50 protein-coding genes (2 of these 50 only partly in view) are annotated in these 57,671 nt (G+C 58.5%); 31 read left to right on the top strand and 19 right to left on the bottom strand.

From position 1 onward, the window contains the following. The 3 genes from ACA079_RS17475 to ACA079_RS17485 form a co-directional block, all read left to right on the top strand. Positions 1–2,087, top strand: the 3' portion of a protein-coding gene (locus ACA079_RS17475; protein WP_497700235.1) for an aldehyde dehydrogenase family protein. 316 nt of this gene lie to the left of the window's left edge; only the last 2,087 of its 2,403 coding nucleotides appear in the window; the start codon falls outside the window, past its left edge; the stop codon is at positions 2,085–2,087. Between the two features lie 62 nt (positions 2,088–2,149). Continuing rightward, a complete protein-coding gene (locus ACA079_RS17480; protein ID WP_497700236.1) occupies positions 2,150–3,439 on the top strand; it encodes a phenylacetate--CoA ligase family protein in 1,290 nt (429 codons plus the stop codon). Further along, entirely contained in the window at positions 3,439–4,392 is a 954-nt protein-coding gene (locus tag ACA079_RS17485; RefSeq protein ID WP_497700237.1) for a GNAT family N-acetyltransferase, read from the top strand. Before ACA079_RS17480 ends, ACA079_RS17485 begins: the two co-directional genes overlap by 1 nt. Here ACA079_RS17485 and ACA079_RS17490 read toward each other — a convergent pair. Continuing rightward, entirely contained in the window at positions 4,381–5,307 is a 927-nt protein-coding gene (locus ACA079_RS17490) for a LysR family transcriptional regulator (protein WP_497700238.1), read from the bottom strand. The two genes, ACA079_RS17485 and ACA079_RS17490, sit on opposite strands and share 12 nt — an antisense overlap. Positions 5,308–5,425: 118 nt before the next feature. Between ACA079_RS17490 and ACA079_RS17495 the strand changes: the two genes are divergently transcribed. The 5 genes from ACA079_RS17495 (at position 5,426) to ACA079_RS17515 (ending at position 9,595) form a co-directional block, all read left to right on the top strand. Further along, complete coding sequence (locus ACA079_RS17495) at positions 5,426–6,421, top strand: aldo/keto reductase (protein WP_497700239.1); 996 nt, start codon at positions 5,426–5,428, stop codon at positions 6,419–6,421. Positions 6,422–6,636: 215 nt separating this feature from the next. Then, positions 6,637–7,083 (top strand): DUF411 domain-containing protein, encoded by a 447-nt coding sequence (locus ACA079_RS17500; RefSeq protein WP_347805162.1) that lies wholly within the window; start codon positions 6,637–6,639, stop codon positions 7,081–7,083. Continuing rightward, on the top strand, positions 7,083–7,517 hold the full coding sequence (locus ACA079_RS17505) for a YqaA family protein (protein WP_497700240.1): 435 nt from the start codon (positions 7,083–7,085) through the stop codon (positions 7,515–7,517). Before ACA079_RS17500 ends, ACA079_RS17505 begins: the two co-directional genes overlap by 1 nt. Before the next feature lie 85 nt (positions 7,518–7,602). Continuing rightward, the gene (locus ACA079_RS17510) at positions 7,603–8,628 is read left to right on the top strand and encodes an alpha/beta fold hydrolase (RefSeq protein WP_497700241.1); all 1,026 of its coding nucleotides are present in this window, start codon (positions 7,603–7,605) and stop codon (positions 8,626–8,628) included. A 13-nt stretch (positions 8,629–8,641) separates the two neighbouring features. Next, a complete protein-coding gene (locus tag ACA079_RS17515) occupies positions 8,642–9,595 on the top strand; it encodes a D-2-hydroxyacid dehydrogenase family protein (protein ID WP_497700242.1) in 954 nt (317 codons plus the stop codon). A 140-nt stretch (positions 9,596–9,735) separates the two neighbouring features. Here the strand turns inward: ACA079_RS17515 and ACA079_RS17520 are convergent, their stop codons facing one another. Then, positions 9,736–10,509, bottom strand: coding sequence for a class I SAM-dependent methyltransferase (locus ACA079_RS17520; RefSeq protein ID WP_497700243.1), 774 nt, complete (start codon positions 10,507–10,509; stop codon positions 9,736–9,738). A 137-nt stretch (positions 10,510–10,646) separates the two neighbouring features. On the opposite strand from ACA079_RS17520, the gene ACA079_RS17525 reads away from it, so the two are divergent. From ACA079_RS17525 to pncA, 4 genes are read left to right on the top strand one after another with little or no spacing between them, the layout of a single operon-like run. After that, positions 10,647–11,180, top strand: a complete 534-nt coding sequence (locus ACA079_RS17525) for a tetratricopeptide repeat protein (protein WP_497700244.1) — start codon at positions 10,647–10,649, stop codon at positions 11,178–11,180. Between the two features lie 54 nt (positions 11,181–11,234). After that, positions 11,235–11,732, top strand: coding sequence for a sigma-70 family RNA polymerase sigma factor (locus tag ACA079_RS17530; RefSeq protein WP_497704338.1), 498 nt, complete (start codon positions 11,235–11,237; stop codon positions 11,730–11,732). Continuing rightward, complete coding sequence (locus ACA079_RS17535; protein WP_497700245.1) at positions 11,729–12,505, top strand: anti-sigma factor family protein; 777 nt, start codon at positions 11,729–11,731, stop codon at positions 12,503–12,505. Before ACA079_RS17530 ends, ACA079_RS17535 begins: the two co-directional genes overlap by 4 nt. Before the next feature lie 50 nt (positions 12,506–12,555). Continuing rightward, positions 12,556–13,185, top strand: coding sequence for a bifunctional nicotinamidase/pyrazinamidase (pncA, locus tag ACA079_RS17540; RefSeq protein ID WP_497700246.1), 630 nt, complete (start codon positions 12,556–12,558; stop codon positions 13,183–13,185). Between the two features lie 161 nt (positions 13,186–13,346). Here the strand turns inward: pncA and ACA079_RS17545 are convergent, their stop codons facing one another. Both ACA079_RS17545 and ACA079_RS17550 read right to left on the bottom strand, forming a co-directional pair. After that, a complete protein-coding gene (locus ACA079_RS17545) occupies positions 13,347–14,648 on the bottom strand; it encodes an ATP-binding protein (protein ID WP_497700247.1) in 1,302 nt (433 codons plus the stop codon). A gap of 4 nt (positions 14,649–14,652) precedes the next feature. Next, complete coding sequence (locus ACA079_RS17550; protein WP_008155184.1) at positions 14,653–15,354, bottom strand: response regulator; 702 nt, start codon at positions 15,352–15,354, stop codon at positions 14,653–14,655. A 266-nt stretch (positions 15,355–15,620) separates the two neighbouring features. Here ACA079_RS17550 and ACA079_RS17555 point away from each other — a divergent pair, with 266 nt between their 5' ends. From ACA079_RS17555 to ACA079_RS17580, 6 genes are all read left to right on the top strand, one after another. Further along, positions 15,621–16,778 (top strand): efflux RND transporter periplasmic adaptor subunit, encoded by a 1,158-nt coding sequence (locus tag ACA079_RS17555; protein ID WP_497700248.1) that lies wholly within the window; start codon positions 15,621–15,623, stop codon positions 16,776–16,778. 15 nt (positions 16,779–16,793) lie between these two features. Continuing rightward, entirely contained in the window at positions 16,794–19,892 is a 3,099-nt protein-coding gene (locus ACA079_RS17560; protein WP_497700249.1) for a multidrug efflux RND transporter permease subunit, read from the top strand. A 190-nt stretch (positions 19,893–20,082) separates the two neighbouring features. Then, positions 20,083–20,724: a DUF1345 domain-containing protein gene (locus ACA079_RS17565; RefSeq protein WP_497700250.1), complete on the top strand. Its 642-nt coding sequence runs from the start codon at positions 20,083–20,085 to the stop codon at positions 20,722–20,724. A gap of 76 nt (positions 20,725–20,800) precedes the next feature. Continuing rightward, positions 20,801–21,640 (top strand): AraC family ligand binding domain-containing protein, encoded by an 840-nt coding sequence (locus ACA079_RS17570; RefSeq protein ID WP_497700251.1) that lies wholly within the window; start codon positions 20,801–20,803, stop codon positions 21,638–21,640. 51 nt (positions 21,641–21,691) lie between these two features. Beyond that, positions 21,692–22,309, top strand: coding sequence for a LysE family translocator (locus tag ACA079_RS17575; RefSeq protein ID WP_497700252.1), 618 nt, complete (start codon positions 21,692–21,694; stop codon positions 22,307–22,309). A gap of 167 nt (positions 22,310–22,476) precedes the next feature. Further along, positions 22,477–22,977, top strand: coding sequence for a hypothetical protein (locus ACA079_RS17580; protein WP_497700253.1), 501 nt, complete (start codon positions 22,477–22,479; stop codon positions 22,975–22,977). A 65-nt stretch (positions 22,978–23,042) separates the two neighbouring features. On the opposite strand, the gene ACA079_RS17585 is transcribed toward ACA079_RS17580, so the two are convergent. From ACA079_RS17585 to ACA079_RS17595, 3 genes are all read right to left on the bottom strand, one after another. Next, on the bottom strand, positions 23,043–25,292 hold the full coding sequence (locus tag ACA079_RS17585) for an autotransporter outer membrane beta-barrel domain-containing protein (RefSeq protein WP_497700254.1): 2,250 nt from the start codon (positions 25,290–25,292) through the stop codon (positions 23,043–23,045). A 208-nt stretch (positions 25,293–25,500) separates the two neighbouring features. Then, positions 25,501–27,546: a hypothetical protein gene (locus tag ACA079_RS17590; RefSeq protein WP_497700255.1), complete on the bottom strand. Its 2,046-nt coding sequence runs from the start codon at positions 27,544–27,546 to the stop codon at positions 25,501–25,503. Positions 27,547–27,632: 86 nt separating this feature from the next. Continuing rightward, on the bottom strand, positions 27,633–28,436 hold the full coding sequence (locus ACA079_RS17595; RefSeq protein ID WP_497700256.1) for a hypothetical protein: 804 nt from the start codon (positions 28,434–28,436) through the stop codon (positions 27,633–27,635). Between the two features lie 215 nt (positions 28,437–28,651). On the opposite strand from ACA079_RS17595, the gene ACA079_RS17600 reads away from it, so the two are divergent. The 5 genes from ACA079_RS17600 to ACA079_RS17620 all read left to right on the top strand — a co-directional run bounded on the left by ACA079_RS17600 (position 28,652) and on the right by ACA079_RS17620 (position 33,998). Next, positions 28,652–29,677, top strand: a complete 1,026-nt coding sequence (locus ACA079_RS17600) for a LacI family DNA-binding transcriptional regulator (protein WP_497700257.1) — start codon at positions 28,652–28,654, stop codon at positions 29,675–29,677. Positions 29,678–29,842: 165 nt separating this feature from the next. Beyond that, entirely contained in the window at positions 29,843–30,625 is a 783-nt protein-coding gene (locus tag ACA079_RS17605) for a sugar phosphate isomerase/epimerase family protein (protein WP_497700258.1), read from the top strand. Further along, positions 30,618–31,607, top strand: a complete 990-nt coding sequence (locus tag ACA079_RS17610) for a sugar kinase (protein ID WP_497700259.1) — start codon at positions 30,618–30,620, stop codon at positions 31,605–31,607. Before ACA079_RS17605 ends, ACA079_RS17610 begins: the two co-directional genes overlap by 8 nt. A gap of 93 nt (positions 31,608–31,700) precedes the next feature. Continuing rightward, entirely contained in the window at positions 31,701–32,999 is a 1,299-nt protein-coding gene (locus ACA079_RS17615) for an MFS transporter (RefSeq protein WP_497700260.1), read from the top strand. A 21-nt stretch (positions 33,000–33,020) separates the two neighbouring features. Beyond that, positions 33,021–33,998, top strand: coding sequence for a 2-hydroxyacid dehydrogenase (locus ACA079_RS17620; protein ID WP_497700261.1), 978 nt, complete (start codon positions 33,021–33,023; stop codon positions 33,996–33,998). A 126-nt stretch (positions 33,999–34,124) separates the two neighbouring features. Here ACA079_RS17620 and ACA079_RS17625 read toward each other — a convergent pair whose 3' ends face one another. The 4 genes from ACA079_RS17625 to ACA079_RS17640 all read right to left on the bottom strand — a co-directional run bounded on the left by ACA079_RS17625 (position 34,125) and on the right by ACA079_RS17640 (position 39,897). After that, on the bottom strand, positions 34,125–35,312 hold the full coding sequence (locus ACA079_RS17625; RefSeq protein WP_497700262.1) for a pyridoxal phosphate-dependent aminotransferase: 1,188 nt from the start codon (positions 35,310–35,312) through the stop codon (positions 34,125–34,127). Between the two features lie 41 nt (positions 35,313–35,353). Next, positions 35,354–36,979 carry a methyl-accepting chemotaxis protein gene (locus tag ACA079_RS17630; protein ID WP_497700263.1) on the bottom strand — a complete coding sequence of 542 codons (1,626 nt, stop codon included), beginning with the start codon at positions 36,977–36,979 and terminating at the stop codon, positions 35,354–35,356. 369 nt (positions 36,980–37,348) lie between these two features. Next, positions 37,349–38,491, bottom strand: a complete 1,143-nt coding sequence (locus tag ACA079_RS17635; protein ID WP_497700264.1) for a glycerate kinase — start codon at positions 38,489–38,491, stop codon at positions 37,349–37,351. 278 nt (positions 38,492–38,769) lie between these two features. Beyond that, entirely contained in the window at positions 38,770–39,897 is a 1,128-nt protein-coding gene (locus ACA079_RS17640; RefSeq protein WP_497700265.1) for a sugar diacid recognition domain-containing protein, read from the bottom strand. 170 nt (positions 39,898–40,067) lie between these two features. On the opposite strand from ACA079_RS17640, the gene ACA079_RS17645 reads away from it, so the two are divergent. The 3 genes from ACA079_RS17645 to rarD all read left to right on the top strand — a co-directional run bounded on the left by ACA079_RS17645 (position 40,068) and on the right by rarD (position 43,687). Next, entirely contained in the window at positions 40,068–41,378 is a 1,311-nt protein-coding gene (locus tag ACA079_RS17645; RefSeq protein WP_046047218.1) for an MFS transporter, read from the top strand. A gap of 139 nt (positions 41,379–41,517) precedes the next feature. Then, positions 41,518–42,531 carry an aldo/keto reductase gene (locus tag ACA079_RS17650; protein WP_497700266.1) on the top strand — a complete coding sequence of 338 codons (1,014 nt, stop codon included), beginning with the start codon at positions 41,518–41,520 and terminating at the stop codon, positions 42,529–42,531. A gap of 274 nt (positions 42,532–42,805) precedes the next feature. Further along, on the top strand, positions 42,806–43,687 hold the full coding sequence (rarD, locus tag ACA079_RS17655; protein WP_497700267.1) for an EamA family transporter RarD: 882 nt from the start codon (positions 42,806–42,808) through the stop codon (positions 43,685–43,687). 142 nt (positions 43,688–43,829) lie between these two features. On the opposite strand, the gene hppD is transcribed toward rarD, so the two are convergent. Together hppD and ACA079_RS17665 are read right to left on the bottom strand one after the other, a co-directional pair. Continuing rightward, positions 43,830–44,906, bottom strand: coding sequence for a 4-hydroxyphenylpyruvate dioxygenase (gene hppD / locus ACA079_RS17660; protein ID WP_046047435.1), 1,077 nt, complete (start codon positions 44,904–44,906; stop codon positions 43,830–43,832). A 252-nt stretch (positions 44,907–45,158) separates the two neighbouring features. After that, positions 45,159–46,103 (bottom strand): DMT family transporter, encoded by a 945-nt coding sequence (locus ACA079_RS17665; protein WP_497700268.1) that lies wholly within the window; start codon positions 46,101–46,103, stop codon positions 45,159–45,161. A 79-nt stretch (positions 46,104–46,182) separates the two neighbouring features. Here ACA079_RS17665 and ACA079_RS17670 point away from each other — a divergent pair, with 79 nt between their 5' ends. The 3 genes from ACA079_RS17670 (at position 46,183) to ACA079_RS17680 (ending at position 49,300) form a co-directional block, all read left to right on the top strand. After that, a complete protein-coding gene (locus ACA079_RS17670; RefSeq protein WP_497700269.1) occupies positions 46,183–47,055 on the top strand; it encodes a LysR family transcriptional regulator in 873 nt (290 codons plus the stop codon). A gap of 113 nt (positions 47,056–47,168) precedes the next feature. Further along, complete coding sequence (locus ACA079_RS17675; RefSeq protein WP_497700270.1) at positions 47,169–48,704, top strand: EAL domain-containing protein; 1,536 nt, start codon at positions 47,169–47,171, stop codon at positions 48,702–48,704. Positions 48,705–48,937: 233 nt separating this feature from the next. Next, entirely contained in the window at positions 48,938–49,300 is a 363-nt protein-coding gene (locus tag ACA079_RS17680; protein WP_008155126.1) for a histone-like nucleoid-structuring protein, MvaT/MvaU family, read from the top strand. A 173-nt stretch (positions 49,301–49,473) separates the two neighbouring features. On the opposite strand, the gene ACA079_RS17685 is transcribed toward ACA079_RS17680, so the two are convergent. Then, positions 49,474–49,998 (bottom strand): DUF4946 domain-containing protein, encoded by a 525-nt coding sequence (locus ACA079_RS17685; RefSeq protein WP_497700271.1) that lies wholly within the window; start codon positions 49,996–49,998, stop codon positions 49,474–49,476. A 145-nt stretch (positions 49,999–50,143) separates the two neighbouring features. Between ACA079_RS17685 and gloA the strand changes: the two genes are divergently transcribed. After that, positions 50,144–50,665: a lactoylglutathione lyase gene (gene gloA, locus ACA079_RS17690; RefSeq protein WP_033055156.1), complete on the top strand. Its 522-nt coding sequence runs from the start codon at positions 50,144–50,146 to the stop codon at positions 50,663–50,665. A 145-nt stretch (positions 50,666–50,810) separates the two neighbouring features. Here gloA and ahpF read toward each other — a convergent pair whose 3' ends face one another. The 3 genes from ahpF to ACA079_RS17705 all read right to left on the bottom strand — a co-directional run bounded on the left by ahpF (position 50,811) and on the right by ACA079_RS17705 (position 54,150). After that, positions 50,811–52,373, bottom strand: coding sequence for an alkyl hydroperoxide reductase subunit F (gene ahpF, locus ACA079_RS17695; protein ID WP_497700272.1), 1,563 nt, complete (start codon positions 52,371–52,373; stop codon positions 50,811–50,813). 123 nt (positions 52,374–52,496) lie between these two features. Further along, the gene (gene ahpC / locus ACA079_RS17700) at positions 52,497–53,060 is read right to left on the bottom strand and encodes an alkyl hydroperoxide reductase subunit C (protein ID WP_129444510.1); all 564 of its coding nucleotides are present in this window, start codon (positions 53,058–53,060) and stop codon (positions 52,497–52,499) included. 145 nt (positions 53,061–53,205) lie between these two features. Then, positions 53,206–54,150, bottom strand: a complete 945-nt coding sequence (locus ACA079_RS17705) for a site-specific integrase (RefSeq protein ID WP_497700273.1) — start codon at positions 54,148–54,150, stop codon at positions 53,206–53,208. Between the two features lie 178 nt (positions 54,151–54,328). Between ACA079_RS17705 and ACA079_RS17710 the strand changes: the two genes are divergently transcribed. Next, complete coding sequence (locus tag ACA079_RS17710) at positions 54,329–55,348, top strand: DNA-binding protein (protein WP_497700274.1); 1,020 nt, start codon at positions 54,329–54,331, stop codon at positions 55,346–55,348. Here the strand turns inward: ACA079_RS17710 and gorA are convergent. Both gorA and galU read right to left on the bottom strand, forming a co-directional pair. Then, positions 55,345–56,703: a glutathione-disulfide reductase gene (gene gorA, locus ACA079_RS17715; RefSeq protein WP_497700275.1), complete on the bottom strand. Its 1,359-nt coding sequence runs from the start codon at positions 56,701–56,703 to the stop codon at positions 55,345–55,347. The two genes, ACA079_RS17710 and gorA, sit on opposite strands and share 4 nt — an antisense overlap. A 130-nt stretch (positions 56,704–56,833) precedes the next feature. Next, a protein-coding gene (gene galU / locus ACA079_RS17720; RefSeq protein WP_497700276.1) for a UTP--glucose-1-phosphate uridylyltransferase GalU crosses the window boundary here: on the bottom strand, positions 56,834–57,671 show its 3' portion. 2 nt of this gene lie beyond the right edge of the window; only the last 838 of its 840 coding nucleotides appear in the window; its start codon straddles the right edge of the window (only 1 of its three bases is visible, at position 57,671); its stop codon occupies positions 56,834–56,836.

A 57,671-nucleotide genomic window follows, 5' to 3' on the forward strand; every position in this document is an offset into this window, starting at 1 on the left:
TGGGACTGGTGGTGCATGTGACGCCAGGCAATGCGCCGATGCTGGCGTTCTGCGCGGTTCTCGAAAGCCTGCTGGCCGGTAACATAAATTGGTTACGCCCTAGCGCCAGCGATGCGGGTTTGACTGCGCAATTGCTGGCTGCCTTTGTGAAGTGCGACACCAGTGGCAGGCTTGCCGAATTCGTCGCGGTGCTGCCCGTGGGCACTTCCCGGATAGCCGAACTCTGCGCTCAGGCCGATGGCGTGTCAGCCTGGGGCGGTGAAAAGGCGCTCAAGGCGATTCGTCAGCAGATCCCCACCGGATGCCGCTGGATCGACTGGGGGCACAGGATCAGTTTCGCTTATCTGTCACCTGACGCGGCCAACTCTTCGGCGCTGGATGCGTTGGTGGATGAGGTTTGCAGTCTGGATCAGCAAGCGTGTTCCAGTCCACAATGGGTGCTGGTGGACAGCAACGACCCGGCCATCCTGCAGGACCTGGGCGAGCGTTTGAGCGATGCCTTCAAACGTCGCGCGTCGCACTGGCCGGCGCTGGTGCCCACGGACCAGGAAGCGTGCGAGATCACCACCCGCACGGCCATGGCGCAACTGGATTACTGTTTTGCGAACCAGAGCGGCCAGGTCTGGGCCGGCCACGGATGGCGGATCATCTGGGAACACCATCAGACGCTCGCGCCTTCGCCGCTTTTTCGCACGGTGCTGCTCAAACCTGTGCCGCAACACTTGATCGCCGAGACGCTGTTGCCCTGGCGCACTGTCCTGCAAAGCTGCGCACTGATTTGCTCTCCGACAGAAACGCCTGGACTTGTGCAAACGCTGGTCGACGCTGGGGTCACCCGTATTGCGCCTTGCGCAGGGATTCATGACGGCTACGCAGGTGAGCCGCATGATGGCGTCTACGCGTTGACGCGTCTGAGTCGCCGCCTCTCGGTGAGTCTGTCGCCGGATGTTTTGCCTGGTCGGGCAACGCTCGACCCGGTCCCGCCCGCCTCCGACACCGCCCATGAGCCGATCATGGACAAAAACACCTTCACGACCCAGCCGATGGGCACCGCCGCGCAATTGTATTTTCGCTCAGGAGGGAGCAGCGGCACTCCGGCCCTCGCCGGTTTCAGCTATCGCGACTTTCAACGGCAGATGCGCGCAGCGGCCGACGGCATGTTCGCCGCCGGACTCGATCCTTCACAGGACCGGGTCATGAACCTGTTTTACGGCGGTAGCCTGTACGGAGGTTTCCTCAGTTTTACCAAAATACTGGAGCAGATGGGCGTTACACATTTCCCCATGGGTGCGCCCCAGGACGATGACTTCAGCGAAATCGCCCAACTGATCGTCGACCAGCGTGTCACCGTGCTGATTGGCATGCCGAGCACCTTGCATCGTCTGTTCTTCAACGAGCAGGCCCGACTCCGCACGTACGCAGGTATTGGCAAAGTGTTCCTCGGCGGCGAGCATCCGGGCCACACCAGCCTGAGCCTCATGGAAAGCTGCGGGGTCTCGATGATCCGCTCAGCGATCTATGGCTCCGTCGACGCCGGTCCCTTGGGGCATGCGTGCGCAGCCACCGCGAACGGGGTGTTTCACTTGATGTACGACACCCAGCATCTGGAAATTGTGCAGATCGAACAGGATGAACCGGTTCAGGCCAATGAGATCGGGCGCCTGCTGTTTACTTCACGAGCACGGCAAGGCCAAAACGTGCGCCGATATGACGTGGGCGACACCGGTCGCTGGATACCCGGAGCCTGCCCGTGCGGACTGGACTCACCCCGGTTCGAACTGCTCCAGCGCCACGGCAAACTGGTTCGAATGGGCACGGAGTTCATTTCGCCTTTGGCTCTGCAGGATAGCGTCGGCGCACCCATTCAGATTGTTCTGGACCACACCCCTGATGGCGTCGAGCGACTCAACGTTCTAACGGATGCAGACATCAACCAGGTTCGCACTGCATTACTGAGCCATGAAGCACTGGCCAATGCCGTAAACGCCAAACTGTTAACTGTCGACGTTCAAGTGTGTAAGGAGCAAGCGTTCTTTCGAAACAAACACAGCGGCAAAACACCTTTGGTTATTGATAAAAGAAAATAAAAATATCGCCCACTAACTTGTCTTTAACCACCAAAGACGCCTGATATAAAAAAGAGAACCCAGTGAAATCAACTTATTCGCTCGAACAACTGCTGCCTTATATACGGCAACATTCAAACTTCTACCGCCAGCAACTGGAACATTTACCGCCGCAGGGCATTACGTTACAAGATCTACCGCTGACCAATGCGGCAGACTATTGGGCTGACAGTCATGACTTGAGTCATTGGCCGGTCCTGACCGGAAAGGTCGACGATGCGCTGGTGTTTAAAACCGGCGGATCGACCAGCCAGGGCAAACTGACGGTGTACACCTATAACGAATGGGAAGTACTGGTCAGTACGTTTGGAGAAAGTTTCTCCTCTCAGCTGAACGACGGCGACCGTGTCGCCAATCTGTTTTTTTCCGGTGATCTTTACGCCAGTTTTCTGTTCATCCACGACTCCCTGGCACATGTCAGGCGATCCATCTGCGAGTTTCCGTTTACCGGGCAAGTCGAACTGGACGTACTGGCCGATGCGATTGATCAGCATCGGATCAACGTGCTGGTCGGCGTACCGGCACAGCTGCTGCGATTCGCGGCCTATCTGAACCAGCATCGGCGAGTACTGTGCGGGGTTGATACGTTGCTGTACGGCGGCGAAAGCCTGTTTGCCCCGCAGTTGGCAATCCTCACCGATGTGTTTCCCAACGTGCGCATTGCTTCCATTGGCTACGCCAGTGTTGACGCCGGCCTTATCGGGGCCAGCGGTCGCGACTGCACCTTGGGCGAGCATCGGGTGTTTGAACCACAAACCTTGCTGGAGATCGTCGATGAGCTCACCGGTGAAGTCATCGACGAATGCGATCGTACCGGATTATTGGTGGTAACCAATCTGACCCGCCGGCTCATGCCACTGCTGCGTTATCCGGTGGGCGACCGCGCTTGCTGGCTCGAACCTGGCTCAACCCCGAAGCGCAAATTCGCCCTCAAGGGACGTAGCGTGCACAGCCAGCGAGTGCGAGTCGGGATGCTGTCGCTGCTGATCGATGACATCCAGCAGATCGTCCAGCGCATCGCTCACAACGACCAATGGCAATTGCTGATCGAACATGACGGATACAAAGATATTTTGAGTGTGAAGTGGGTTCCCTCAGCGCTATCAATGGCCACCGTACCGGTGTGCCGAGAGTTGTACGAGGCGCTGGTTGAACACTATCCCGCCATCGAGGAACTGAGCCGCGAGGGTCTGTTGGAGTTGCAAGTGTTGTCCTGTGCGGTCACCGCATTGAAGCTTCACCCACGCTCCGGCAAACAACTGCGGGTCCTGGACTTGCGCGTGTATGACGCACCGTCGCCGGAGCCCGCGTGATGCCACATTTGATTTTTCGACCCTATCGGCCATCCGACGCATGTGCCGTAAGCCAGTTGTTTCGCGAGGTCTATGGCGATCATTACATTCAGCCGGATGTTTACCTGCCGAATATGATCAATCAGCACAATGCTGAGGGGCGCTGGAAGTCGATGCTGGCGGTGGACGACGGACGCGTTCTAGGGCATGCCGCGTTGTGCCATGACACACCTGCAGACACCACCGAGCTGGCACTCAGCGTGGTGCATCCCGCCGCGCAGGGCCAGAGTATCGCAACCCGTCTGGGCCGGGAGTTACTGTTGCGATTGGGTTCCCTGGGATTCAAGGGCATCTCGATCAAACAAGTGACCCACCATCCTTACACGCAACGCATGGCAGCAAACATCGGCTTCCACAGCACGGGTTTGCTTCCTGACTACGTCCCTTCGCCTTTCGCTGAGCCGCTGCCGGAAACCATCGTGATGGGTTGTCATGTAGTCGAAGGACATACGCGACCGCTCCCAGACCTCCCATGGCCTGACAGCTGCCGGGGGTTTATGCAGCACTTGTGTTCCCTGTTTGGGACTCATCCGGACACGACGCCGTTGTCTTCTCTGCCCTTGCAACTCAAGCAACACCATAAAAGATTCGAAATGGTCATTCAGCGTTTGACCAAACGTCTGCTTGACCAGATCGGTCAATTGCCCAGGCACTGGCTGATCTCGGCGAAACTTCAGATGTCACGGCACTTTGCCCAGGACTTTCGCAATTTGGCGGCCCTTGGCTTCACCTTTACCGGGCTGATGCCTACACCAAACAGTCATGGGTGGTTCGCACTGTTTCATCGAGGGGCGCAGGCTCGGCACCTCAACCTGCACTGCCCGCACATGCAACGTTTGCATGACGATTTACAGCAAAACGCCAACGCGCAGAGTTGCGCCAAAGCGCTGAACAGAGCCCGCTCAGCCGCGTGAGTCTTTTCGATAAAAGTCATTGCCCGGCTGCGCGCAAAGCTCCACCAACCAATCGACAAACACCCTCACTCGCCGGGACAACTGGCGGTGTGGCGGGTAGAGCGCCGTCAGCGGCATCCCCGGTGTCGGCACCGTCCTGAGGACTTCACACAAACGGCCTTCGCTCAGCTGGCGGGCTACGTGGTAATACGGGGTCTGGACCAGACCATACCCCGCCTCACAAGCGGCCAGATAACCATCGGCGCTGTTGACCGAGACTTGCTTGGGTAGATTAATGGCCTGAACCTGATCATTGACCATGAACTCCAGCCCATAACGCTTGCCGTTGCTGCTGGAGAAGTACTCCACCATCTGATGGCCTTCAAGGTCAGCCAGACACTGAGGCGTTCCGTAACGCTTCAAGTAGCCGGGGCTGGCACACGTGACCTGATCCAGCATGGCCAACGGCCGCGCCACCAGTGAATCGTCCAGTGAGTCGCCGCCCCGCAGCACGCAATCGACGCCTTCGCGTATCAGGTCGACTGGCCGGTCATTCAAGCCGATTTCCAGCTCGATCAAGGGATATCGAGCAGTAAATTGCGGTAATGCCGGGATCACCATCAAGCGTCCCACACCCGCCGGCATGTCCACGCGCAACAGCCCCTTGGGGTTGTTGCGTGCAGCGCTGAACACCGCTTCGGTTTCCTCCAGATCCGCCAGCAACCGTACGCAACGAGGGTAATAGGCCGCACCGTCGAGCGTCAGGCTGATCTGCCGCGTCGTGCGTTGCAGCAACTGCACACCGAGATGCGCCTCCAGCTGCTTGATCAGAATGGTCACTGAGGCCCGGGGCAATTGCAGGCTATCCGCTGCCTTGGCAAAGCCGCCCAGTTCGACGATTCGAGTGAATACGCGCATGGCGTTAAAACGATCCATTGCTTTTGCTTACCGGCTGATTATTTAGAAATTACGAACAGTGATAGCAGTTTTAGCCGGTTTATCTTGTTTCTGTCGAGGTCAACAATGGACTCCACATTCACAGGGAGCTGATTTCATGCAAACACGTCAACTGGGAAAAAACGGTCCACAAGTGAGCGCGATTGGTCTGGGCTGCATGGGCATGACCGATTTCTACACGACTGGCGTGGACATCCGCGAAGCCACGGCCACTCTGCACCGCGCGCTGGAGTTGGGGATCAACCTGCTCGACACCGCCGACATGTACGGCCCGCACACCAACGAAGATCTGATCGGCAAGGCCATCGTCGGCAAGCGCGACCAGGTGTTTCTGGCCAGCAAATTCGGGATCGTCCGCGACCCGGCCAATCCGGTTGCGCGGGGCGTCAACGGTCGACCGGAGTACATTCGCGCCTCTATCGACGGCACCCTCAAGCGCCTCGGTGTCGAGACCCTGGATTTGTACTACCAACACCGCATCGATCCGCAGGTGGCCATCGAGGAAACCGTCGGCGCCATGGCCGACCTGGTGAAAGCCGGCAAGGTTCGGTACCTGGGTTTGAGCGAGGCCTCAGTCGCAACGCTTGAGCGGGCACACAAGGTTCATCCGATCAGTGCACTGCAAAGTGAGTATTCGTTGTGGAGCCGTGATCAGGAGGACAACGGTTGTCTGGCTGCGTGTCAGCGCCTGGGGGTTGCCTTCGTCCCCTACAGCCCTTTGGGTCGTGGCTTCCTCACCGGAGCGCTGAAAAGCCCTGATGATTTCGCGGCAGACGACTACCGTCGTTTCAGCCCGCGTTTTCAAGGCAAAAACTTCGCCAAAAATCTGTTGCTGGTGCAGCAAGTGCAGGACCTGGCCGCAGAAAAAGGCGTGACCGCCGGCCAACTGGCGCTGGCTTGGGTACTGGCTCAGGGCGATTACGTGATCCCGATTCCGGGAACCAAACAGCGTAAATACCTGGAAGAAAATCTGGCCGCGCTGGATGTGAAACTCGGCGGCAAAGACTTGCAAGCGCTGGAAGCGATATTCCCGGCCAATGCCACCGCAGGCTTGCGTTACCCGGAAGAGGTCATGAAGTTGCTCGATCGATAATCCCACCTTACCCTGAGCGCCGACGCCGACGCCGACGCCGGCACTCAGCGTTCAACCTGACAATCTTGTAATGTGCGCCTCATCTGACTGACAGCTTTGATCTACGATGATCAAGCTGCCCAGTTTTGTATTACTTCGAAACACACCTTGAATGTCTGTCCGCTAAAAATGGTCAGAATGCATTTTTTTGGCCGCAATTCGAAACGAGACTCCCCATGCGAACCCACCTGCGTCTGGTCGCCCTGAGCGCCCTGTTCATTTCCTCCCTGGCCCAGGCCGCCGACCTGATCCCGATCGAGGTTCACCGTGATGCCAATTGCGGTTGCTGCAAAAAATGGATCAGCCATCTGGAAGCCAACGGCTTCAAAGTCGAGGATCACGTCGAAGCCAACATGAGTGAATTCAAGCAACAGCACGGGGTGCCTCCGCGTCTGGCGTCGTGCCATACCGGCTTGATCAACGGCAAATTCGTTGAAGGTCATGTCCCCGCCGATCAGGTGCTGGCCTTGAGCAAGCGCGACGATCTGTTGGGCGTTGCCGCCCCCGGCATGCCCATGGGTTCACCCGGCATGGAAATGGACGGCATGAGCGATGCGTATCAAGTGATTGGTCTGAAAAAAGACGGCACTGACGTGGTGGTGGCGGACTACCCCGCCCATTGATGTTCGGTGCGTACATCGGGCTGTTCTTCGCCGCATTCGGCGCAGCCACCTTGCTGCCCTTGCAGTCCGAAGCGGTGCTGGTGGGGCTGTTGCTCAGCGGCAAGTACTGGCTCTGGTCGCTGCTCGCCGTGGCGACATTGGGCAATGTTCTGGGGTCGCTGGTGAACTGGTGGCTGGGGCGTGGTATCGAGCGGTTTCGTGATCGGCGCTGGTTTCCGGTCAGCCCGCGCCATCTGGAAAAAGCCCGAGTCCATTATCAGCGTTACGGTCATTGGTCGTTGCTGCTGAGCTGGGTGCCTGTGATCGGTGATCCGCTGACCTTGGTGGCCGGCGTGATGCGCGAGCCGCTGGGACGATTCCTGCTGATCGTAACCCTCGCCAAAGGCGCCCGTTATGGTGTGTTGGCCTTGGCCACATTGGGCTGGATGGGTTGAACGATCATCCACGGCGATTGCCTGTGTTTAATGTCGCCCTAATCATGCCGATCCAGCATCGGCCGATTTCCAATGGAGTTCACCCATGTCCCTCACCCGCTCCCGCTGGCTGCCCGGCCTGCTGCTGACCGCTGCATTGCCTGTCATCGCCCACGCCGAAGGCCCGGAATACGGGCCGGAGCTGCAAGGCTTCGAGTACCCCTACACGGTCAAGCATTTTGTCTTTGAGTCCCAAGGCAAATCCCTGCAAATGGGTTACATGGACGTCGCCGCTCACGGCAAGGCCAATGGACGCAGCGTGGTGCTGATGCACGGCAAGAACTTCTGCGGTGCCACCTGGGACACTTCGATCAAGGCCCTGAGTGAGGCCGGTTACCGAGTCATCGCCCCGGACCAGATCGGTTTCTGCACCTCCAGCAAACCCGACAATTATCAGTACACTTTCCAACAACTGGCGACCAATACTCAGCAACTGCTCAAGGCCTTGGGCATTCAGAAGGCCAGTATTCTCGGGCATTCCACCGGCGGCATGCTCGCGACTCGCTATGCGCTGCAATACCCCGATCAAGTTGAACAACTGGCGCTGGTCAACCCCATCGGCCTGGAAGACTGGAAAGCCCTCGGCGTTCCCTATCGCACGGTTGATCAATGGTACGAACGCGAGCTGAAACTCACGGCCGAAGGCATCCGCACCTATGAACGCAACACCTATTACGGCGGCCGCTGGAAACCGGAATTCGATCGCTGGGTAGACATGCTCGCCGGGCTGAACAAAGGACCGGGGCATACGCAGGTGGCGTGGAATTCGGCGCTGATCTACGACATGATCTTCACCCAACCGGTGTACTACGAGTTCAAGGACCTGAAGATGCCGACCCTGCTGCTGATCGGTACGTCCGACACCACGGCCATCGGCAGCGACATCGCACCGCCCGAGGTCAAAGCGAAACTCGGTCACTACGACGTCCTCGGCAAGCAGGTGGCGAAACTGATTCCCCAGTCGACGCTGGTCGAATTCCCCGGCATGGGCCACGCGCCGCAAATGGAAGAACCGGCTCAATTCCACCAGGCCCTGCTCGCTTGGCTGAACAAAACCAACCCCGTTCATTGATGAGGTAAGGCTGATGGCAGTGCAGATTGCGGTGATTGATGACTGGCAGGACGTGGCCCGTGACGTGGTGGACTGGTCGGTGCTGGACGACATCGGCCAGGTAAGCTTCATCCATGACTACCCTGCCGACAACGAAACCCTGGCGGCACGGTTGGGCGAGTTCGAGGTGATCTGCGTAATGCGCGAGCGCACCCGGTTCGACGAGGACCTGCTGCGGCGCTTGCCGAAACTCAAGCTGCTGGTCACCGGCAGCATGCGCAACGCAGCCCTGGACCTGAAAGCCGCCGCCGCGCTGGGAATTCAGGTCTGCGGCACCGACAGTTACAAGCACGCCGCGCCGGAACTGACCTGGACGCTGATCATGGCGGCGACCCGCAACCTGGTGGTCGAAGCCAACGCCCTGCGCGCCGGTTTATGGCAGCAAAGCCTGGGTGGCGACCTGCACGGCAAGACCCTGGCGATCCTCGGTCTGGGCAGCATTGGCACTCGCGTTGCCCAGTTCGGTCAGGTGTTCGGCATGCGGGTGATTGCCTGGAGCGAGAACCTGACCGCCGAACGTGCAGCCGAAGTCGGCGTGACTTACGTCAGCAAGCAGGAACTGTTCGAACAGGCCGATGTGCTGTCGGTTCATCTGGTGCTCAGCGATCGCAGCCGAGGCTTGGTCGACGCGCAGGCACTGGACTGGATGAAACCCTCGGCACTGCTGGTCAACACGGCCCGGGGTCCGATTGTCGATGAGTCCGCGTTGATCAAGGCGTTGCAGAAACGGCGACTGGCAGGCGCTGCGCTGGACGTCTTCGAGCAGGAACCCTTGCCGCCTCATCATCCGTTCAGAACCCTGGACAATGTGCTGGCCACGCCCCACGTCGGGTATGTCAGCCAGCAGAACTACCACCAGTTTTTCTCGCAGATGATCGAGGACATTCAGGCCTGGTCTGCGGGAGAACCGATTCGGTTGTTGGGCTAATGCCCATCAGGTAAGCACTTGCACACCGCAAACCTTGTGGGAGCGAGCTTGCTCGCGATAGCGGACTTTCAGCCAACATTGACGTTGAATGTGTCGGCCCCATCGCGAGCAAGCTCGCTCCCACATGGTTTGCGGTGTGGCTAACCGCCCTTCACCGCCACAAACGCTGCCGTCTCATAGGGCACCGTGACTACGTCTCTGCCACGCAGATCAGGCTCCGCCGCGATCAGAGCCCTGATCTGCTCATCAACCTTCGCTCGCTCCTCCGCAGGTAATGCCGCCACAAAACTGGTGGAGCGCACGCGATTGAAAATCACGTCCTCAGGCGAACCTGTATGCCCATGGCTGAAGCGCTGTTCCGCCAGCGGTCCGAATGCCGCATGCGGAAACGCCTGCCGCCAGGCCCCGGTGTAATAGCGCGGCGTATCGCCCTCCAGCGCATTGACGATCGCATCCAGTTTCGGCACCCAGCTCACCCGGGGATCACGCTGATTCCACACCAGCCCCAGCTTGCCGCCGGGTTTGAGTACACGGGCAATTTCGGTCAGTGCTTCGGTGCTGGCAAACCAGTGAAAGGCCTGGGCGCAAATCACCACGTCCACCGAAGCATCGGGCAGCGGCAGGTCCATGGCGGTGCCGCTGACGGCCAGCACTTCGGGGAAGGCTTCGGACAATTTCTCGAGCATCTGCGCCACCGGCTCCACCGCAATCACTTGTGCACCGGTCGCCACCAGCCGACCGGTGAACTTGCCAGTGCCGGCGCCCAGATCAACCACGGCTTTGTCCGCGTTCAAACCAAGGGTGCCCGTCAGCCAATCGGCCACTTGCGGCGGATAGTCCGGACGACCGCGAACGTAGATCTCGGCGCCGGTTTTATAGCCGGCGGCCGCCGAGTGATGGACCTGATCTTTCATGGCAGTGCTCCAGATCGACTACGAATGCTGTCGAGCATAGCGCCTCGATTTGAGCTTTCCTTGCACAGACCGCCAGAAAGAAATGAATAATTGTTCACCCTGTGGTGTTCACCTTTCACCGACCATGAGAATTGCCCATGACTATCCGCTTAGCTGTTTTTACCGTCCCGCTGTTGCTCGCTGCCGCGTTTTCCAGTTCGGTCGCATTCGCCAACGGCGATGACGAAGAACCGGCCAAACCCAACTGCCCAAAAGGCCAGGTCTGGGACAGCAAGCAGCAACGATGCCTCAAGCAAACCAGCAGCCTGGTACCGGACGCCGACCGCACCGATTACGCTTATCGCCTGGCCAAGGACGGTCGTTATGAGGAAGCGCTGGCCCTGCTCGACACCCTCAAACAGCCAAACACCGCCAAGGCTTTGAACTATCGCGGCTACGCTACACGTAAACTGGGGCGCACCGACGAAGGCATCGGTTATTACCTGCAATCGGTCAAACTTGACCCGCACTACGCGCAAGTTCGCGAATACCTCGGCGAAGCGTATGTGATCAAAGGTCGGCTGGACCTCGCTCAGGAGCAGTTGCAGCAGATCAAAACCATCTGCGGCAGCACCGCCTGCGAGGAATACCAGGACCTGGCCGAAGCCATCAACGATTCATCGAAAACCTGACACACCGAGCAGACGGAGGTCGCCATCGCCAGCGATCAGGCAATACGGGCAGAACTGGGCCAGCACCTGGCGCGTTTATGGCGCTACGGCCTGCTGTTGTCCCGGCAACGGCATGTCGCCGAAGACCTGGTGCAGGCGACCTGCGTGCGGGCACTCGAGCGAGCCGGGCAGTTTATCCCGGGCACCCGCATGGACCGCTGGCTGCTGAGTATTCTGCACTCGATCTGGCTCAACGAAGTTCGCTCCCGAAGAGTGCGTCATGGACAAGGGCTGGTGGATGCCGACAACGCTTTGTCGTTCGACGGTGAATACGCGGCGCAAACCCATGTCCTGGCGGCTCAGGTGATCAGGCGTGTGGACGCCCTGCCCGAAGCCCAGCGCGAAACGGTGTTTCTCGCTTACGTCGAGGGCTTGTCCTACCGCGAAGTGGCCGACGTGCTGGACGTCCCCATCGGCACCGTCATGAGTCGCCTGGCCGCTGCACGCGCGAAACTGGCCGAGTACCCGCCATTGCACACCGTGCCGAACCCTTCCACTGGAGAACGTCGATGAACGATCACGCACGCCCGACGGTACCCTCGGATGAGCAACTGGTGGCCTACCTCGACAACCAGCTCGACAGCGAACAGCGCACCCGCATCGACGCGGCCATCCTTGAAGACCCAACGCTCAACCTGCGCCTGCAATGGCTGGCCCGCAGCAGCCTGCCGTTCAAGGAGGCCTACGACGAGTTGGGCCGACAGGCGCCCGTGGACCGCTTGCAATCGATGCTCGACACCCTGCCTTCACCTGAACGCCCGGCCATGAATCGTCGCTGGTTCCTCGCGGCGGCCGCCGGGTTGGTGGTGAGTGGTGTGCTGGCGGATCGGCTATTCCTCGGTTGGCAGTTGAGCCAGCAAAAGGAAAACTGGCGCGGGCTGGTGGCCGAGTACATGTCGCTCTACGTGCCGCAAACCCTGGACCACTTGGCCACTGACGAAGCCGCTCAGCGGGCGCAACTGCGGACCATCGATGCACGTCTTGGCCTGAATCTTGTGCCGGCGAAACTGACCCTGCCACGGTCCGAGTTCAAGCGCGCGCAAATCCTCGAGTACGACGGCGTCGCCATTGCCCAAATCACCTACCTGGACCCGACGCACGGCCCCATGGCGCTGTGCGTCACCCGCTCCAACAGCGGCAGTCGGCACTTCGCCCAGGAGCGCCGGTACGGGATGAACATTGTCTATTGGGCTGACATGCAACATGCCTGGATGTTGATCGGGCATAACCCGGTGGCGGATCTGGAGGATATGGCGAAGTTGTTGAGAGGTCGGCTGAGCGCGTGATCTCATTTGTCACTATGCTGGGTGTCCCAATTCCAAGGAGGAACCTACCCATGCCGATTTCTTCACGCACAGCCTTGCTCGTCATCGACGTACAGAACGACTTCATCCCCGGCGGCCAGTTGCCGGTACCCGAAGGTGACCTGATCGTGCCGTTGATCAACCGTCTCGGCGACCAGTTCACCCAAGTCATCATCGCCCAGGACTGGCACCCGGCCGGACACACGTCGTTCGCCTCCAGCCATCCGGGCCGCGCGCCTTACGACGTGATTCAACTGCCTTATGGCGAGCAGACGCTCTGGCCGGACCATTGCGTGCGGGCCACGCCCGGTGCGGAGTTGCACAAGGATCTGGACCTGCCCCACGCCCAACTGATCATCCGCAAGGGCTGCAACCCGGACATCGACAGTTACTCGGCGTTTCTGGAGGCGGATCGAACGACCACCACAGGCTTGGCCGGGTACTTGAAGGAACGCGGTGTCGACACGGTTTATCTGGTTGGGCTGGCACTCGATTTCTGCGTGATGTTTTCCGCGCTGGATGCGCGGGCGGCAGGGTTCAACGCGTTTGTGGTGATGGATGCGTGTCGGGCGATTGATCTGGAAGGCTCACTGGCCGCAGCGATCGATCGGATGCAGATGGCTGGGGTTGGGTTGATTTCAGCGGAGGAAGTACCGGGTTAAGTCTCTGTAGCAGCTGTCGAGCCCGCGAGGCTGCGTTCGGCTGCGAAGCAGCCGTAAAATCAGGCACTCCGTTCTTTCAGGAAAACCGCATCCGCCGGGTTGGCGAGGACTGCGTCCTCGAACGCAGCCTCGCAGGCTCGGCAGCTGCTACAAAGAATGCGTCAGGCTGAGGTGGGCAACCACAAACGGAACCGTGCCCCACCCAGCGGTGACGCTTCAACGGTGAGCGTGCCGCCCTGAGCTTCCAGCGCCCGACGACTGATGGCCAACCCCAGACCAAACCCTCCCGTGGCCCGATCCCGGCTTCGATCCAGCCGATAGAACGGTTCGAAAATCCGCTCCCGCTCCTCATCCGGAATACCGATCCCGTCATCGTCCACCCAGATTTCAGCCCCATTGGCACACACCCGCACACCAATCTGAATGCGTTTTTCGCAGTAGCGCATCGCGTTGCGCAGCAGGTTCTGAATAGCGCGGGCTGTCAGCCTTGGGTCGAGGGCGAAGCGTTCAAGTTGTCCGTGCAGGAGCACATCGATAACGATGTCCGGGGATTCCAGTTCTTCGTCGACGCTGCCGAGAATGCTGTCGATAAACTCATCCAGCGACACCTCGACCCGCTCCGGCAGCCGCGCCGGGTTTTGCAGGCGGCTGTAGGACAGCAGTTCCAGCACCAACTCATCGAGCTCGCGAATGTGCGCGACCAGACCTTGCAGACGCTCGCGGCTGGCGGCGGGTAAATCGTCGGACAACGCCAGCGCCAGGCCGAAATCCAGTCGTGTCAGGGGCGTGCGCAATTCGTGAGAGACGGCATTGAGCAGGTCGCGCTGCTGGTTGAGCAGGTTCTCGATATCGCCGGCCATGGTGTCGAAGACATTGGCCAGGCTGCCGATGTTGGAGCTTTGGGAAATCTGTGTGCGCTCGCTCAAGTGGCCCTTGCCGAAACGTTCAGCCGTACCTTTGAGGCGTTCCAGGTCGCGCCAGTGCGGGCGCAGCCACAGCAACAGGCAGGCGAGCATCGTTGCGCCGATCAGCACGTTGATGCTCCAGTACAACAGGCTGACGTCCATCGGGTCCGGCGGCACGACCATCTCCACCACCGTCCGCTCGTTCAGCGGCGACACCGCCAGGGTGCGCCAGCCCCAGTCGCCAATGCGCACGACGTTCTCGCCCCGCTGCAGACGTTTGCGCTCATCAGGGGTGAAATCGGCATCGTCGTTACCGGTCAGGACGATGTGCAGCGGCTGGAATTCCTTGTCCATCTCCGCGGCCAATGCCGGCCACTGTTCCGGGGGCACGGCATGAAACTGTTTGACGATGAGGGTTTGCAGCCCGCGCGAATAATCGAGGTTGTAGGTGACAAAGCGCTCCTGGAAGACCTTGATCACCAGATCCGGCACCAGGTAGATCGCCGCGCTGTACGAAACGATGGTCACCAGGTACAGGCGAAACAGGATTCTGAACATCGACTCAGCATTCCCACTCGGAACGGCTGAACAGGTAACCCTTGCCCCACACGGTCTTGATCTTGCGCGCCTCGCCGGCGTGGTCGTCGAACTTGCGCCGCAGCTTGGAGATCGCCACGTCCACCGAGCGATCGGTGCCATTGAACTCGATGCCGCGCAGGCGTTGCAGAATCTGGTCGCGGCTGAGCACTTCGCCGGCATGCCGAGCGAGCACCACCAGCAGGTTGTATTCACCGCTGGACAGCTCGACCAATTGCTCGCGCCACGTCACGGTGCGCTCGGACAGGTCGATGCACAGATTGCCCATCAGAATGCGGTCGTTGGCCGTCTGCGGTTCGGTGAGGCTGCTGCGCCGCAACAAAGTCCGCACCCGCGCCAGCAACACCCGCGGTTCACAGGGTTTGGTGACGTAGTCGTCGGCGCCCATTTCCAGGCCCAGCACCTGATCGTGGCTGTCATCGCGGGCGGTGAGCATCAGGATCGGCAACGTGGCCGAATCGGCGCGCAGCAAGCGGCAGACTTGCAGGCCGTCGAGCCCAGGCAGCATCAGGTCGAGGATCACCAGGTCCGGCGGATTGACCCGCGCACGTTCGCGCACATGGTCACCACGGCTGATCACGCTGACGCTATAGCCGTTGCGTTCCAGGTAACTGGCAATCAACTCGGAGAGCGCGGTGTCGTCTTCGACCAGGAGGATGTTGGGCATGGGTGTTTCCAGAAGGTGCAGTGGCGCCTGATACACCGCTATCGCGAGCAAGCTCGCTCCCACAGGGGAATGCATTTCAAATGTGGGAGCGAGCTTGCTCGCGATGGCGGCACAACAGTCGCAGAAAAGATCAAGTCGCCAAGGATATACGCCCTCGCCCGTGCCTGAGTAAAACCCTTACACAATTTCACACAGCACCAACAAAGCTTCACCGCTACCCTCGTCGCCTCCCCGTAGGATGCTGGGGGTCATTATTGGGGTATTACATGTCAAAGAATCTGCTTGCCAGGCTCAGCCTGATTGCACTGGCGGTGACGCTGAGCGCTTGTGACAAGGCTTCGACGGCCGAAGAACAGGCGCCTCTGGCCACGGTTCGCATCGAAACCATCCAGGCCAGCCCCCTGTCGATCACCAGTGAACTGAGCGGGCGGATTGCCGCGCCACGCATCGCCGAAGTCCGCGCCCGGGTTGCCGGCGTGGTGTTGCAACGGGCCTTCCGTGAAGGCAGTGATGTGAAAAAAGGTGAAGTATTGTTCCGTATCGACCCGGCGCCGTTCAAGGCTGACCTGGACAGTGCCGAAGCGGCGCTGCGCAAGGCTGAAGCCAACGCGTTCCAGGCGCGCCTGCAAGAGCAGCGTTACGCGCAGTTGATCGAAGGCAATGCCATCAGCGGCCAGGATTATGACAACGCCCGGGCCAGTGCCCGGCAAACCGCTGCCGACGTCGCCGCGAACAAAGCCGCCGTGGAGCGGGCAAAACTCAACCTGGGTTACGCCACCGTCACAGCCCCTATTTCCGGGCGCATCGGCCGCGCGTTGGTGACCGAAGGCGCACTGGTCGGGCAGAACGAAACCACACCGCTGGCGTTGATTCAGCAGCTGAACCCGATCCACGCCGACCTGACCCAATCGACCCGCGAACTCAACGACCTGCGCCGGGCGTTCCGTTCCGGCCAGTTGCAGCAGGTCGGTCAGGACCAGGTCAAAGCCACGCTGATCCAGGACGACGGCAGTCTCTATCCGTTGCCGGGCAAGTTGCTGTTCGCCGACATCACCGTTGACCCGGGCACCGGTCAGATCATTCTGCGCAGCGAATTCCCCAACCCGGACCTCGACTTGCTGCCGGGCAGCTTCGTGCGTGTGCGTCTGGAGCAAGCGGTCATTCAGCAAGGCATCAGCGTGCCGCAACGGGCCATTCAGCGTGACAGTGCCGGCATCGCCCAAGTGCTGTTGCTCGACGCCGAACAGCGGGTCGGCCAGCAACCGGTCGAACTGGGCGCCGTGCAGAACGATCGCTGGATCGTCACGGGTGGGCTCAAGCCCGGTGACCGCATCGTCACCGAAGGTCTGCAGCACGCTCGTCCCGGCGAACAGGTGCAGATCGACGACACCCCTCTTCCACTTGCCCAGGCTTCTGGTCAGTAAGCAGGACGCTTCTTTATGCCGCAGTTCTTTATCGATCGCCCGGTGTTCGCCTGGGTGGTTGCCCTGTTCATCCTGTTGGCCGGCGCCCTGGCCATCCCACAGTTGCCGGTGGCGCAATACCCCAACGTCGCGCCGCCGAAAGTCGAAATCTACGCCGTGTACCCCGGCGCTTCGGCGCAAACCGTGGACGAAAGCGTGGTCAGCCTGATCGAGGAAGAACTCAACGGCGCTGACCATCTGCTGTATTTCGAATCGCAGAGCAGCCTCGGCAGCGCCACCATCACCGCGACGTTCCAGCCGGGCACTGATCCGGAAATGGCTCAGGTCGATGTGCAAAACCGCCTGAAAGTGGTCGAGTCGCGCCTGCCTCAAGCGGTGACGCAGCAGGGTTTGCAGGTTGAGAAAGTTTCCGCCGGTTTCCTGCTGTTGATCACCCTCACCTCCAGCGACGGCAAGCTCGACGACGTGGCGCTCAGCGATTACCTGGCGCGCAACGTGATGAACGAGATCAAGCGCCTGGACGGCGTCGGCAAGGCGCAGTTGTACGGTGCCGAACGGGCGATGCGGATCTGGATCGACCCGCAAAAGCTGATCGGTTTCAACCTGACCCCGGCTGACGTCAACGCCGCCATCGTCGCGCAAAACGCTCAAGTGTCGGCGGGCAGCATCGGCGATTTGCCGACCCGCACCACCCAGGAAATCACCGCGACCATTCTGGTCAAAGGCCAGTTGTCGACGCCGGAAGAATTCGCCGACATCGTCCTGAAAGCCAATCCCGACGGCTCAACTGTGCGCATCAAAGATGTGGCGCGCGTCGAGATCGGCAGTCAGGAATACCAGTTCTCCACCCGCCTCAACGGCAAACCGTCGACCGCCGTCAGCGTGCAGTTGGCACCGGGCGCTAATGCCCTGAGCACTGCCACGTTGGTGCGGGCGAAGATGGACGAACTGGCGCGCTACTTCCCGGCTGGCGTGGAATACAAGATCCCGTACGACACCTCGCCCTTCGTCAAAGTCTCGATCACCAAAGTGGTTTACACCCTCGGCGAGGCGATGTTGCTGGTGTTCGCGGTGATGTTCCTGTTCCTGCAAAACATCCGCTACACGCTGATTCCAACCCTGGTGGTGCCGGTGGCGCTGATGGGCACCTTTGCGACCATGTTGGCCCTCGGCTTCTCGATCAACGTGCTGACCATGTTCGGCATGGTGCTGGCGATCGGCATCCTGGTGGATGACGCCATCGTGGTGGTGGAGAACGTCGAACGGATCATGGCCACCGAAGGCCTGTCGCCTAAAGAGGCAACGCGCAAGGCGATGAAGCAGATTACCGGCGCAATCATCGGCATCACCCTGGTGCTGGTGGCGGTGTTCATTCCAATGGCGTTTATGCAGGGTTCGGTTGGGGTGATTTACCGGCAGTTCTCCTTGTCGATGGCCACCTCGATTCTGTTCTCGGCGTTCCTCGCCCTGACCTTGACCCCGGCACTGTGCGCAACGTTGCTCAAGCCGATTACCAAGGGCGAACATCACGAGAAGCGCGGATTCTTTGGCTGGTTCAACCGGCGTTTCGAGCAACTGACCGAGCGTTATCAAGGCTGGGTCGCCTATGCGTTGAAACGCTCTGGCCGTTACCTGCTGATCTACGGCGTGCTGCTGATCGGATTGGGCGTGTGCTTCAGTCGACTGCCCTCCTCGTTTCTGCCGGTGGAGGATCAGGGTTACACCATCACCGACATTCAACTGCCGCCGGGTGCAAGCAAGAACCGAACAGTGCAGGTGGTCGAGCAAATCGAAGCGCACAACGCCACTGAGCCCGGCGTCGGCGACAGCACGGTGATTCTCGGTTTCAGCTTTTCCGGTAGCGGGCAGAACGCCGCGTTGGCGTTTACCACGCTCAAAGACTGGTCTGATCGGGGTAGCGACGACTCGGCCAGTTCCATTGCCGACCGCGCCAACATCGCGTTGAGCCAGATCAAGGACGCCGTAGCGTTTGCAGTACTGCCGCCACCGGTTGACGGTCTGGGCACCTCCAGCGGTTTCGAGTTCCGCTTGCAGGACCGTGGCGGTCTCGGCCATGCCACGCTGATGCAGGCACGCAGTGAATTGCTCGCTGCCGCCGAGAAGAGCCCTATCCTGATGAACGTGCGCGAAAGCGCCCTGGCCGAAGCGCCGCAAGTACAACTGGAAGTCGACCGCAAACAGGCCAACGCGCTAGGCGTGTCCTTTGCCGACATTGGCAATGTGCTGTCCACCGCCGTCGGTTCGGCCTACATCAACGACTTCCCCAATCAGGGACGGATGCAACGGGTGGTGGTGCAGGCTGAAGGCGATCAGCGCAGTCAGGTCGCCGATCTGCTGAAGATTCACGTGCGCAACAGCGCCGGGAAAATGGTGCCGTTGTCGGCCTTCGTCCAGGCCAAATGGACCCAGGGTCCGGCGCAATTGACTCGCTACAACGGCTACCCGGCGATCAGCATTTCCGGCGAACCGTCGCCCGGTCATAGCACCGGCGAAGCCATGGCGGAAATCGAACGTCTGGTGGCGCAAGGGCCGGCGGGATTGGGCCAGGAATGGACCGGGTTATCGTTGCAGGAACGCTTGTCCGGCAGTCAGGCGCCGATCCTGCTCGGGCTGTCGTTATTGATCGTGTTCCTGTGTCTGGCCGCGTTGTATGAGAGCTGGTCGATTCCAACGTCGGTGCTGCTGGTGGTGCCGCTCGGTGTACTCGGCGCGGTACTGGCCGTAACCTTGCGCGGGATGCCCAACGACGTGTTCTTCAAGGTCGGGCTGATCACCATCATCGGGCTGTCGGCGAAGAACGCGATCCTGATCATCGAGTTCGCCAAGAGCCTGTACGACGAAGGCCACGACCTGATCGACGCCACCCTGCAAGCCGCGCGCCTGCGACTGCGGCCGATTGTGATGACGTCGCTGGCGTTCATCCTCGGCGTGGTGCCGCTGGCGATTGCCACCGGGGCCAGTTCGGCGAGCCAGCAAGCCATCGGCACCGGGGTGATTGGCGGGATGATCACGGCGACGCTGGCGGTGGTGTTTGTGCCGGTGTTTTTTGTGGTGGTGATGAAGTTGGTCCGCAAGCGGAGCAAGGATATCTGACCCGACACCCATCACTGTGGGAGCGAGCTTGCTCGCGATGAGGCCATAACAGTCGATATCTATGTTGGCTGTTACGCCGCCATCGCGAGCAAGCTCGCTCCCACAGGAGACCTCATCGCCTACAGCTTGGTGGTCACAACGGACTGCGCTGGGCTAATGTGTTTGCAAAGCCCTGACGCATCGAGTTCACATGCCCTTCCTCGCCCACACCCACCCTCGCCTCTCCTCCGCCGCCGCGCTCGGCGTCGCGGTGGGCATTCTGACTCCAGCCGACTCGATCATCAGCAAAATCCTCTTCGGCTGGAACGCCGGAGTCTGGACTTACCTGGTCCTGATGCTCTGGCTCACCGCGCGCGCCAAAGCGCCGGATGTGAAGCGCATCGCCGAGGTCGAAGACGAAAACGCCGGGCTGGTGCTATTCGTTGTGTGCATCGCCGCGATCGCGAGTCTGGCGACCATCACTTTTGAGCTGGCCGGCAGCAAGGACCTGGAAACCACGCGAAAGCTGTTGCACTACGGCTTTACTGCATTGACCGTGATCGGTTCATGGCTGCTGATCGGGGTGATTTTCAGCGTGCACTACGCCCGTCTGTTCTACACCTGGGGCGGCAAAGACCCGGCACTGCGTTTTGCTGAAGGTCTGACAACCCCCAATTACTGGGACTTCCTGTATTTCTCTTTCACCATCAGTGCGGCGGTCCAGACGTCCGATGTTGGCGTGGCGACTCGGGATTTGCGCAAAATTGTCCTGGCGCAGTCGCTGATTGGCTTTCTGTTCAACACGGCCATTCTCGGGTTCTCGATCAACATCGCGGCGGGACTGTTCAACTGATCCCTGCACAAACGTTCTAGTCATCGCCCTCGGCGCGGGCGTTAAATAAGTCGGCTATCCGTCTCACAGGTGCAGCATGACGACTCACAACTGGATCGACCTGGCCCAGGACGCCGACACCGGCATCGAGACCCTGCGCGCGCATTTCGAAGGCCATGCCTACGACCCGCACTGGCATGACAGCTATCTGGTGGGCGTCACCGAACAAGGGGTTCAGCAGTTTCACTGTCGGCGGGCGAAGCATCAAAGCACGCCGGGCAAGGTGTTTCTGCTCGAGCCGGGTGACATCCACGACGGCGAAGCGCCGACCGAAGACGGTTTCACCTACCGCATGCTGTACCTCGACCCGCAGTGGCTGAAGCGTGAACTCAGTGCCGTCTTCGAAAATGCCCCCGACAACAGTCAATTGAGTTTCGCCAACACCCTGGCCAGCGACTCGCGGCTTGCCCACGCCACCAGCCTGGCGTTTCAAACCCTGCATCACGGCGAGCTGAAAATCGTCCGCCAGACCGCCCTCGACGGTTTGCTCGAACGCCTGACCAGTCACCTGCACTGGCGCGCCCGCTATGGCGAGGATCCGCGCCTGCCTCTGGTGGCGCAGAAGGCACGGGAGTACCTGCACGCCAACGCTCAATACGACATCGGCCTCGACCAACTGGCCGCCGTCACCGGAGTTGATCGCTTCCGTCTGACCCGCGCCTTCAAGGCCGCCTATGGCATCGCCCCGCACGCCTACCTCGTGCAATTGCGCCTGGCCACCGCCCGGCGAATGCTGGCCCGTGGCGAGCAACCGGCGACGGTGGCGATGGAACTGGGGTTTGCCGATCAGAGTCACCTGGGCCGCTGGTTTGTCCGGGCATATGGCTTGACTCCGGCGTTGTATCGCAAGCGCTGCTCAAATCTTCCAGACGCATGACCCGGACTTTGTGAGGATCGGCTCCAGAGATCATTCACGGAGTCCGCTGCCATGTTGTCCACCTTTCCGACCTTGCTACCTTTTATGCTGTTTGCTTTCGTCGCCTCCATCACGCCGGGGCCGACCAATATTCTGGTGCTGAGCAACAGCGCCCGGTATGGCTTCAGGGCTACTTTGCCTATCATCTTTGGTGCCTGCTCCAGTGCTGCAGTCATCGTCCTGCTAGTAGGTTATGGTTTGGGTGAATCCCTGAAGCAGATACCCTTGTTGCAATACGCCATGCAGTGGCTAGGTGTTACCTGGTTGAGCTACCTGGCCTGGCAGATTTTCCATTCGACACCCGAAACCCTCGATCCCGATGTATCCGGCAATCAAAAACGTCCGGGCCTTTTGACCGCCGCAGGCCTGCAATGGGTAAACCCAAAAACCTGGATGATGGCCATGGCGGTCGTCAGCGTGTTTGCCGACAACGGTGCCGATCGCTTGGATCACATCGTTTATTTGAGTTTTGCGTTTTTCGTTATAGCCCTGCCGTGTATGACTGCTTGGGCAGTTCTTGGGTCCAGCGTCAATCAATGGCTTCGTTCAACCAAAGCCTTGCGAAACTTTAATCGGTCCATGGGTTTATTGCTGGCAGGTTCGACGTGGCTAAGTGTATGGATCGGCTAATAAAACTTTCCTCTCGCTCCAAATGACCAGATACAAATCACATTAATAGGACTATGTAAACTGTCAAGTCTGACAGTTTACAGCGACGCCCAATGGCGGTTTTATACCCCATCCCGGACGTTTCTTTAATAGCGGGATACCTTGTCATGACTATGGAGATGGTATTGATGAACATGATCACGCAGAAACGCAGGCAGGCCGTGGGTGCTGGTAATTGTGCCGGGACAATAAACGGCAGAGAACCATACAGCGCAGGTCTGGTAGAACTCTCGGAGTGCACTTTTCCACTGCCTCATGGTGAGGCTTACGTCATGTTTGCCCGGCAACGCGAGCCACAGCCGGAATACACGACAAAAGAACTCATCCTTTCGTTTTCCAAGGGATTGGAAAATAAGTCCTACGAACTTAAGCCGGATTCACATCAAGTACGCCTGACATTCGCCGATAACAGCGATCCAGCCAAGCCGGTTATTTATACCCAGCTCTCGGGAACCGCCGATCTTGAACTTGATGAGACTTCAGGGATTTTTTCCGGGACACTGAGAAAAGTTATCGTCGAAAATCAAGACGATGATATTCCTAAACAGCTGACTCTTGATTTGATCTTTTCAGCAAAAGGAGCCTTTGCCACATTTCACCAACCTCGCGATCAAACGCTAGCGGCGTAACCGTTTGATCTGAAAATAAAAAAGGAAGCAATTGCTTCCTTTTTTAATTTGTTTTCGCAGACTTTTTACCAACTATAACGAAGTCCGAAATTGATACCATAAGGTTGTTCTATGTGTTGACCGCTGCTGTATTCAAAGTCCGCATGCATGTTGAGATTATCGGTCATTGCTACAGCGACGCCGGTTCCCAACTCCGCGCGGGAACCTGACAGGTCGTTGTTGAACACGTTGTTGTTGACTTGTACCTCATTACTTTTTGCGAACTCATGAGCCCATGCGGCGCGTAAGTACGGCTGTACCACACGTCCTTGCCCCAACGCTATATTTCGGCCAGCGGTAGCGCCCATCTTCCCGATAAACGAACGTGTGCGATCCCCTTCAGCTTGCAGGTCGTTGCTCAGGGAAAAATCCTTTCCTTGAATGACCACGGCAGACCATTGAGTGAAGGGTTCAAGGAAGTTGCCATTGTCGAAGCTGATGTGTTTGCCGAACTCGACAGAACCACCCAGCCCCGAGTTGTCATAATCTCCCTTGGCCCGGGTACCATCGCTCAACGCCACTTTCGCATCATTACGGAAGCGGTTCGCCTTCAACACACCGTCAAAGTAATAGCCGGTTTGCATGTCTAACCAGGTGACATAGGTACCCACATAGTAACTGTCCACGCTGCCTGAAGTGCCGGCATTGAGATTGAGATCAGATTGACTTTGACCCGCCATCACTCCCACTAACCATTGGCCATCTCCGAGAGGAAGCGCCGCATCCGCACCCAGGGTGAAACCTTGCTGGGTTTGTTGATAACCGACACCTGAGCCATCGGCGATGTTGTATTTGTTGGTGTAGGTACGGCCCCACGCGCCGGATTGACCGCCATTGAAGCGCAACTCACCCATACGGGTGCGCAACGAGGTCAACTCGCCCAACCATACAGTCGAAGCCGTGTTGAACAATGCAAGCACGGAACGAGCCCCCGGACTGATCGTTCGCGTACTGGGATCAAGTATCCAATCGTTGCCACTTTTCGCCAAACCGTAGGAATACGTACCCAGATCGACGTCGCGATTCATGAAGAATTGAGCGTCGCCTCCTGCTGTTTGCACCACGCGGATAGGTTGTCCGCCTGCCGGATCAACACCACTGCTCGCGATCAACAGTTCGTGTGTCCCTTGGGCGGTACCGGTGATATTGAGCACATCAGTCTCACCTGTAGTGAAGTTGGTGCCCATCACAAAGCGGCCATGTCCAGACAGTGAGTTTACGTTCAGTTGGTAGAACGCGTCGCTGGCACCAAAGACTACTGAGCCACCGTTGTTAAGGGTCAATTGATCGATACTGCTATTACCGGTCAACACCCATTGGGAGCTGTCGTTGATCGTGGCGCCGGCCACGTTTTGCAGTTGTCCCGACAGTGTCGAGTTGTTTTGCAAGGTCAATTTAGTGGTGCTGCCCTGCTCCGTAACGATGTCGCCAGTCAGCGTACTGTCGTTGACCACCAGCGAGGTATTCGCGCCCCCTCTGACATCCAACAGCGTGCCATTTCCTGCAAGCAGGCGAGAGTTGGTCAACGTAATGGCTGCCGTCGAATCCGAGGCGTTGGAAAAATCAACCAGAATCGCTGCACCGGTTTTACCTTGCACCGTCGTGTTCTCAAGGTTCAGCACCGCGGGTTGAACCTGGTTAGGGTCAAGGTCGATAACTACACCTTCCTGGCCACCAATGATCGTGCTGTTTCGGGTATTCGCCTGACCGCTCCTCAACCGTAGTCCGTAACTGATGGCGCCGGTTCCGAGAAGGTCGGAATCATTGAGATTCAGGACACTGTAGGCACTGACCAGCGCTCCCCCGGTCACTCCAGTGATCTTCGTTCCGTTTGCGACAGAAACGCTGGAGCCGTTCTGCGTATTCGCATCGCGAACCACCTGAAGTCCTACACGATTCCCCGTAATCGTACTGCTGTCGATACTCGCTTGAGTGCTGCTCAAGAAAACCGCCGCCAGACCACCAGTAGCTGAAACGGTCGTGCCGCTCAGATTGACCGTTGACCCCTTGCGAGCTGATATCTGCTGTGTCGTGCTTCCTGGATTTACGATCAGCGTAGAGCTGTCAGAGTTGATGGCCAGCGTTTGCGCGCCGTTGACCGTCAGAGTGGCGTTTTGAGCAAGGTCCCATTGTTCCGGCGTTCCACCGTTTACCGTTTCCTGGCCACCGACGACCGGCGCTGCGCTTACGAAGGCGCTAAAGATTGTCAACAACGACGGGCTCAAAACGATGAAACGCCGCGAACGGCTCGGGCCCGATAATGACTTACCTCGCATAATGAATACCTGCTTTTGGCTGGGGAAATGGCAGTTGTAGCCATTCTTTGAGGGTCGCAAGGCTATAGAGAAGGCTCACAAGTTTATGTAGGACATATCCTCATTTGGCACACGAAAAACCTTTCAGGCTGGATAATTCTGATTCCAGATATTAAGTACGGAGGGGCGGCCACGATCCTCCTGATCGCGCCGCCCCTTAACCAACAATTTATGGAATTGGAGTGGTCACAAACTCTTCACAATACCGACCTTCACTATCATCCAGATCCAGAGCGCGTATAGCAGGCAGTGAATCTGGGGTTGGGTTGTTACCTGCACCACCGCGGGAAATGGAATAAGTCACTACGCCATTTGCCAAGTGGGCTGGTCTGAAGTCTTCGGTATATTCGCCAATCTCAATGAGAGCGCCGCTTCCAGGAAATATTCCTGTAATCGGATAAGTCGCTTCTGCATCGGTGCCTGGGATTGGCACCGGCGGCGTCGCTTGACTAAATGCCTGATACTTCAAAGTAATGGTCTCTCCATCGACCGTGTATGGATTGGGCAATACACGCACAATCAGGTTTCGCCTCGCAGTACCGTCATTGGGAACGGTCGCAGTAGGGAAGTTCAATGTGGAACAACCAATCCTTCTCGCCGGTCCAGCCAGATTCATGATTTCCGGTGCAGCCATTTCAATCGGGAATGGTTCCACTGGGATATCTTTCGGTCTGGAGTTCGTTGGATTTCGCGAACCTGGAGAATGCAAGGTATAACGCAAAACTTTCGTCCCACTGCCTTGAGCCTGAATAGTAGGCCAAGGAATAACACGGCCAATGGTAGTGCCTTCTTGTCCAGTTGTCAGAGGGATAGAGATGCCGATTTTGATGTCGTCATAGAACAAGTCGATCAACCAACCTTCTTCTGTCGGTGGCGCAGCAAAAATAACGATATTCGCGGTGATTGCGGTATCTCCGTAATCGCCCTCGGTGATTTCGTCGTTACTGCCGTCTGTTGTTGTCAGCGTTGGCGCTTCCAGACCAATGGTGATCGGATCCGGACCAATAAACGAAACATCAACATCGATATCAACATCCGAGTCAGCCAACGGCCTGACACCACGAAACATGTTGTAGCTGACATTGGTCACGACGATACCATCGGTATCGCCATACACTTGCCGTACAAGCGCATAGGGGGCGTGAAAGGTCAGTTCGGTGTTAGTACCCACACGCTGTTCGGGGCCGACTTCTTGGCCACCCCAATAGCCAACGATTGTATCCGCCTCAGCGTTGGGTGTAGGGACCGTGACTTTGAACTCAACACCTCGGCTATCCACTTGCGTGTCTGCAAGATCGATCAAGCCATCACCGTCCGTACCATTGGCCAACGTCACAATTGGCGGTTTGACCGTGGCGGGATCCGGATCCTGCGCATGCTGCACGGTTCGCAGACTGAAGTTTGACCGGCGTCCTTCATTACCTGCCAGGTCTGTGGACACGTAGATAAGCTGATTGGGGCCATCAGCGGCAGCGACAAATACAGCAACGGGAATTTCAGCCTCTCGAGCCGTCGACAACACTCCCTGGAACACGGGAGAGTCGCGACCTGGATCCGGCGCAGGCCCGAAGAAAAATTTGTAAACGTCAGTTGCTTCGTAATTTGCCGGAATCACTGGCTTCACGATGATACCGGTCTTGCCTTCAAGGTAGCCCTCATCGATGGGAATAGTCGGACCTAAATCGGCAGGCCATGCCGGTGCTCCGGGGGTTCGGTCGGAGGCCGGGGTTTTTACTTTATAAGGCGGCGTGAGATCGATGGCGAAGGCGGATACTTCAGACTCGACATCATTGGTGCCGCCTGCAAAATAGATATACCGGAACTCCCATTCCGTAGGCGCTTCGGGAGTGAGTTCCTCTCTAAACAGGTTGCGTCGAATCTTATACGGCACCGTCCAGTCTCGATCAACGACAGCACCGGGATAAACGTATGGAGCGTCTGGATCGCTTGGATCAACAATATCGATCCAGGTAGCCGCGCCCTTTATACGAATCTGTGGCTGGAATGCATCAAGATCATCCTCAAGCGAAGGCTTTGGAACCAGATAATCCAAATCAGCGCTAAGAGATGCTTTCGGAATGCGCAAATCAGGAAGCAGTGTCTGCGCCGGGAATGTAACCGCTCCCGGTGCCGCATCAATGGTATTTTCCACGGTGGATTTTGTTTTAAGCGCTGCCAACCTGGACAGGTTGGCTCGTTCAACTATAGCGTTCATGATTCTCTCCATACGTTTGCAGTTTGGTGAATCTACTAATGACTGAGTTATCACACATTGTTACCGACCACTTTTGCTCCACGCCTTTACGGCCCGCATGGAAGTTCTTCACCGGGTATTATTCGGTCTATTTTCACCAGCCCAACCTTAGATACTCCGACAAGTCTACGACCTCGGAATATTCGGTATTGAACAATGGCGGAAGCCTTGTCAAACATGGGTTGTATATGGATATCGTACGGCTCGACAACCAAAGAATACCCTTCTTTAATATCCGTATCGCTTAGTGCTGGGCGTATATCTTCCTTGCGAGCACTTACATACTCCTGCCCGCTTCCGTTCAAACTTGGATAGCCTCTCCAGCTTAATTCGACGCAGTCTCCAACCCTGAATCCCGACAAGGGTGGAACTGTCACACGAACACCCTCCCACAAAGGCGGGACAGTTGCGCAATTCAGATATCCATGAACGTTTGCGTCAGGAAAACCAGGGGACTCAAGATTAACTGGAATAGGTACATGATCAATTGTCAGATTTCGGCGAACTGACTTTGAGGGGTGGTCAGCGGTATCTAACACCTGATACCACAATTCACCTACCCCGTTGACCTGCAGGAAGTTGGCGGCGATAGGAATAATAAATTGTGGTTGGATATCCGCTGCTGTGTAACTATTTTCGATCGAGACCGGTGGCTGCCCTGGCTGTTCAAAATAAACCGTTAAAAGATCCCGTTCATCAGGCTGCGTTGCGTAACTGGGCCAGAGAGGAATGACCACCTCGATTCCCGCCAATAACAATTCAAGCGGGATGTAACCGTCCGGATCTACATCGGCATCCTCCATTCCGATTACTCTCGGTGGATTGAAGTCCAGCGGCCCTTGATTCGACATACATCAATCCCCTTAATGTGCCTGGCATTACTAAAAATCCTCAGAGGGATTAAGCGCCTCGCCAGGCGTATTGCCTACTGTCAAATCTGACAGGTATATCGACCGTCCGTCGGAATCACCCGACAACCTCAAATAAAAACGCTTGACGACCTCCTCGAAAATCGCATCTCCTGAAACCGGTTTCAGCGCCACTCCAATAACAACAAGGTCTACCTATGAACGACTTCTCCACCGCCCAACGCAGCCGTGTAACCATGCTCGACGTCGCCGAACACGCCGGCGTCTCCAAGGCCAGCGTCTCGCGCTTCATCGGCGATGATCGCGCCCTGCTCTCCGATGCCACTGCCCTGCGCATCGAGCAGGCAATCGCCGAACTCGGCTATCGCCCGAACCAGATGGCCCGCGGCCTGAAACGTGGGCGCACTCGTCTGATCGGCATGCTGGTGGCCGATATCCGTAACCCTTATTCGATTGCCGTGATGCATGGGGTGGAAACCGCCTGCCGTCAGCACGGTTACAGCCTGGTGGTGTGCAACACCGACCGCGATGATGAGCAGGAACGCCAGCACCTGGCCCTGCTGCGCTCCTACAACATCGAAGGCTTGATCGTGAACACCTTGGGTCATCACCGCGACGAATTACGTGAACTGCATCGGGAAATGCCGCTGGTGCTGGTGGATCGCAAGGTCGAGCAGCTGGAGAGTGATCTGGTCGGGCTGGACAATCCTGCCGCCGTTGAATTGGCCCTCACCCATTTGCAAGAGCGCGGCTATCGCGACGTGCTGATGGTCACCGAGCCGTTTGACGGCACCAGTTCGCGGATCGAGCGGGTCAGCAGCTTCAAGGCACAGATCGAGCAACGCCCGACCCTGCGCGGCACCCTCGTCGAAACCGGTAGTGAACTGACCGCCAAACTGAAAACCTTCCTCGACACGCCCGGCCCCGGCCCGAAAGCGCTGTTCTGCGCCAACGGAATCGCCGCGTTGGCCAGCACCCATTCGTTGCGTGAACTGAAGTGCAATCTGTTCGAGGACGTCGGCCTGATCGCCCTTGATGACCTGGATTGGTATCCGCTGGTGGGGAGCGGGATTACCGCCCTCGCCCAACCGACGGCCGAGATTGGTGCCAGCGCGTTCGAGTGTTTGCTCAAGCGTTTGCGCGGTGATGTCGGGCCAGTGCGGACCCTGGATTTTTCTGCGCGGTTGATTGTGCGTGGGTCGACTCTTGGAAATTTGCGGTGAATGTTATGGCCTCATCGCGAGCAAGCTCGCTCCCACAATGGACTCGTGTACACCGCAGATCCCCTGTGGGAGCGAGCTTGCTCGCGATGAGGCCGGTAAGGTCACCACAAAACATCAGCCATTTTTTTTGAACAAAAATGAAACCGGTTTCAGAGGTATACAACAATGAATAAACCACCCGTTTCCATCAGCCTGTCGAGCTACGGCGCCGACCTTGTTCGCAAACGCGGCCAAGGATCGTTTATCGACGTGTTGGCCGCCGCGGGCGCCACGCGCATCGAATGGCGCGAAGAACTGCTGACCGTCGAAGACCCCGCCCAACTGGCCGATGCCACCCAGGCCCAAGGCCTCGAAAGCGTGTATTCCTCGCCGATGGAGTTGTGGCTGGCCGGCCAGTCCAAACCCAACCCCGAACTGATCAGCGCACTGCAGCGGGCCCAGGCATTCGGTGCCAAATGGCTGAAAGTGTCCCTGGGCTATTTCACCGACAACAGCGACCTCCAGACCTTGTCCCGCGTACTGGGCAAAAGTGCGGTGCAGTTGCTGGTGGAAAACGATCAAACCTTGCACGGCGGCCGGATCGAACCTTTCCAGCGGTTTTTCACTGAAGTCGAGCAACACAACCTGCCGGTCAAAATGACCTTCGATATCGGCAACTGGCATTGGCAAGACCAGTCCGCCGCCAGCGCCGCGCGGTTGCTCGGTCGCCACGTCGGCTATGTGCACTGCAAAGCCGTGACGCGCCGGGCCGACGGCAAACTGGTCGCCATACCGCCTGCGGCCAGTGACCTGCATCTGTGGGAACAACTGCTGCGGCACATGGCCCAAGGCGTAATGCGGGCGGCGGAATATCCGCTGCAAGGCGACGACCTGGTGCAGTTGACCACCGAGCATGTCGCCACCCTCGCCCGCCTCGGTCAAACCCGTTTGGAGCGCGCTCATGTCTGAGATCGATATCCTGTCGTTCGGCGAAACCATGGCGATGTTCGTCGCCGAACAGAACGGTGATTTGGCCGACGTCGGCCACTTCCACAAACGCATTGCCGGGGCTGACAGCAATGTCGCCATTGGCTTGTCGCGGTTGGGTTTTAACGTTGCCTGGTTGAGCCGGGTGGGCGCTGATTCGCTGGGCCGGTTCGTCATCGACACCCTGGAAAAAGAAGGTCTGAATTGCAGCAACGTTGCCATCGACACCGCACACCCAACCGGTTTTCAACTCAAGTCGCGCACCGACGATGGCAGCGATCCGGTGGTCGAGTATTTCCGCCGTGGGTCGGCGGCGAGTCATCTGTCGCGGCAGTCGATCGCGCCTGAATTACTGAACGCCCGGCACTTGCACGCCACAGGCATTCCGCCGGCGCTGTCCGAAACGGCCCGGGAAATGTCTTTCGAATTGATGACCCGCATGCGCGATGCCGGGCGCAGCGTGTCCTTCGACCCGAACCTGCGTCCGAGCCTGTGGGCCAGCGAGCAACAGATGATTACCGAGATCAACCGCCTCGCCGCCCTCGCCCATTGGGTGCTGCCGGGATTGAGCGAAGGTCGCTTGTTGACTGGTTTTGAAGACCCGGCCGACATCGCGGCGTTTTACCTCGATCAGGGCGCTGAAGCCGTTGCGATCAAACTTGGGCCGCACGGTGCGTATTACCGCACTCATCTGGACCAGGGTTTTGTAGCGGGCGTGCCGGTGGAAACGGTGGTCGACACCGTCGGTGCCGGCGATGGATTTGCCGTCGGCATGATCAGCGCCCTGCTGGAAAACCACAGCTTCGCCGACGCCGTGAAGCGTGCCAACTGGATTGGCAGCCGCGCGGTGCAGAGCCGTGGGGATATGGAGGGGTTGCCCAATCGCCTCGAAATGTCTGCCGAATTTGAGGCCGCTAATCGCCAGCAAGCTGTGCTCCTACAGGATTTAGCGCAATCCCTGTAGGAGCAAGGCTTGCCCGCGATGACGCCCGCACAGTCACTGAAGATTTAATCCGTTACCTGCTGCGACAAAAACAACAAGCTCAGGAGCACCACTATGAAAACCGCAACACTCGCCGCCCGCCGCTGGTGGTACATCATGCCCATCGTGTTCATCACCTACAGCCTGGCGTACCTGGACCGCGCCAATTACGGGTTCGCCGCCGCCTCCGGGATGGCCGCCGACCTGATGATCACGCCGGGCCTGTCGTCGATGCTCGGCGCACTATTCTTCCTCGGCTACTTTTTCTTCCAGGTGCCGGGCGCGATCTACGCCCAGAAGCACAGTGTCAAAAAGCTGATTTTCGTCAGCCTGATTCTCTGGGGTGGCCTGGCCACATTGACCGGGATCGTCTCCAACGCCTACTGGCTGATCGTCATTCGCTTCATGCTCGGCGTGGTCGAAGCCGCGGTGATGCCGGCGATGCTGGTGTACCTGTGCCACTGGTTCACCCGTGCCGAACGCTCGCGCGCCAACACGTTCCTGATCCTCGGCAACCCGGTGACCATGCTCTGGATGTCGGTGGTGTCGGGCTATCTGGTGCAGCATTTCAGCTGGCGCTGGATGTTCATCATCGAAGGGTTGCCAGCGGTGCTCTGGGCGTTTATCTGGTGGCGTCTGGCCGATGACCGTCCCGCTCAAGCCAAGTGGCTGACCGATCAAGAGAAGCAGGATCTGCAAAGCGCCCTGGAGGCCGAACAGGTCGGCATCAAAGCGGTGAAGAACTACGCCGAAGCCTTCCGCTCGCCGAAAGTGATCATCCTGGCCCTGCAGTTTTTCTGCTGGAGCATTGGTGTCTACGGCTTCGTGCTGTGGCTGCCGTCGATCCTCAAGGCTGGCGCACAAATGGACATGATCGAGGCCGGCTGGCTCTCCTCGCTGCCGTATCTGGCCGCGGTGATCGGCATGCTGCTGGTGTCTTGGGGCTCGGACAAATTGCAGAAGCGCAAACGCTTTGTCTGGCCGCCACTGCTGATCGCCTCGATTGCGTTCTACGGTTCCTACGCGCTGGGCGCTGAACACTTCTGGTGGTCCTACACCTTGCTGGTGATCGCGGGCGCCTGCATGTATGCGCCGTATGGACCGTTTTTCGCCATCGTCCCGGAAATCCTGCCGGCCAACGTCGCGGGTGGCGCCATGGCGCTGATCAACAGCATGGGCGCGCTCGGCTCGTTTGGTGGGTCGTATCTGGTGGGCTACTTGAACAGCTCCACCGGCTCGCCGGGTGCTTCTTATCTGTTGATGAGCGGCGCGTTGATGCTCTCGGTGGTGCTGACGATTTTCCTCAAGCCCGGCGCCAGCGACCGGGTCGTGGCCAAGACCGTTGTGCAACGGCCAACGGCTGCTCATTCCTGAATTGAAGTTGAGATGATGACGATGAAAAAGCAGGTTGTGCTGTACAAGAAACTCTCGCCGCTGCTGATGGCTCGCCTGCACGAGCAGACCGAGGTGACGCTGATCGACAACCTCAATGCCGACGGCCTGGCAAAACTGCGCGAGGCCCTGCCCCGGGCCCATGGGTTACTCGGTGCGAGTCTGAAACTGGATGCCGGATTATTGGATCTGGCGCCGGACCTGGAAGCGATCGCCAGCGTCTCCGTGGGGGTCGACAACTACGACATCGACTACCTGACCGAACGACGGATCCTGCTCAGCAACACCCCGGACGTGCTCACCGAAACCACCGCTGATACCGGTTTCGCGCTGATCCTGGCAACCGCCCGGCGCGTGGTGGAACTGGCGAACATGGTTCGCGCCGGTCAGTGGAAGCGCAATGTCGGTCCCGCACAATTCGGTACTGATGTGCACGGTAAAACCCTGGGCATCATCGGTATGGGGCGGATCGGTGAGGCCTTGGCCCAACGTGGGCATTTCGGTTTTGGCATGCCGGTTATCTATCACAGCCACTCGCCGAAACCGGCGGTGGAGCAGCGATTCGACGCGCAATATAGAAGCTTGCCGGAGCTGTTGCAGCAGGCGGATTTCGTTTGCCTAACCTTGCCGCTGACCGCTGAAACTGAAGGGCTGATCGGCGCAGAGCAATTCGCCCTGATGCGCCCCGAAACCATCTTCATCAACATTTCACGGGGCAAGGTAGTGGACGAGGCGGCGCTGATTCAGGCCTTGCGTGAGGGGCAGATTCGCGCTGCGGGGCTGGATGTGTTCGAACGCGAACCGCTGAACACCGACTCGCCGCTGTTGCAACTGAACAACGTGGTGGCGACGCCGCACATTGGCTCGGCGACGCATGAAACGCGGGAGGCGATGGCCACGTGTGCGGTGGACAATCTGCTGGCGGCGCTGGCGGGTGAGCGGCCGAAGAATCTGGTGAATGTCGGGGCGTGGAAGGCTTAAGGAATTCGGCGCCTGTCAGTCAGCCATCGCGAGCAAGCTCGCTCCCACATTGGTTGTGTGAACACTGGAGATCCAGTGTGGGAGCGAGCTTGCTCGCGATGAGGCCGGCAATGGCAATGCAGACTTTCAGGCCCGACGAGCTTCCAGAAGGTCCGCCGCACACAACGCAATCCGCCGACACGCATCCGCCAGCTTCAGCTGATCCACCACCAACCCCAATCGAATATGCCCCGCCGCACTCGGCCCGAACGCTTCACCGGCCAGCACCGACACGCCATAACCTTCCAGCAGCCGCTCGGCAAAACTCTGGGCACACAACCCGGTCTGGCGTACATCGATCATCACGAACATCCCGCCATCAGGCCGGATCGGCCGGATGCCCGGGCAATCCCTCAGGCTCGCGCACACCAGGTCGCGACGCTGGCGATACTCCTCGCGCATCAACGCCACTTCCGGCAGATCCTCATCCAGCGCCAATTGCGCGGCGTTCTGAATGAAATCCGGAATGCCAAACAGCATGCACAACGACAGGTGCACCAAGTGTTCGGCCAAAGGTTTCGGCCCGATCACCCAGCCCACGCGCCAACCGCTCATGGCGTGGGATTTGGACAGGCTATTGATGGTCGCCGTGCGCTCGGCCATGTCCGGCAGGCTCGCCGGGCTGATGTGCTCGCCTTCGTACAACAGATCGCTGTAGACCTCGTCGCTGATCAGCCACAAGTCGTGACGAATACACAGTGATGCCAGTTCCTGCCAGACCATCAGCGGCAAACTGGCGCCGGAAGGATTGTTCGGACTGTTGAGCAAAATGGCGCGGGTCTTGGGTGTGATCAGCGCTGCGACATCCGCCGGATCGACCCGAAAGCCGTTCTCGGGGCGCACCGCCACCGGCACCACTTTGGCGGCGCAGGCACCGAACACCCCTTCATAGGTCACGTACATCGGCTCGGCGACGATCACTTCATCGCCCGGGTCGAGCAGGCATTGCGCGACTGAATACACCGCACATTGCGCGCCCGGCAGCACGATCACATGATCGGCATCCACCGCTTGACCACTGCGACGTCGATGACGGTTGGCAATGCTATTGCGCAACCCCCGACTGCCACGTATTGACGGGTAGTGGGTGTCACCGGCCAACAAGCTATCGATGCACGCCTGAACGATGGGCTGCGGCGTATCGAAGTCGGGATCGCCGATCGATAGCAGCAGCACATCAACGCCCTGCTCGATTAATTCCAGTGCTCGGTCATGAATCTGCCAGGCCGCTGCGCCGTCACCGGCGATTCGTTTGGTCAGGGCTGAATAGCGCATGTAATTCTCCAGTCGCGCGGGTTCCAAGCCTCAACCCTATCTCAAATCACGAAACGCGCCACCATGGCATTTAAATCCACAGCCAGGCGCGACAGTTCGTGAGTGGCGGCGCTGGTCTGGTTGGCACCGGCGGCGGACTGGGTGGCCAGGTCGCGGATGTTCACCAGGTTGCGGTCAACTTCGCGGGACACCTGGGCCTGTTCTTCGGACGCACTGGCGATCACCAGGTTGCGCTCGTTAATCAATTGGATCGACTGAGTGATCTGCTCCAGCGCAACGCCGGCGGCGCGGGCCATTTCCAGGGTGCTTTGGGTGCGTTGATTGCTTTGCTGCATTGAGGAGACCGCTTGGCCGGTGCCGTTCTGGATGCCGGCGACCATTTTTTCGATTTCCTGGGTCGATTGCGCGGTGCGATGGGCCAGCGCCCGGACCTCGTCCGCCACCACCGCAAAACCGCGTCCGGCTTCACCGGCACGGGCGGCTTCGATCGCGGCGTTCAGTGCCAGCAGGTTGGTTTGCTCGGCAATGGCGCGGATCACGTCCAGCACCTTACCGATGTCGCGCCCTTGAGCGGCCAGGCCTTCGATCATCACCGAGGTGTTTTGCACATCGTGGGTCATGGTCTGGATCGCGCCGACAGTTTCCACCACACGGTCACGACCTTCGCGGGCAGCCTGAGTCGACTGGTTCGAGGCTTCGGACGTCGACACCGCGTTGCGCGCCACTTCTTCCACGGCAGCGGTCATTTCGTTGACCGCAGTGGCGGCCTGTTCGATTTCGTTGGTCTGCTGTTGCAGACCGCGGGATGCTTCTTGGGTGACCGTGCTGAGTTCTTCAGCGGCGGCACCCAGTTGGGTGGCGGAACCGGCGATCTGTTCGATAGTTTTGCGCAGGCTGGCCTGCATCGCGGACAAGGCACCGAGCAAACGGGCCGGTTCGTCCTTGCCGTCGACCTCGATGACGTTGGTCAGGTTGCCACCCGCAATGGTTTGCGCCGCCTGCAGCGCACGGTTCAGCGGTGTGACGATGCTGCGGGTCAGCAGCCAGGCCAGCAGCACAGTCATCAGTGCCGCGATGACAGCCACGGCGATGATGCCGGTAATCGCGCTGCGGTACTGCTCGCCCGCTACGGCCGAAGCGGTTTTCGCATCGGAATTATTTAGCGCCACCAGTTTGTTCAGCTGCTCGCCCATCTGGTCCGTACCGTCCTTGATCCGGGTGTTGATCAGCGTGCGCATCTCATCGAGCTTGTTCTGTCGCGACAGCTCCAGTATCTGGTTCTGGGCTTGCAGGTAGCTGTCCAGCGTTGCTGTGAACGTCTTGTACAGCGCGGCCTCTTCCGGGGTGGCCGACAACGCCGCATAACTCGATTGTGCGCTGCGAACCTTGTCGACCAGCACGCCGATACGCGTCTGGGCTTCCTGCAACGCCGCCGGATCACGGTTGACCAACACGCGGAACGAGAGAATGCGCATACGCAGAACGTTTTCCGTCAAGTTGCCGAGAAACCCGACGCTGGGCAGCTGCGTGGTTTCCATGTCGATGGAGGCTTGGTGGATGCTCGTCATGCGGTTCACGGCAAACACACCCAGCACGATGACGAGCAAGGCAATGAAAGCAAAACCCAGGAAAGCTCGAGGCGCGATATTCAGATTACGCAGTGACATAGGATGATTCTCGGGTGATGGGGCTACGAGCATCCTTGCGTGATCGCTGAATGGCGGGCGGTGGCGCACGCGCTTTCAGTTTGGCGCCACTGTTGGAATAGGTTTGTGTGGGCCTATTGGCTATATCGGCTGGGGATGAGGTTTTCTGCGGGGCGTTGAGAAATATATTTCAGGTTTGGAACCGCCCCTCACCCTAGCCCTCTCCCGGAGGTAGAGGGAACTGACCGAGGCGTTTTTTCGAAGTACATCGACCTGAAAATTCTGAGTCGAACTCAGGTTCTGAAAAGCATGGAGATCGGCCCCCTTTCCCCCTCTCCCCGCTGGGGAGAGGGCTGGGGTGAGGGGTGGATCTAAACTTCAACGCAAGACTCAAACCTTACGCAAAGCCACCCGCCAAACCCGCGCAACATCACTCGCCCGCTCCCGCAACAACCGCGGTGCCTCGGCACACGCCTGCTCCAGCGTCATCGGCCCGCTGGCCAAGGCAAACGCGGCATCGATGCCATGTTCGTACAGCGCCTGATAACCCTCACCCAGTGTTCCGGCGAGGACGATCACCGGCACGCCGTGCTGCCGGGCAATACGCGCCACACCAAACGGCGTCTTGCCACGCAGGGTCTGAGCATCGAAACGGCCTTCGCCGGTGATCACCAGGTCGGCGCCCTTGACCGCATCGTCCAGGCCGACCAGTTCGGCGACCACTTCGACACCGGCCTTGAACTGCGCCCCCAGAAACGCCTTGGCGGCAAACCCCAGTCCGCCTGCCGCACCGCTGCCCGGTTCGTCACGTACGTCTTTGTTCAGGACTTGCGCGCACCGCTCGGCAAAGTGCCCGAGCGCGCGATCCAGTTGTTGGACTTGCTCGGGTGATGCGCCTTTTTGCGGGCCGAAAATCGCTGAGGCACCGTGAGGACCGCACAGTGGATTGTTGACGTCGGCGGCGATGTCGAATTGCACCTCGGCCAGACGCGGATCGATTTCACTCATGTCGATTCGCGCTAATTGCGCGAGGGCCAAGCCGCCCGGTGCCAGTATTTGGCCCTGGGCGTCCAGCAGTTTGACGCCCAAGGCTTGCATCGCACCCGCCCCGCCGTCGTTGGTGGCGCTGCCGCCAATCGCCAGAATCACCCGTTGCGCCCCGGCATCAAGCGCCGCGCGGATCAACTCGCCGGTGCCGAACGTGCTGCTGATGCAGGCGTCACGCTTGCCCGGCGGAACCAGTTGCAGGCCGCTGGCCTCGGCCATTTCGATGATCGCGGTGTGGCTCTGGGGCAGCCAGCCCCAGGCGGCCTCAACCATTGTGCCGAGCGGCCCACGAACAGGGGTTCGGCGAAGTTCGCCCTCGCACGCCGCCAGAATAGACTCGACGGTCCCCTCCCCGCCGTCCGCCATTGGGCATTTGACCAGGAGCGCATCGGGCCAAACCTCCGCCAATCCCAGAGCAATGGCATTAGCCACACCCTGGGCACTCAGGCTGTCCTTGAACGAATCGGGGGCGATGACGATTTTCATGCGAATTCTCCAGTTCCAATGCGTTCCATGCTGCCAGCAGGCAAGAACAATAACGCCTGTCCGCTGCACAAGCGGCACTGGCGATTATTGTTCATTTCCACAAAACTCGTGTTTCAAATCTAGCTCCGAGTCGGCTGATCGTCCGCCATCGCGAGCAAGCTCGGCTCCCACAGTGGTCCGTGGTGGAATACATATTTGCGCACGACGCTGATTCCTGTGGGAGCCGAGCTTGCTCGCGATGACGTCCTCGGAGTCACCATCGCCGGCAAGCCGTGCGCCTACGGAGTTGTGGGCGCGTCAGTTTGGGGAAGGAGCTGGACGCCAAGATAGAGCGCGAGCATGCCGTCCAGTTTCAGCGGATCGACACCGCTTAGTTCGGCAATCCTTTCCATCCGATACCGCAAACTATTGCGATGGATGCCCAGCGCATCGGCACATGCCTGGCTCTGACCATCGTGATCGCACCAACAGCGCAAAGTCGCCAGCAGTTGGCCGTTGCCATCCTTGGCGATGACTTTGCGCAGCGGCTTGAGCAACTCGTCCAGCGCGTCGTCGTTGCGGTGCCGCCAGAGCATCACCGGCAACCGATAACGGTTGAGCGTCAGCAAGCGGGAGTGCGGCAACACATCTCGACCATAGGCCAGCAAGTCGCCGACGCGCCGATAGCAGCGGCGCAATCCCGACAGCCCATCGGCTTGCCCGCCCACGGCAATGCGCAGAATGTTCCAGCCGAGGCCGTCGAGTTTTTCCAGCAACCGGTCATTCTCGATCGCCTGCGCCGCCGGTCGGCACCAGAGCAACGAGGACTTGGCCGAACTCACGCACCAACTGTCCGGGTAGCGCGAGGTCAGCCAGGCGCTGAGCGCCTCGACGGTTTGCCCCGGACCGTGCTCCATCCCTAACTCGAACAGGTACGGTACCCGCGTCATCTGCGGCTTGAGCCCAAGCTGTTGCGCTTCATCGATCAACCGCGGCGAATCCCCGGCCTCGCTGAGCAGCAATGCCAGCAGATCGTCGCAACGCTGGCGCCGCCATTGCTGTTCGGCCTGCTGATTGCGCTGGCCGACCAGCATCTCGGCGGTCATCCGCACCAGTTCGGCGTAGGTGCGCAATTGCTCGGGTTCACCGGTGATGCCCAGCACGCCAATCAACCGTTGATCAAGCAACAGCGGCAAGTTGATGCCCGGTTGCACACCTTTCAAATGAATCGCCGTTTGGGCGTCGATCTCCACCACTCGCCCGTTGGCCAGCACCAGTTGCGCGCCTTCATGACGGGTGTTGACGCGCTCCGGTTCGCCGCTGCCAAGAATCAGCCCTTGGCTGTCCATGACGTTAACGTTGTACGGCAGGATGGCCATCGCCCGGTCGACGATGTCCTGAGCCAGGTCGTGATCGAGTTCGAACATAGCGGTGATCCTTGAAAGCGTGATGGAGAGGATTGTTCACCCGCACAGGCCTTGGTTGCAAACCCTGTGCTCAGGCACAAAGACAATGACCCAAGCGGTGGCCGAGACTCAGTGGGCGGTCAACGTTACCCTTTGCATCGCAAAAAATCATAATAAAGAGAGAGCCCGCCATGTCACAGAGCGCCGCCGCTACCCAGGCCATCGTTGACGAAAAAAACGCCGTCTACAAACGCATTACCCTGCGTTTGATCCCCTTCATTTTCATCTGCTACCTGTTCAACTACCTCGACCGGGTGAACGTTGGATTTGCCAAGCTGCAGATGCTCGACGCACTGAAATTCAGCGAAACCGTGTACGGCCTCGGGGCCGGGATTTTCTTTATCGGCTACGTGTTGTGCGGCGTACCCAGCAACCTGGCCCTGACCAAATTCGGCCCGCGCCGCTGGATCGCGCTGATGATGATCGTCTGGGGCTCGCTCTCGACCTGTTTGCTGTTCGTCACCACACCGACCGAGTTCTACACCCTGCGCCTGTTCACCGGCGCGGCTGAAGCCGGGTTCTTCCCGGGCGTGGTGCTCTACCTTTCGCAGTGGTTCCCGACCTTCCGCCGCGGCCGTATCATGGCGCTGTTCATGTCGGCGATCCCGGTATCCGGCCTGCTCGGCAGCCCGTTTTCCGGCTGGATTCTCAACCACTTCGGCGCAGGCCAGGCGGGTTTGGCCGGCTGGCAGTGGATGTTCCTGCTGCAAGGTATCCCAACGGTGATCCTCGGCGCCCTCGCCTACTTCCTGTTGAGCGACAGTTACGCCAACGCCAAATGGCTCACGCCGTTCGAGCGCTCGGTGCTGGAAGCCGACCACGCCGAAGACCTGGCCAACAAACCGAAAACCTCGACCGACTCGCTGCTGGCCGTGTTCAAAAACCCGGCGATCTGGGCGTTCGGCCTGATCTATTTCTGCATCCAGAGCGGCGTCTACGCAATCAACTTCTGGCTGCCGTCGATCATCAAGAACCTGGGCTTCAGCGATAACCTGGTGATCGGTTGGCTCAGTGCGATTCCGTATTTGCTGGCGGCGCTGTTCATGTTGATGGTCGGCCGCTCGGCGGACCTGCGCAAAGAACGCCGCTGGCATTTGGTGGTGCCGATGCTCATGGGTGCGGTCGGTTTGTTGATCGCCGTGAACTTTGCGACTACGCCGGCCATTGCCATCCTCGGCCTGACCATCGCCACCATGGGCGCCCTCACCGGCCTGCCGATGTTCTGGCCGGTGCCTACCGCGCTGCTGAGCGCGGGCGCTGCGGCGGGTGGTTTGGCGTTGATCAACTCCATGGGGCAGATGGCCGGGTTCCTGAGTCCGTATCTGGTGGGTTGGGTCAAGGACAGCACCGGGTCGACCGATGCCGCGCTTTACCTGCTGGCGGGCGTGATTGTTTGCGGGAGTTTGTTGGCGTTGCGTATGACCCGCACGTTGCGGGTTTAACGCATCGACCAATCCCCTGTGGGAGCGAGCAAGCTCGCTCCCACAGTTTGGTCCGGGGATGTTCGATATTTCCGTTTGCCCCGCCCCACCATTCTGGTATTTGATTGAGCCTTTCTCCCACCGGTAAAAGGATTTCGTCATGAGCTATCGTACGCTGGGTCATTCGGGTTTACAGGTTTCCACCCTGACCCTGGGCACCATGATGTTCGGCGAGCAGACCAGCACCGAAGATTCCCTGCGGATCATCGACAAGGCCTGGGACCAAGGCATCAATTTCATCGACACCGCAGACGTTTACACCAACGGCCGCTCCGAAGAGATCGTCGGCGAAGCGATCGCCGGTAACCGCCACGAATGGGTGCTGGCGACCAAGGTCGGTTTCGGCCCGGTGGATGGTGTGCCGAATCGCAGCGGTCTGAGCCGCAAGCACATCTTCAATGGTATCGACGCCAGCCTGACGCGCCTGGGCACCGACTATCTCGACATCTATTACCTGCACCGCGAAGACCACAACACGCCGTTGGAAGTCACGGTGTCGGCCATCGGCGATTTGATCCGCCAGGGCAAGATTCGCTATTGGGGTTTGTCGAACTACCGTGGCTGGCGCATCGCCGAGGTGATTCGTGTGGCCGATCAACTGGGCGTCGACCGGCCGGTGATCAGTCAGCCGCTGTACAACATCGTCAACCGTCAGGCGGAAACCGAGCAGATCACCGCCGCGCAAAACTACGGCCTGGGCGTGGTGCCTTACAGCCCGCTGGCTCGCGGTGTGCTCAGCGGTAAATACGCACCGGACGTGAAACCGGATGCCAACAGCCGCGCCGGCCGCGCAGATAAACGCATTCTGGAAACCGAATGGCGCGTCGAATCCTTGCGCATTGCTCAGCAGATCCAGCAGTACACCCAGGGTCGCGGCGTGGGCATCGTCGAATTCGCCATCGCCTGGGTGCTGAACAACAGCGCCGTCACCTCGGCCATCGTTGGGCCGCGCACCGAAGAACAATGGGATGCCTACACCAAGGCGCAGGCGGTGAAGATTACGGCTGAGGATGAGGCGTTTATTGACTCGCTGGTTGTGCCTGGGCATGCGTCGACGCCGGGGTTTAATGATGTGAGCCACTTTGTGTCAGGGCGAAAACCGCGTTCGGCTTGAGATCTCTCCCTCACCCTAACCCTCTCCCGGAGGGAGAGGGGACTGAATGGGGGATGTTCAGCATATCCTTCGACCTGAAAGTTCCACATCGAATCCATAATCGAATAGGTCTTTCAGGTCGCAAAATTTCGTGAGACACCTCGGTCAGTCCCCTCTCCCTCCGGGAGAGGGCTAGGGTGAGGGGTTGTTGAAAATTATGATCATCCGGCCAATATTCAGCACAAAAACCACGTATCCTGCGCGCCCCGTATGACCTTCAACCCGCGAGGACAGTTTGTCTAAAGGTATCGCTCTATCGGTTTCAGCCTCGGTGCTGTTTGCCGTCATGTATTACTACACCTCACTGCTCACGCCTTTGAGCGGCGTGGAAATCTTCGGTTGGCGAATGCTGCTGACCCTGCCATGCATGACCGTGTTCATGGTGGTCTCCGGTGAGTGGAAACTTGTAGTCGCCCTTTTTCGGCGGCTGGTTGGCCAACCAAAATTGCTCGCAGGCCTGATCCTTTCCGCGACGCTGCTTGGTCTTCAGCTCTGGTTGTTCATGTGGGCGCCGCTCAACGGCTATAGCCTCGACGTGTCCCTGGGCTACTTCCTGTTGCCGCTGTCCATGGTGCTGACCGGGCGGTTTGCCTATGGCGAGCGACTGTCTTACCTGCAAAAGGTTGCCGTGTTTTTTGCTTCCCTCGGCGTGCTCAACGAGTTGTATCAGGTCGGCGGCTTTTCCTGGGCGACCTTGCTGGTCGTCATCGGTTATCCGCTCTACTTCATCCTGCGCAAGCGACTGGCGACCGACAACCTCGGCGGTTTGTGGATGGACATGGCCTTGATGCTGCCGGTGGCGCTCTGGTTCGTTCAGGGCGGTGAACAGGGTTTCGGCGTGTTCGATCAACACCCGTGGCTGTCGCTGCTGATCCCCTTACTCGGGGTGATCAGTGCTTCGGCGCTGGTGGTTTACATCATCGCCAGCCGACTGCTGCCGTTCAGCCTGTTCGGTTTGTTGAGTTACGTCGAGCCGGTGCTGTTGCTCGGCGTCGCGCTGCTGCTGGGGGAAAGCATCAAGCCCGGTGAGTGGCTGACCTACATCCCGATTTGGTTGGCGGTGGTGGTGTTGGTGTTTGAAGGGTTCAAGCATTTGATGCGACATCGACGCCCTTAAAAGCAAAAGATCGCAGCCTTCGGCAGCTCCTACAGAGTGAACACAATATCTCTGTAGGAGCTGCCGAAGGCTGCGATCTTTTGATCTTAAAAAAGCCCGGCCAGCATTGCTGCTGACCGGGCTTTTTTACATCTGAAACGGCTTAGTCGGTGGAGAGCACACCACGACGAACCTGGTCGCGCTCGATGGATTCGAACAGCGCCTTGAAGTTACCTTCGCCGAAACCATCGTCGCCTTTGCGCTGGATGAATTCGAAGAACACCGGGCCCATCAGGGTTTCCGAGAAGATCTGCAGCAGCAGACGCTTGTCGCCTGACTCGGACGAACCGTCCAGCAGAATGCCGCGCGATTGCAGTTGATCAACCGGCTCACCGTGGTTCGGCAAACGGCCTTCGAGCATTTCGTAGTAGGTTTCCGGCGGCGCGGTCATGAAGCGCATGCCGATGCTTTTCAGGTGATCCCAGGTCTTGATCAGGTCATCGGTCAGGAAGGCAACGTGTTGAATGCCCTCGCCGTTGAACTGCATCAGGAACTCTTCGATCTGCCCGGCGCCCTTGGACGATTCTTCGTTCAGGGGGATTTTGATCATGCCGTCCGGGGCGGTCATGGCCTTGGAGGTCAGGCCGGTGTACTCGCCTTTGATGTCGAAATAACGGATCTCGCGGAAGTTGAACAGCTTCTCGTAGAAGTTGGCCCAGTAGGCCATGCGACCGCGATACACGTTGTGGGTCAGGTGGTCGATGATCTTCAGGCCAGCCCCGACCGGGTTGCGGTCAACGCCTTCGATGAATACGAAGTCGATGTCGTAGATCGAGCTGCCTTCGCCGAAACGGTCGATCAGGTACAGCGGCGCGCCGCCGATGCCTTTGATCGCTGGCAGGTTCAGTTCCATCGGGCCAGTTTCGATATGAATTGGCTGAGCGCCCAGTTCCTGAGCCCGGGCAAACGCCTGCTGGGCATTCTTGACGCGGAACGCCATGCCGCACACCGACGGACCGTGCTCGGCCGCGAAGTACGAAGCGACGCTGTGCGGTTCGTTGTTGAGGATCAGGTTGATCTGGCCCTGACGATACAGGTGCACGTCTTTGGAACGGTGGGTCGCGACCTTGGTGAAGCCCATGATCTCGAAGATCGGCTCCAGGGTGTTCGGAGTTGGCGATGCGAACTCGATGAATTCAAAGCCCATCAGGCCCATTGGGTTTTCGTATAAATCTGCCATGGTTGGCGCCTCATCATTTTCTTGTCAATTAACGGATCGTTAGTTGCTAGCAATGCTGAGACCGGCGGGTGGCGCGCAGGAGATGCCCCGCACGCTGCGGGCGAGGAAGTCACCGTAGATCAATTGAAACCCAAAACTCTTCATTGTCGACCCAAGGCTATTGCGGGCGAGGCTTCTGCTGCCAGAAGACGATTATTCTTATATGCGTAACCCGATTCTACACAGCGTAAATCGGTTTGTCCGCCTTCTGTATCAAATCCCCTTTTTCCCTGCTCGCGCAAGGGGTTTGTTGCACAGGAAAATGCCCGCGAGGATCAGCCCTCCTCCCAGGCACATCGCCAGGGTCAACTGCTCGCCTAACAACAGCGCACCGAGGATCACCGCGGTCAGCGGGTTCAGGGCAATGAACACGCCTGAACGCGTCGCGCCGATTTTGCGAATGCCGTCGTAATAGCCGATATAGGCCAGCGCCGAACCCAATACGCCCAGGTACATCAGGCTCAACCATTGCGTTGGTCCGAGGCTGGCGAGTGCAGCAACACTCAACTCACCGCGAACAGCACTGGTCACCCACAGCATCAACGTGCCCAACAGAATCGAGTACGTCACCGTTTGCACCGGCCCCAGGGTTTGATTCAGGTCTTTGGAGAACAGCGAATAAACGCCCCAGCCAAGCACGCAGCCGAAGATCAACAGATCGCCGATCCAGGCGTCGGCATTACCGGCCAACAACTGCGGGTTGCGACTGACGATCACCAGGCTCGCCCCGGCAATGCAGATCGCGATACCGAAAACCTTTGCTCGGCTCAAGCGCTCCTTGAACAACAGCCATGACGCCAGCCCGATCACGGCCGGGTTCAACGCCACGATCAATGACGCCCGAGAGGCATTGATGTAGTGCAGGCCATAAAAGAAGCACAGGTTGTAGAAAAAGATCCCGAAAAAACCCAGCAGCGCCAATTGCAGCCATTGCCGGGGGCTGGGCCTCATGAGAGGCACGCGGGCCAGTAGCAGAAACACCAGCAACGCCACGCTGGCCAGCAAGAATCGCAGGCTGGCGGCAAACAAGGGGCTGAGGCTGTCGGCCAGAAACCGCCCGGCGACAAAGGTGCCGCCCCAGATCATGGTGACGGCAGCCAGTTTCAGATAAACGGGCACGTCCGAAGGGTTTGACAGGCTCTGCTCATAGGTCGTCATAGGTTTCCAGAACGAGAAATCGGGAAAGATGACGTATCATTCGACTAATACCTTCTCATCGTAAAATGAGTAAACACTCATGACCCTTACCCAACTGGAGATCTTTTCTCTGGTCGCCGAGCTTCACGGTTTTACGGCGGCAGCCAATCGCTTGGGGATCTCCCAATCCGCGGTCTCTCACGCCCTCAAGTCGCTGGAACAGGAATTGGGCGTCGAGCTGCTGCGCCGGCATCAGTCCCGGGTCGAGCTCAGCGACATCGGCCAGCAGCTTTTACTGCGCGCCCGGGCGATGCTGGGTCTGGCCAACACCTTGCGCCAGGAAGCGGCCGATGCTCGCGGAATGAAACGCGGCACATTGCGCATCGGCTCGTTTGGCCCGACCTCATCGATCAAACTGCTGCCGCTGATCCTGCAGCACTACCGCGCGGCTCACCCAGGCATCGAGGTCCATATAGATGAAGGCCCGGACCGGCAGGTGATCCAGTGGCTGGAAGAGCGTCGGATCGATATCGGCTTCGTGGTGTTGCCCGAGGAGCGGTTCGACACCTTTGCGCTGATAGAAGACCAGATGGTCGCGCTGCTGCCCGCCGAACATCCGCTGGCCCGTCACGACAGCCTGACCCTGAGCGATTTGTGCAACGACCCGTTTGTATTGACCGAGGCCGGCTCTTCGGAACTGGTGTCGCGCCTGTTCAGTGCCGCCCGGCTGACTCCGAACATCCGTTATCGCTGCTCGCAACTACTGAGCACGCTGGACACCGTTGGCCGAGGCGATGCGCTGACGGTCGTCGCCGAAGGCTCATTGCCCGATGATCGCGATAGTCGCTACGTGAAAAAACCGCTGTCGCCACCGGTCGCCCGTCAGGTTGGTCTGGCGGTGCTCGACCAGCGTCAGTCATCCCCTGCGGCGCTGGCTTTTATCAAACTGGCCGAGCGCCTGAATTACCGATGAGCGGCACACACGCCGAGGGCCGACTATCATGGCCTTCTACCTGAACTCTTTTTGGAAGGCGACCCGTCCTGCCAGCATTTGAGAGCCCTTTTTCATCGTTACAGGTTTCGCAAATGCCACTGAACGCCAAAACCCGCCGCAAACGCGGTATCAGGATGGCTGTGACGCTACTGAGCGGATTACTCCCGGTGTTGTTGGGGCTCGCCATTCTTTATATGCAAGCTGAGCGTACGCTCAAGCAAAGTACTGAACAGACAGCCGAAGAAGCCATTCGCCAATTCGAATTGATGCTCGACAACACCGCCCAGGCCGCTCAGGAACTGCTGCCGCTAGCCGGGCAAAACTGCAATGACGTCAAACTGGCCTTGCGCGAACAGGTCACCCGCCGGCCGTTCGTGCGCTCGACCAATCTGGTGTGGGACAACACCATTTACTGCAGCTCTTTGTTCGGTGACGTTCAGGAAACGATCGTTTCCGGCGACTACAGCAAAGGCGCGTTGTTGCTGATGAAAGGCAACCCCGTCACGCCTGATACCGCATTGCTTGTGTATCGGCTCAGCAAAGAAAAACAGGGCGCGATGAGCACCCTGGACGGGTATCACCTGAGCAACGTACTGCGGCTGATCGGTCGCAAGACAGAGCTGCTACTGCAAGTCGGCCCTCATTGGTTGTCCGCCGATGGCAAATTCCATGACGGTGCCCTGCCCGCCTTTGCGGTAGCGCAAACCAAATTGGCGTCTTCGCGTTACGCCTTTTCGGTGGCGGCCGGGTTTCCCGAAGGAGAAACCTGGCGCTTCATGCGCAGTGCGTACCCGCCGCTGTTTAGTTTGCTGATCTTCTTCGGCGTGATTTCCGGCTTGATCGGGCATTTTTTGCAAAAACGCTCGTCATCGCCGAGCAATGAAATGCGGCGCGCGCTGGAGGCGGCGGAGTTCATTCCGTACTTTCAACCTGTGGTGCATGGCGACAACAAGAAGTGGTCCGGCGCCGAGGTGCTGATGCGCTGGAATCATCCGAAGGAAGGCCTGGTGCGCCCTGATCTGTTCATCCCGTTCGCCGAACATTCCGGATTGATCGTGCCGATGACCCGCTCGCTGATGCAGCAGACCGCGCAATTGCTGGCGCCTGTTTCATCCTTGTTCGAGGGCGCGTTTCACATCGGCATCAACATTACCGCCAGCCACTGCAAGGACCTGGAACTGGTCGAGGATTGCCGTCAATTCCTCGCGGCCTTCGAGCCAGGTGCCGTCAGCCTGGTGCTGGAACTCACCGAGCGCGAACTCATCGAGCCCACGGCCATCACCCACCAACTGTTCGAGCAGCTTCACGCGCTGGGCGTGATGATCGCAATTGATGACTTCGGCACCGGTCACTCAAGCCTGGGTTACCTGCGTCAGTTCAATGTGGATTTTCTGAAAATCGACCAGAGTTTTGTCGCCATGATCGGTGTTGACGCCCTCTCACGGCATATTCTGGACACCATCATCGAGCTCTCGGCCAAGCTCGATCTGGGTATCGTCGCCGAAGGTGTGGAAACCACGGAGCAAAGTGATTACCTGACCGCCCACGGCGTGAACTTCTTGCAAGGTTATCTGTTCGGTCGGCCGATGCCCGGCGCGGACTTCATTAACGCATTAAGTCACGATTAACTAGCGACGCTAAGCGACAAGACAAGGAGACAGCGCACCCATTTGCATCAAAAGACTACTGTTGTTACATGAAGAAAAAGACAGGATTTACTCTTGGCCAATTAACTACTACAATTTTTCATGCCTGCGCTAGATTGGCAGGTGAGCCATTATCACCGAGTCGCTTCAAGGCTCTTGGCTTATAGCTTTGTTTGCGGTTGGTATCAGCCAAACACACTATTGGAGTAAAGATATTGTCCAGACTCGCTGAATTTCGTGCAGCTGAAAAGGCCCTTCAAGAGCAGCTCAAGCAGCTGGAAACCCTGAAGAATGATGCCGGGCTCAAGAAAGAAATCGAATTCGAAGAAAAGCTCCAGGGGCTGATGAAAACCTACGGCAAGAGCCTGCGCGACATCATCGCCATTCTCGATCCGAACCCGGCAAAATCCGGTCTGCAACAGGCAACGCCTAAAACCCGCCGCGCTCGCGTGGTCAAGGTTTATCAGAATCCGCACACCGGTGAACTGATTGAAACCAAGGGTGGCAACCACCGCGGCCTGAAAGCCTGGAAGGAACAATACGGTGCAGCTACCGTTGATTCCTGGCTGCGTGGCTAAGCACTCGCGGTGACAAAAAAGCCCTGCCAATGCAGGGCTTTTTCATGGACGCCTTCTAAATGCAACGATTGGCGTCGATCAACTCGCTACTTGTCGAATAACTTTGTGCTTAATCCCTTTGGTATCTAAAAATTTCCGAATGCGCTGAAACCGGTAGCCATTGAAATCTTTAACTAAAGTTTCAAGCTGTTACGGGCTGCCTCTATTTCATCCTGACTTGCCTTATAAACCTCTGCCTGCCCCGCGTAGGAAAGAACATAGGCCTTATCGGCATCCACGGCGGCAACCAATGTTTGAGAGAGCACATGCCTTCCGTTCTGCGTGATCGTGCAGGTAGTTTCCAGCGCTGATAAGCGGCTCAAGGTCGTCGGATGAATCTTGTTGCAGACACTTTGATAACCGCCTTGAAAGAAGTCCTTCTGCACCGACTTGCGCATCTCCAGCAACACGCCTTGCAGATTCACCTGATGACCACTTTCCACCTGAGTCATGGTCAACTCCATCACCAATACCGGCGTGCCGCCTTGATCGTTTTTCACTGCGCGCTGACGGGAAACGTGGGTGTTGGCGTCATCTTGCGGGACGGCTTCGACTTCCCAGCCGATCGGCCAGGTTATGACTGGCTCGTCTGCGAGAGCGCTGTTAACACCTGAAAGCACGCAGATCAGGACGAACATCGATTTACAGAAACGAATCATTGCAATGAGCACTCACGGATTGAACCGTAAAGTCTGAGCCTCGCCCGTCTGTCAGGCAAGAGCCGACGCTTTGGGTTTGGTGATGTCCGAACCCTTGCGTATCATTGTCGCCATTCGTTAGCCCCACTTATTTTCCGGAGGGCCCATGAGCCTGCACGAATTGAACACCTTCCCAGGCGTGACAGCCCAACCTGACACCGCCACCCAGAAGTTCGTCTTCAACCACACCATGCTGCGGGTCAAGGACATCACCAAGTCCCTGGATTTCTACACGCGCATTTTGGGTTTCTCGCTGGTTGAAAAGCGCGATTTCCCGGAAGCCGAGTTCAGCCTGTACTTTCTGGCGCTGGTCGATAAAAACCAGATCCCGGCCGACGCTGCTGCCCGCACTGAATGGATGAAGTCGATCCCCGGCATTCTCGAACTGACCCACAACCACGGCACCGAGAACGACGCGGATTTCGCTTACCACAACGGCAACACCGACCCGCGCGGCTTCGGTCATATCTGCATCTCGGTGCCGGATATTGTCGCCGCGTGCGAGCGCTTCGAAGCGCTGGGCTGCGATTTCCAGAAACGCCTGAATGACGGCCGCATGAAGAGCCTGGCGTTCATCAAAGACCCGGATGCGTATTGGGTTGAGATCATCCAGCCTGCACCGATGTAATCAAAATCAAAAGATCGCAGGCTTCGCCAGCTCCTACAGGTGTACACAGAACCCTGTAGGAGCTGGCGAAGCCTGCGATCTTTTGATCCACCTACAAAAAACCCCATGATCGCTCATGGGGTTTTTGTGTTTTCAGCGTCGGGTTTTATGCCGGAGCCGAGGTCCGGATCAGGTGATCGAATGCGCTCAGGGAAGCCTTGGCGCCCTCGCCCACCGCAATCACGATCTGCTTGTACGGGACGGTGGTCACGTCACCGGCAGCGAACACGCCCGGCATTGAAGTCTCACCGCGGGCATCGACGATGATCTCACCGCGAGGCGACAACTCGATGGTGCCTTTGAGCCAATCGGTGTTGGGCAGCAAACCGATCTGCACGAAGATCCCTTCCAGCTCGACGGTACGCAACTCGTCCGACTGACGATCCTTGTAGCGCAGGCCGTTGACCTTCTGACCGTCGCCCAACACTTCAGTGGTTTGCGCACTGGTGATGACAGTGACGTTCGGCAGGCTGTGCAACTTGCGCTGCAAGACCGCATCGGCGCGCAGCTGCACGTCGAACTCCAGCAGTGTTACGTGGGACACGATGCCCGCCAGGTCGATGGCCGCCTCGACGCCGGAGTTACCGCCGCCAATCACCGCCACGCGCTTGCCTTTGAACAGCGGACCGTCGCAGTGCGGGCAGTACGCCACGCCTTTGTTGCGGTATTGCTGCTCACCCGGGACGTTCATTTCACGCCACCGCGCACCGGTCGCCAGGATCACGGTCCTGGCTTTCAGGGTCGCGCCGCTGGCGAAGTGGACTTCGTGCAACTCGCCGTTCTTGCCCGGCACCAACTTGTCGGCGCGTTGCAGGTTCATGATGTCGACGTCGTACTGTTTGACGTGTTCTTCCAGCGCCACAGCCAGTTTCGGCCCTTCGGTTTCCTGCACGGAGATGAAGTTCTCGATGGCCATGGTGTCGAGCACCTGCCCACCAAAACGCTCAGCCGCCACACCGGTACGAATGCCTTTACGGGCAGCGTAGATCGCGGCCGAAGCACCGGCCGGACCACCGCCGACGACCAATACGTCAAAGGCTTCTTTGGCGCTGATCTTCTCGGCCTGACGCTCGATTCCGCTGGTGTCGATCTTGGCGAGGATCTCTTCCAGGCCCATACGACCCTGACCGAAGTTCACGCCGTTCAGGTAAATGCTTGGCACGGCCATGATCTGACGGTCATCGACTTCGGCCTGGAATAGCGCACCGTCAATGGCGACGTGGCGGATGTTCGGGTTAAGCACGGCCATCAGGTTCAATGCCTGGACCACGTCCGGGCAATTCTGGCAGGACAGCGAAAAGTACGTCTCGAAGCTGAACTCGCCTTTGAGCGAACGGATCTGTTCGATCACTTCAACGCTGGCCTTCGAAGGGTGACCGCCGACTTGCAGCAAGGCCAGTACCAGCGAAGTAAATTCGTGGCCCATCGGGATGCCGGCGAAACGCAGGCTGATATCGGCACCCGGGCGGTTGATCGAGAACGATGGTTTACGTGCATCGTCACCGTTATCGAACAAGGTAATTTGGGCAGAAAGACTGGCAACGTCTTTCAGGAGTGCGAGCATTTCCTGGGATTTCGCACCGTCGTCGAGGGATGCAATGATCTCGATCGGCTGGGTGACCCGTTCCAGGTATGACTTCAACTGGGCTTTAAGATTGGCGTCCAACATACGGGCGATTTCCTTTTAACGTAGACATAAAAAAACGCCCGAGCGAATCTCGCCCGGGCGTTTTTGAGGGCGGTTGCGGCTTACTTAGGTGCGGAAACCCGCCCTGATAGTGCTTTCACAGACTTAGATCTTGCCGACCAGGTCCAGGGACGGAGCCAGAGTGGCCTCGCCTTCTTTCCACTTGGCTGGGCAAACCTGGCCTGGGTGAGCAGCGACGTACTGAGCAGCCTTGATTTTGCGCAGCAGCTCGGAAGCATCACGGCCAACGCCGCCATCGTTCAGTTCGACGATTTTGATCTGGCCTTCTGGGTTGATCACGAAGGTGCCACGGTCAGCCAGACCTGCTTCTTCGATCAGCACGTCGAAGTTGCGGGAGATGGCGTGAGTCGGGTCGCCGATCATGGTGTACTGGATTTTGCTGATGGCTGGCGAAGTGTTGTGCCAGGCAGCGTGGGCAAAGTGGGTATCGGTGGAAACGCTGTAGATCTCGACGCCCAGTTTCTGGAACGCGTCGTAGTTGTCAGCCAGGTCTTCCAGTTCGGTCGGGCAAACGAAGGTGAAGTCGGCAGGGTAGAAGAACACGACAGACCATTTGCCTTTCAGGTCAGCGTCCGACACTTTTACGAAGTCGCCATTTTTAAAGGCGTCAGCTTTGAACGGTTTAACTTGGCTGTTGATGATAGGCATCGATGACTCTCCGTCAGGGTTGAAAAGTTTGGTTGAGAAGTTGATGGAGTGAATCCTACCGACTCGATTGCCGGATGGCTCATTGGCAAAGCTCATGCTGCTCATTGGTTTTCGCTATTAGCCGAACGTATTAATAGAAGAAAACTTACTTAGCAGCGCCAATGGTTTTTTCCGCGAGCGGTGTCATCCCGAGAAACGGGCTGGCTTCAACATAGCGCATGGCGGACTTCATATCCTTCCAGCCCACGTAACTCATCAACGACTTCAAGTCCCAACCGCTCTGATGCGCCCAGGTGGCAAAGCCGCGCCGCAAGGAGTGACTGGTGTAGTGCTCGGCCGGGATGCCGGCGCGCTCCAGCGCCTGACGCAGTAACGGGATCACGCTGTTGGCGTGCAGCCCCTCCTCGCTCAGGTGGCCCCAACGGTCGATACCCCGGAATACCGGCCCACGGACCAACGCGGCTTCGGTGATCCAGTCGATGTACGCCTGCACCGGGCACAGGCGCTGCAACGCTGGCGTCTGGTAGGTCTTGCCGAGGTTTTCGCGGTCACTCTTGGTTCGTGGCAGATAGAGCGTGATGCCTGAGCCGGCAGTCGCTTGCACGTGCTCGATCTGTAACCGGCACAACTCATCGCTACGAAAACCGCGCCAGAAGCCCAACAGGATCAGCGCCCTGTCGCGCCTGGCCCGCAACAGAGCCGGTTGATCGTGCTCAGATTTTGCGGTTTGCGCTTCTTGCTCCAACCAGGCAACCACTTGCTCCAGATGCTGAAGCTGTAATGGCTCGGCCTGTTTTTCTTGAGCCGGGTGCAGCGCGCGAATGCCCTTGAAGACCTTGCGCACCACCGGCGCCTTGGTGGGATCGGGAAATCCCTGACTGTTGTGCCATTGCGCCAGTGCTGACAAACGCAACTTCAAGGTATTGATCGACAGCACTCCCGCGTGAGCGACGAGGTAGCGCGCGACGCTGTCGCTGGTCGCCGGCAGGAAGCCGCCCCAACTGACTTCGAAATGCTCGATAGCCGCCCGGTAGCTGCGGCGGGTGTTGTCGCGGGTGGCGGCTTGCAGGTAACGATCCAGCTCAGTCATCGGCTCAACTCTCTAAAACGTACCGCTTTGGCGGGTGAAAACGCGCCACAGGGCCCATCACACGGGGTAATACCAGTATATCCCGCATGAATACCCATCGTATTTTAAGTTTTACATTAGCGTGGTACATTGTGTACTTAAGTGGCATGTACCACAGTACGAAATCGTAGGAGAACTCATGGCTCGTGGCGGTGTAAACAAAGCAGTGGTCCAGGCAGCACGCTTGGCAATTTTGGCTCGCGGCGAAAACCCAAGCATTGATGCGGTACGGATCGAAATGGGCAATACCGGCTCAAAAACCACTATCCACCGCTATTTGAAGGAACTGGATGACGGCAGCGAGCGCGTCGAAACGCCTTCTGAACCCATTGATGATGAGCTGGCAGGCTTGGTCTCGCGACTGGCACAAAGACTCAAGGAACAGGCGCAGGAGCCCATCGATCAGGCCCGCGAGCAGTTCGACAAACAAAAGAAAGCGTTGGATACGCAACTGCATGAAGCCCAACAAGCCAACACGCAATTGCAGCAGCAGTACGAGATTCAATGCCTGGCACTGACGCAAGAGTCCGAGGCCCTGCTAGAAACTCGCGCCATGCTGCAGACCGAGCAAACCCGCAACGCCGGACTGAACCAGGCGCTGGCCGATTTCGAATTACGCTTGCAAGACAAGGATGAGCAGATCCGCTCACTGGAAGAAAAACACCTGCACGCTCGCGACGCACTGGAACACTACCGCAACGCCGTCAAAGAACAGCGCGAGCAGGAGCAACGTCGCCACGAAAGCCAGGTGCAGCAGATTCAGATGGAGTTGCGTCAGGCCCAGCAAAGCGCGCTGGTGCGCCAGGATGAGATCACGCAACTGCACCGCGACAACGAGCGTTTGCTGACGGAGAACCGTGGCACCCTGAGAGAGTTGAGCCTGCTGCAGGATCAACTCAAGCAAACCAACACTCGACAGGATCAGCTACTGGAACAGGTGAACCGCATCGACAGCGAACGCACCCTCCTCCAGGAACGCTTGCGCGCTGCCCTGCTGGAAAGCCAGTCGCTGAAACAGAGCGTCGATGAGCAGTCGCAGATAAACAAAGCGCTGGAAATTGAGCTGCTCAAGACTCAGGCGAGCCTCGATGAGAGCGTGCGCCTGGCGGCCGTCATTGCGACAGCGCCAGACGCATCAGAGCCCCAAAAGGACGATTAACCCGCGACCGGCGTACGCATGGTGACGAACTCTTCGGCGGCAGTCGGGTGCACGCCGATGGTTTCATCGAAATCGCGCTTGGTGGCCCCCGCCTTCAAGGCGATCGCCAAGCCCTGAACAATTTCCCCAGCTTCCGGACCGACCATGTGGCAACCCAGAACCTTGTCGGTCTTGGCGTCCACCACCAGCTTCATCAGGGTGCGCTCCTGGCATTCGGTCAGGGTCAGCTTCATGGGCCGGAAGCGGCTTTCAAAGATCACCACATCGTGACCGGCCTCCCGGGCCTCTTCCTCGGTGAAACCGACCGTGCCGATGTTCGGCAAGCTGAACACCGCGGTCGGAATCATCTTGTAATCCACCGGGCGATATTGCTCAGGCTTGAACAAACGTCGCGCCACGGCCATGCCTTCGGCCAGAGCGACTGGCGTCAGCTGAACCCGACCGATCACATCGCCAAGCGCCAGGATCGACGGCTCAGCAGTCTGATACTGCTCGTCGACCTCGACGAAACCTTTCTTGTCGAGTTTGACGCCGGTGTTTTCCAGCCCAAGATTGTCGAGCATCGGACGTCGACCGGTGGCGTAGAACACACAATCCGCTTCCAGCTCACGGCCGTCCTTGAGGGTCACCTTCAGGCTACCATCGGCCTGCTTGTCGATGCGTTCGATGTCGGCGTTGAATTGCAGGTCCATGCCGCGCTTTGTCAGCTCTTCCTGCAGGTGTTTGCGCACTGCACCGTCGAAGCCGCGCAGGAACAGCTCACCGCGATACAGCAACGTGGTGTCGGCGCCCAGACCGTGGAAGATCCCGGCGAATTCAACGGCGATGTAGCCACCGCCTACCACCAGAACGCGCTTGGGCAGTTCTTTGAGGAAGAACGCCTGGTTGGAACTGATCGCGTGCTCATGCCCCGGAATCTCCGGAATCTGTGGCCATCCACCGGTAGCAATCAGGATGTTTTTCGCGGTGTAGCGCTCGCCATTGATCTCGACCTGGTGCGGATCAACGATTTTGGCGTGGCCTTCATGCAAGGTCACGCCACTGTTAACCAGCAGATTGCGATAGATACCGTTCAGTCGATTGATCTCGCGATCCTTGTTGGCGATCAGCGTCGCCCAATCGAACTTCGCTTCACCTGGCGTCCAGCCAAAACCCGAAGACTGCTCGAAGTCTTCGGCGAAGTGCGCACCGTAGACCAACAGTTTCTTCGGCACACAGCCGACGTTCACACAAGTGCCACCCAGGTAGCGGCTCTCGGCCACAGCCACTTTCGCGCCAAAACCGGCAGCAAAACGCGCAGCCCGAACACCGCCGGAACCGGCGCCAATCACATAAAGGTCAAAATCGTAGGCCATTTTCAATCTCCTCGGCAGGCAAACAGCATACCCGCAGATGTCCGTTGGGCAAGCGCTGCAAACGATATGGGGACGGAAAATGAAAAAGCCACCCGAAGGTGGCTTTTCAATACAAGTGGGTCAGAGGCTATCAGTAAGCCTTGCCAGTCTTGTAGAAGTTCTCGAAGCAGAAGTTGGTGGCTTCGATGTAGCCTTCAGCGCCACCGCAGTCAAAACGCTGGCCCTTGAACTTGTAGGCAATCACGCAACCGTTTTTCGCCTGCTTCATCAGGGCGTCGGTGATTTGAATCTCGCCGCCTTTGCCTGGCTCGGTTTGTTTGATCAGCTCGAAAATATCCGGCGTCAGGATGTAACGACCGATGATCGCCAGGTTCGACGGTGCGTCTTCCGGGGCTGGTTTTTCGACCATGTTGCGAACGCGGTACAAATCATCAGCGATCAGCTCGCCGGCGATCACGCCGTACTTGTTGGTTTCCAGCGGATCCACTTCCTGGATCGCAACGATGGTGCAGCGATACTGCTCGTACAGCTTGACCATCTGAGTCAGGACGCCGTCGCCTTCGAGGTTGACGCACAAGTCGTCCGCCAGCACTACCGCGAACGGTTCGTCGCCGATCAGCGGGCGGCCAGTCAGAATGGCGTGGCCCAGGCCTTTCATTTCGGTCTGGCGAGTGTAGGAGAACGAGCACTCGTCCAACAGTTTACGGATGCCGACCAGGTATTTTTCCTTGTCGGTGCCCTTGATCTGGTTTTCCAGCTCGTAGCTGATGTCGAAGTGGTCTTCCAGAGCGCGTTTGCCGCGACCGGTAACGATGGAAATTTCGGTCAACCCAGCGTCCAGTGCTTCTTCGACGCCGTACTGGATCAGTGGCTTGTTTACCACCGGCAGCATTTCTTTGGGCATGGCTTTAGTCGCTGGCAGGAAGCGAGTACCGTAACCGGCTGCTGGGAACAAGCATTTCTTGATC

The organism is Pseudomonas sp. LBUM1645 (assembly GCF_059716185.1).

Excerpts from the sequence above, each read along its gene's own strand:
- ACA079_RS17510 (WP_497700241.1), top strand. The coding sequence starts at position 7,603 with ATGTCCCTCACCCGCTCCCGCTGGCTGCCCGGCCTGCTGCTGACCGCT.
- gloA (WP_033055156.1), top strand. The coding sequence starts at position 50,144 with ATGAGCCTGCACGAATTGAACACCTTCCCAGGCGTGACAGCCCAACCT.
- ACA079_RS17705 (WP_497700273.1), bottom strand. The coding sequence starts at position 54,150 with ATGACTGAGCTGGATCGTTACCTGCAAGCCGCCACCCGCGACAACACC.
- ACA079_RS17580 (WP_497700253.1), top strand. The coding sequence starts at position 22,477 with ATGAACATGATCACGCAGAAACGCAGGCAGGCCGTGGGTGCTGGTAAT.
- ACA079_RS17545 (WP_497700247.1), bottom strand. The coding sequence starts at position 14,648 with ATGTTCAGAATCCTGTTTCGCCTGTACCTGGTGACCATCGTTTCGTAC.
- ACA079_RS17520 (WP_497700243.1), bottom strand. The coding sequence starts at position 10,509 with ATGAAAGATCAGGTCCATCACTCGGCGGCCGCCGGCTATAAAACCGGC.
- ACA079_RS17535 (WP_497700245.1), top strand. The coding sequence starts at position 11,729 with ATGAACGATCACGCACGCCCGACGGTACCCTCGGATGAGCAACTGGTG.
- ACA079_RS17485 (WP_497700237.1), top strand. The coding sequence starts at position 3,439 with ATGCCACATTTGATTTTTCGACCCTATCGGCCATCCGACGCATGTGCC.
- ACA079_RS17570 (WP_497700251.1), top strand. The coding sequence starts at position 20,801 with ATGACGACTCACAACTGGATCGACCTGGCCCAGGACGCCGACACCGGC.
- ACA079_RS17645 (WP_046047218.1), top strand. The coding sequence starts at position 40,068 with ATGTCACAGAGCGCCGCCGCTACCCAGGCCATCGTTGACGAAAAAAAC.
- ACA079_RS17710 (WP_497700274.1), top strand. The coding sequence starts at position 54,329 with ATGGCTCGTGGCGGTGTAAACAAAGCAGTGGTCCAGGCAGCACGCTTG.
- ACA079_RS17555 (WP_497700248.1), top strand. The coding sequence starts at position 15,621 with ATGTCAAAGAATCTGCTTGCCAGGCTCAGCCTGATTGCACTGGCGGTG.
- ACA079_RS17575 (WP_497700252.1), top strand. The coding sequence starts at position 21,692 with ATGTTGTCCACCTTTCCGACCTTGCTACCTTTTATGCTGTTTGCTTTC.
- ACA079_RS17640 (WP_497700265.1), bottom strand. The coding sequence starts at position 39,897 with ATGTTCGAACTCGATCACGACCTGGCTCAGGACATCGTCGACCGGGCG.
- ahpF (WP_497700272.1), bottom strand. The coding sequence starts at position 52,373 with ATGTTGGACGCCAATCTTAAAGCCCAGTTGAAGTCATACCTGGAACGG.
- ACA079_RS17560 (WP_497700249.1), top strand. The coding sequence starts at position 16,794 with ATGCCGCAGTTCTTTATCGATCGCCCGGTGTTCGCCTGGGTGGTTGCC.
- ACA079_RS17585 (WP_497700254.1), bottom strand. The coding sequence starts at position 25,292 with ATGCGAGGTAAGTCATTATCGGGCCCGAGCCGTTCGCGGCGTTTCATC.
- ACA079_RS17650 (WP_497700266.1), top strand. The coding sequence starts at position 41,518 with ATGAGCTATCGTACGCTGGGTCATTCGGGTTTACAGGTTTCCACCCTG.
- ACA079_RS17605 (WP_497700258.1), top strand. The coding sequence starts at position 29,843 with ATGAATAAACCACCCGTTTCCATCAGCCTGTCGAGCTACGGCGCCGAC.
- ACA079_RS17590 (WP_497700255.1), bottom strand. The coding sequence starts at position 27,546 with ATGAACGCTATAGTTGAACGAGCCAACCTGTCCAGGTTGGCAGCGCTT.
- ACA079_RS17670 (WP_497700269.1), top strand. The coding sequence starts at position 46,183 with ATGACCCTTACCCAACTGGAGATCTTTTCTCTGGTCGCCGAGCTTCAC.
- ACA079_RS17665 (WP_497700268.1), bottom strand. The coding sequence starts at position 46,103 with ATGACGACCTATGAGCAGAGCCTGTCAAACCCTTCGGACGTGCCCGTT.
- ACA079_RS17615 (WP_497700260.1), top strand. The coding sequence starts at position 31,701 with ATGAAAACCGCAACACTCGCCGCCCGCCGCTGGTGGTACATCATGCCC.
- ACA079_RS17565 (WP_497700250.1), top strand. The coding sequence starts at position 20,083 with ATGCCCTTCCTCGCCCACACCCACCCTCGCCTCTCCTCCGCCGCCGCG.
- ACA079_RS17625 (WP_497700262.1), bottom strand. The coding sequence starts at position 35,312 with ATGCGCTATTCAGCCCTGACCAAACGAATCGCCGGTGACGGCGCAGCG.
- ACA079_RS17685 (WP_497700271.1), bottom strand. The coding sequence starts at position 49,998 with ATGATTCGTTTCTGTAAATCGATGTTCGTCCTGATCTGCGTGCTTTCA.
- pncA (WP_497700246.1), top strand. The coding sequence starts at position 12,556 with ATGCCGATTTCTTCACGCACAGCCTTGCTCGTCATCGACGTACAGAAC.
- ACA079_RS17525 (WP_497700244.1), top strand. The coding sequence starts at position 10,647 with ATGACTATCCGCTTAGCTGTTTTTACCGTCCCGCTGTTGCTCGCTGCC.
- ahpC (WP_129444510.1), bottom strand. The coding sequence starts at position 53,060 with ATGCCTATCATCAACAGCCAAGTTAAACCGTTCAAAGCTGACGCCTTT.
- ACA079_RS17500 (WP_347805162.1), top strand. The coding sequence starts at position 6,637 with ATGCGAACCCACCTGCGTCTGGTCGCCCTGAGCGCCCTGTTCATTTCC.
- ACA079_RS17600 (WP_497700257.1), top strand. The coding sequence starts at position 28,652 with ATGAACGACTTCTCCACCGCCCAACGCAGCCGTGTAACCATGCTCGAC.
- ACA079_RS17505 (WP_497700240.1), top strand. The coding sequence starts at position 7,083 with ATGTTCGGTGCGTACATCGGGCTGTTCTTCGCCGCATTCGGCGCAGCC.
- ACA079_RS17490 (WP_497700238.1), bottom strand. The coding sequence starts at position 5,307 with ATGGATCGTTTTAACGCCATGCGCGTATTCACTCGAATCGTCGAACTG.
- ACA079_RS17630 (WP_497700263.1), bottom strand. The coding sequence starts at position 36,979 with ATGTCACTGCGTAATCTGAATATCGCGCCTCGAGCTTTCCTGGGTTTT.
- ACA079_RS17515 (WP_497700242.1), top strand. The coding sequence starts at position 8,642 with ATGGCAGTGCAGATTGCGGTGATTGATGACTGGCAGGACGTGGCCCGT.
- gorA (WP_497700275.1), bottom strand. The coding sequence starts at position 56,703 with ATGGCCTACGATTTTGACCTTTATGTGATTGGCGCCGGTTCCGGCGGT.
- ACA079_RS17610 (WP_497700259.1), top strand. The coding sequence starts at position 30,618 with ATGTCTGAGATCGATATCCTGTCGTTCGGCGAAACCATGGCGATGTTC.
- ACA079_RS17675 (WP_497700270.1), top strand. The coding sequence starts at position 47,169 with ATGCCACTGAACGCCAAAACCCGCCGCAAACGCGGTATCAGGATGGCT.
- ACA079_RS17635 (WP_497700264.1), bottom strand. The coding sequence starts at position 38,491 with ATGAAAATCGTCATCGCCCCCGATTCGTTCAAGGACAGCCTGAGTGCC.
- hppD (WP_046047435.1), bottom strand. The coding sequence starts at position 44,906 with ATGGCAGATTTATACGAAAACCCAATGGGCCTGATGGGCTTTGAATTC.
- ACA079_RS17620 (WP_497700261.1), top strand. The coding sequence starts at position 33,021 with ATGAAAAAGCAGGTTGTGCTGTACAAGAAACTCTCGCCGCTGCTGATG.
- ACA079_RS17495 (WP_497700239.1), top strand. The coding sequence starts at position 5,426 with ATGCAAACACGTCAACTGGGAAAAAACGGTCCACAAGTGAGCGCGATT.
- ACA079_RS17550 (WP_008155184.1), bottom strand. The coding sequence starts at position 15,354 with ATGCCCAACATCCTCCTGGTCGAAGACGACACCGCGCTCTCCGAGTTG.
- ACA079_RS17595 (WP_497700256.1), bottom strand. The coding sequence starts at position 28,436 with ATGTCGAATCAAGGGCCGCTGGACTTCAATCCACCGAGAGTAATCGGA.